Here is a 57,262-nt window from a genome sequence, read left to right on the forward strand (position 1 = left end):
CAAAATACGTAAACAAGGTTATTTGTTTCTATTGACCTTATTGTTATCTATATAGTTATTCCAATTGAATAACTAATTTTATTAAATAATCATTAACGAGTCTGGAGGCCTTGATGAGTCGAAAATAGCGGCGAGTAGACGATATATTTATTTTATCGTATGGCCTCAAGACAAAAAAGCGCCATAAGGCGCTTATGATTGGTCAACGCTGATCTTAAAATCCAAGAGGTAAACCAAAACCAAAGAAAATCAGTAGGACCCCCGTCCAAATTGTTAGGAAGGCAAGGGAATAAGGCACCATGATTCCGATGACATCGCCAAAGCTTAGTTCCGGTTTGTACTTGCGCATGAAGGCAAGCACGACACCTGCATAGCTCATCATTGGAGTGATGATGTTGGTCGAAGAATCGGCAATTCGATACGCGGCAGAGACTTAAGTCAGGAGTCATGTTTGGGTTGACCTGATACAGCATAGGAACAAAAATTGAACCCAGTAACACCCACTTTGACGTCAAGCCACCAACAAGCAGATTAATAAGTGCTGTAGTAATGATGAAGCCAATCAACATCAAAGCAGGGTATTGTTGAAGACCCATAGCTTGTAGGGTAGATGTACCGAGGTAGGCAACATAAGTCCCTAGGCCTGAATAACTCAATAGGGCAAGGAAGTTGTAACAGAAGAACGTGAGAGCCAGCATATAACAAAGGAAGTACATGGAACTGGGGCGCTATTTATTGAGCTTTCCCAAAATCTCAATAAATAGCTTGGAGGCTTGACACAAAAAGCTTAATTGATTTGGCCAAAAGTCGACGAAATAGGTTTGAGCCGTTAGTGTAGTAAGCATAGGTAAACAAGCGCTACTTGGAGTAAAACCAACCAAGATTGTTCTCTGGGGTATAGTAGAACGCGAGTTCAATTTGGTCGTTAGTATCGCTTAACTTTTTGAGTATTTCGTTCGCTTCTAACAACGTGATTCTCTGATTGGCGCCTTCAAGTTGCTGGACCCAACTAACAAACTCCTCCGTGTCGAAAGCGACACGATACGCTTCTCTATGCTCAAGAAAAGACTGGATAACAGACATAGCGTCAAAATACATAGCCGCACCTAAAAACATTAGTCACTGTAGTAGGTAAGTGTAGTTCAGACTGTGATATCAATTCGGCAACGCTTCATGTTATAAATTTTGCTCGCTTAATGTAACGCTCTTTCCCCGCACTCTACGCACGATAACAATTCAATTCATAGTTATACCTACTCATAATCGCTCTTGATGTCATTCAAATTAGCAAAGCCTAATGCAATCAAATCTAATTAAAAATATTCTAATTTAGAGTTGACTAATTTGTTTGATTGGAACACAATTTTAGTTAAGTAATGTCTAATGTAAGATCGATATGAATTCAAATACTCTTGATATCATTCAAATGAGAGACAGTGCAGAGGAAGCTTCGGGTATCCTCAAGATAATGGCTCATCCGGTTCGATTAATGATCCTTTGCCAACTGACACAAGGTGAAATTGGCGTTGGTGAGCTGCAAAACCGTTCTCTACTCAGCCAATCTGCATTTTCCCAACATCTGACGGTATTACGCAAAAACCATTTGATTAAGGCACGTAAGGTGTCTCAACAAGTATTTTACTCTCTAGCTGACGCTCGAATCGAAACTTTGATTGAGTGTTTCCATGCGGTTTTTTGTCGGAGGGAATCATGACATTCGAATCTTTTCCTTGGTTATCACTGATCGGGGGCGCGTTGTTGGGTTTATCTGCAACTATGCTGTTGATGATTAATGGTAAAGTGGCGGGAATTAGTGGCATCGTCAACGGTTTGCTATCACCAAAATACAATGATCTTTTGTGGCGTTTGCTGTTTGTAATTGGCATGGTTGCTGGTGGGGCTCTTAGCGTCATAGTGATTGGCGTAGAAATACCAAGCACCGAATCTATTCCCACTTATATTCTGATAATTGCAGGCTTGCTGGTTGGGTTCGGGACTCGACTAGGCAACGGTTGCACCAGCGGGCACGGCATCTGTGGTGTCGGTAGATTCTCCTTTCGTTCACTTGTCGCGACAGCCATTTTTATGGTGGTTGCGGCTATGACTGTCTATATTCGCTAAGGTAAACGCTATGGGTAACGCTACTCTTCGAATCTCTGCATTAGTAAGTGGTCTGCTTTTTGGTATTGGTATGGCGTTGTCAGGTATGACAAATCCAGAGAATGTAATTGGTTTTCTAGATGTCACTGGTGCATGGAATCCGAGCCTAGCATTTGTAATGGGGGGAGCATTATTTGTATTTACACCGGCCTATCATTTCTTGATAAAACCTCAAGCCAGAGCACTGTCCGGAGATGCATTTTCCCTGTCTACGAAAGCGCACTTGGACAGTCAGCTCATCTATGGTGCAGCATTGTTTGGCGTCGGCTGGGGACTCGCGGGGATATGTCCAGGCCCCGCTATTACGAGCCTAGCTTTCGGCAATGTTGATATCGTTATCTTCCTAGTATCTATGGTATTGGGGTCATTGATCGCTAGGCATGTGACCGCGCCGAGCAGCCAAATGGCTTCGCAAAACTTATAACTGATCACAAGGCACTCATAGGAACGTCTTTTAGTGCAGTTGGGTACTAATGGGACAGTGGTCACTTAAACGTTGTTGGAGAACCAATGAAGTGGGAAACACATCTTGATTGGTTTGAGTGGTGGTCAACCCGGGGCTGACAATAATGTGGTCGATAAGCGAACGAAACTGGTGTGTTTTATTCGGGTTCTTGCGTGAACGTACCTTACATCTTGCCGGTGTGCCTTTTGTCGCTAGTATGGCTTTTGAAGAGAGAGAAATGACTTTCCATAACCAATCTTGGTTGTAACTGAGGTGGTGATTGAAATCGCCCAGTATGGCGTAGTTTTCTCCTTGTCGCTCTCGCTCAGTAATCCATTGGTTTAATGCTTTACCTTGTGATTGGAGTATTTTACAGTCCCGGCTGTTTTTGTAGGCGCCGCTACAGCGCGCTTTTAGATGGACGGATAGGGCATGTATGGGTTGTGAGCCATTTGGGTTGAGTACAATGTAAGTGCCAAATCTCAGTTTACTATTTCGTTTTTCATCGAGTTGAATGTCTGGCTTGTCCGCCACCTCAATATCTTGTTTGACTGCAAACCCCGTATATTGGTTGATCTCGTCAAACTGTCGCTTCACATACGTGCTTGATGCGCGGTCAGAGAAATAAACGCGATAACCATCTCCAATCACTTTACGCAGAGCCTGTTGGTCGTTCACTTCTTGAAAAGCGAGTACATCACTATTGATTGTCGAAAAATGTTCAGCAAGTGCTTGAAAATCATGTTTGCTTCGCTGTGATTCTGAAAACTTGTCTGAAGGGTGAGATGTCAGCCACTCTAAATTCCATGCTGTGACGGTTAGAGCAGAAGCGGCAAAAGAAGTGGCTGAGATCGTTATCCACAGGACAGCCAAAATCGCTTTGAATTTAGTGTTGGTCATACGCTATAAACTCTGTTCTCTGGTACAGCCTTTATTCTATAAGTACTCAACAAAAATCAAGTTAAAATCGAATAAAAATCACTTTTTTCATACATTTCTTTCAGGCTGAGATCACTGCCACTAAGATCGATTTGTTCTTAATCTAGGGCCTAATTTTATTGATCGAAATCAATACATCAGTTTGATTCGTTTCGTTAAATACGCCACAACATATTGTGTCGGAATAACAAAAATCAACCCTATATAGTGTATTTGTGGATAAGTCTGTGAGTATGTAAAGGGTAAGGAGAGAAGGTGAAACCAGTCGTAATCAAGCGTGATGGCTCTAGAGCTCCGTTTAGCAGAGATCGCATTCAGGCTGCTGTTGAAGCAGCGGCAGAGCATGTAGATAAAGAAATCGCTATATACGCGTTGAATGTCGCATTAGCAGTGGAGCTGCAGCTTAAAGATCACGATGAAGTTCATATAACTGACGTTCAGACGTTGGTGGAAAATGAATTAATGCAGGGGCCTTATAAGTCACTCGCCCGCTCGTACATAGAGTATCGGCATGATCGCGATATTGCACGAGAGAAGCAAAGCGTTTTGACTCGTGAGATCGAAGGATTAATCGAAGAAAGCAATGTCGACCTGATTAACGAAAACGCCAATAAAGATGGCAAGGTTATTCCGACTCAGCGTGATTTACTAGCGGGGATAGTCGCTAAGCATTACGCGAAAACACACATCTTGCCTCGCGATATTGTTCAGGCTCATGAGCAAGGCGATATTCACTATCACGATTTGGACTATGCGCCGTTCTTTCCGATGTTTAACTGCATGTTAATAGATTTAAAAGGTATGCTGACCCATGGTTTCAAAATGGGAAATGCTGAGATAGATACGCCAAAATCAATTTCTACAGCGACCGCAGTGACCGCGCAAATCATCGCTCAAGTCGCCAGCCATATATACGGCGGCACGACGATTAACCGTATTGATGAAGTGCTGGAGCCTTATGTTATGGCCAGTTACGCAAAGCACCTTAACATTGCTCAGGAATGGGACATTCATGAACCTGAAGCGTTTGCGCGCGCGCGCACCGAAAAAGAGTGTTATGACGCTTTTCAGTCTCTGGAATACGAAGTGAATACGCTGCATACCGCCAATGGTCAGACACCTTTTGTTACCTTCGGGTTTGGTCTAGGGACCAGTTGGGCTTCTCGATTAATCCAACAGTCGATTCTTAGAAATCGCATCGCTGGTTTAGGCAAAAACCGTAAAACGGCCGTATTCCCGAAGCTTGTCTTCGGAATAAAAGATGGATTGAATCATAAAGCCGACGATCCTAACTATGACATTAAGAAGCTTGCACTAGAGTGTGCATCAAAACGTATGTACCCAGACATTCTCAATTACGACAAAGTGGTTGAGGTGACGGGTTCATTTAAAACGCCAATGGGATGTCGTAGTTTCCTAGGAACCTATGAGGAAAATGATGAGCTGATCCATGAAGGACGCAATAACTTAGGCGTTGTTAGTCTCAACCTCCCTCGAATTGCAATTGAAGCAAAAGGTGACGAGGGCAAGTTTTATCAGATTTTGAATACGAAGCTAACACTGACTCGTCGCGCTTTAGAAACACGCATTGCTAGATTAGAGAACGTCAAAGCACGAGTGGCTCCCATTCTTTATATGGAAGGCGCTTGCGGCGTTCGCTTAAAGGCTGATGAACCTATTGCTAACATTTTTAAACACGGCCGCGCGTCTATTTCTTTGGGTTACATAGGTGTTCATGAAACGATTAATGCTTTATATGGCAAGCAGACACATGTTTATGACAACTCAGAGCTTCGACAGAAAGCGCTCGATATCATCAAGCATCTTAAAGATACGGTAAACCAATGGGCTGAAGAGTCGGGTTATGGTTACAGCTTGTATGGTACGCCTAGCGAAAATTTATGTAGCCGATTCTGTCGCATTGATACAAAAGAGTTCGGTGTACTGGAAGGGGTGACAGAGAAAGGTTACTACACCAACAGTTTCCACCTCGATGTAGAGAAGAAGGTCAACCCATACGACAAAATCGATTTTGAAATGCCTTATCCGCAGATTTCGAGCGGTGGTTTTATTTGCTACGGCGAGTTTCCAAATATGCAGCGTAATGTTGAAGCATTGGAAAACGTGTGGGACTACAGCTACAACCGCGTTCCTTACTATGGAACCAACACACCTATCGATGAATGTTATGAATGTGGGTACAACGGTGAATTTGATTGCACGAGTAAAGGGTTTACGTGTCCTAGCTGCGGTAATCACGACTCCACTAAAGTCTCTGTAACCCGCAGAGTGTGTGGCTATTTGGGTAGTCCTGATGCGCGACCGTTTAATTTTGGTAAGCAAGAAGAGGTTAAGCGTCGGGTTAAGCATCTATAGAATCCATACATGAATGGATTCAGTGACGAAAACAGGGCGGGAGTGACTCGCCCTTTATCATCAGCACGAAAGCATTATCTCAAGTATCTAACATCGGAAAACGTCATGAACTACCACCAATACTATCCTGTGGATGTGGTTAACGGGCCAGGCACACGTTGTACTTTATTTGTCTCTGGCTGCATACATCAGTGCCGCGGGTGTTATAACCAATCGACACAGAGAATCGACTCAGGAGTATTGTTTACTCAACAAGTGGAAGACCAAATTCTGCAGGATTTGAAAGATACTCGTATTAAAAGACGGGGGCTTTCGTTGTCCGGTGGTGATCCACTCCATCCAGCCAATGTAGCTGATGTTCTTCAGTTGGTTAAGCGGGTACGTAAAGAGTGTCCGGATAAGGATATCTGGATGTGGACAGGCTATAGGCTAGCCGAATTGACGGTGTCGCAACAAGAAGTCGTCGCACTACTTGATGTTTTAGTTGACGGTAAGTTTGAGCTGGAGAGCAAAGATCTCAACCTAGAGTGGCGTGGTAGCTCCAATCAGATTATTCACAGATTCAAGATTTAGATCCATCTAGTAGGTTTTTATTCTGATAGATCTCTTTATGTTGCAAATATGTTAATGGCAAAAGATTTTTATCCTGTTTTGCTCTTAGGCACTAAAATTTTATTTCTGAATTAGGGGATTAAATGATAAGTTGAGGACCGTTACTTGAATTTCAAAGGGTTATGACTTTCATGTTCTCTCATTTACCAACACCTACACTGGATCCTATCCTTTCATTATCAGTCGCTTACCGCAATGATCCTCGTCCTGACAAAGTGGACTTGGGTATTGGCGTCTACAAAAACAGTACTGGTCAAACGCCAGTCATGAAAGCAATATCTCAAGCGCAGGATATTGTGGTCGAAACGCAAAAAACGAAATCTTACGTCGGCTTGGCTGGCTGTGAAGAGTTTAACCAGAGTATGGTTGATTTACTGCTGTCGGGTACTTCAGCCATGGATCGCGTCGCCGCTATCCAAACGCCGGGCGCCAGTGGTGCACTGCGTATGTTAGGCGACCTGATGAAAGTCGCTCAGCCTGAAACGACGGTTTGGATTTCAAACCCAAGTTACGTTAATCATCGTCCAGTAATGGAAGCCGCAGGCCTTAAAGTGAAGCTGTACAGTTACTTTAGCCCTGAAACCAAACAGGTTGATACAGCACGAATGTTAGAAGAGTTGTCTCAGGCGGGACCAAAAGATGTGGTCCTTCTGCATGGGTGTTGTCACAACCCGACCGGGGCTGACATTGATTTTTCTGCGTGGCAGGCGGTGACGGAGTTATCACAGAAAAACGGGTTTATTCCGTTTGTCGATATTGCATACCAAGGCTTTGGTGACGGCTTAGAAGAAGATGCCAAAGGTTTACGCTTTATGGCGGACAATGTGGAAGAGATGTTGATTACCACATCTTGTTCAAAGAACTTTGGCCTTTACCGTGAACGTACGGGTGCCGCCATAGTGGTTGGCAAGTCATTGAAAGATGTTGGCAATGCAAAAGGCAAGTTGCTAACGCTCGCACGTGCAACGTATACAATGCCGCCAGACCATGGAGCTACGCTGGTAAAAACCATCCTACAAAGTGAAGTGCTGACCGGTGTTTGGAAACAGGAATTGAGCGAAATGCAGCAGCGCCTGCTGAACCTTCGTCAAACCTTATGTAATGAATTGAGAAATACCCACAACACGTCACATTTCGATTTCATCGAAAGCCACAAAGGCATGTTTACTGTGCTAGGCTTTACTCAAGACCAAATGACGCAACTCCGTGAAGAATATGGTATTTATGGTGTTGGAGATGGTCGAATTAACATCGCAGGTTTGACTGAAAAAGACATTCCTTACGTAGCCGATGCGATAGTTAAAGTGTCTTAAGTGTCGCTTTAAGGCTCACACTGATGTGGGCCTTTTTTAAAGTGGTCCTATCTTGTTATTGAATTAGGTGATCGAATGAACAAAACATGGAAATTCCTGATTCCAGTTATGCTTAGTGGCGGTTTAATGGCGTGTTCAACGACAGGTCCGCAGCCAGCAGAACCAGACAAAAAACCGCAAATTGAAAAGCCTAAAGTAGAGCAGCCAGATAAAGAAGCTGAGAAACCGCGAAAGCCGGAACCCAAACCGGAAGTAAAACCAGAGAAAAAACCACCGCCAAAACCACAACCGAAGAAAACATCGGATGGAAAACTGATCCTCGGTGAACAGGAATGGGTGTATATTCCTGGGCTTGAAGAGAACTTCAAAGCGCGTATCGATACCGGTGCGACCACGTCATCAATCAGTGCTACTGATGTCGTTGAGTTTGAGCGTGATGGTAAAGACTGGGTGAAGTTCAAGATCGAACACGACGGTAGCAAGAGTAAAGAGATTGCTCTTCCAGTGCAGCGCTGGGTGAAAATTCGTCAGTCGAGTGCAGATGAAGCTGAGCGTCGCCCTGTTGTTGAGTCTTGGATCCAGATTGGAGATTTGAAAGAAAAAACAGAATTCACGCTTGCAGATAGAACACATCTCACGTTTCCGTTGTTACTTGGTCGTAGCTTCTTCAAAGATGTCGCCATTGTCGATGTAAGCAAGAGGTTTGTACAGAAAAAGCACAAATAAAAAATATCGCTCAGTTCAAACGGCACCCATAAGGTGCCGTTTTTTATTATTTTACATTGCGTTTTTTGAACGTAGTGAAAGAACTGAATTGCATATTCGGTTACTCTACGCTGGTTCTTAACATTCAGTATCGGTGTCAGACATTTCTAATCTAAAAAACACAACTCGTCTGAGCCTGAAGCGCCGATATAGTCAGCTTAATCCAAGGAGCCCCCAATGAAGCATTTAGCGATGGCCGTCGTCATCAGAGATGGAAAAGTTCTGATTCAGGAGCGCTACCGACCTGCTCAAGGTATGATTATGGAATTTCCCGGCGGTGAAGTGGACAGCAATGAGTCTGGTACCAATGCCGCGATCAGAGAACTGTATGAAGAGACTCATTTGAGTGGATTGTCTCACGTTGCGACTTACAGCGATATTAATGAATATGGTGGAAGAATATACTATGTTGTTCTTCATGCAGATAAATCGACGCTACCTGTTGCCCATTCAGAACATAGGCAGCAAACTTTTCATTGGATGACAGCGGAGGAAATTCCGACGACCGATTTCTATAAAGCTGATGTTCACTTTATTCAACAACATTTGAATAAGCATCTTTGCAGAGAGTTAAAAGAGCTCGTATAGAAAAAAGGCCAATCACGAATGATTGGCCTTGTTGATTATTGGATTTCCAACAACTCGACATCAAATATTAGCGTTGACGCTGGTGGAATTGGACCACTTCCACCTTTGCCGTAGGCCAGAGGGCTAGGAATGAACAGGCGGAACTTGTCACCTTCTACCATGTATGTCAGGCCTTCTTGCCAACCTTTGATTACTTGGTTAAGAGAGAATGAAATTGGCTCACCACGTTCAACTGAGCTGTCGAACACAGTGCCATCGATTAGCGTACCGTGATAATGCACCTTCACTTTGCTCTTAGCGGTTGGATTGACCGTACCAGTTCCTTTGTTGAGCACAAGGTACTGCAGTCCGCTTTCCGTTGTTACCACACCTTCTTTTTCACCATTTTCAAGAAGAAATGCTTGTCCTGCTGCAAAGTTTTGTTCGCCAGCTTTGCTGTTCACCATAGTGCGATAAATCATGAAGCCAGCAAGCACTAAAACGACGATTGGGATGATTATTTTAGACATGAGTCCTTTCCGTTTTTACTTAAGGTTGTTTTGAATTAAATAGTTGATAGTCTTGGCAATGTCTTCAACATCTTTATGACCGGATGTCAGCACCATATACTTACCGTTTACGATAAAGGTCGGAACTGAATTAATTTGACCTTTTTCAGTGATCTCTTCAGCGACTTGCATTGCTCTGAATAACTGTTTTTGCTGGTCTTGTTTGAGCTCATAAGGACTGGTTAGTCCGCGAGAGTGGAAAGCATCATCGATGGCTTGCTTTCTCGTTGCCATTGTTGCGTCGTCACCCATTTGAGCCGCGGTAAACAATTCATTCATCATCGATGTTTCAGGCTTTTTACCCAGTTGCATTTCAGCGCTGTAATAGATCATGGCACCAACTTGTGCACTCTCGTTAAACGTCACGTGGATCTTACCAATGTTTTGCTTGGTGAGTTGTTCCAATTGAGGCAAAACCAGTTCCATTTTTTTACAGTGGCCACAATTGAGTGAAAAAACTTCAGCCACCTGAGGCAAGCGAAAGGTCGATAAGTTGACAGGAAGTGTTTTGAACTGTTTACCCTCCTGTGGGACATCGCTTTCCGCACATCCCGCCAAGAGAGTAGCAAATGCGATGGTCATTAACGCCAGTATCTTTTTCATAGTATGTTCTCTTTGTAGTCGCTGTTGACACTCTGTTTTCAGCGAGATAACAGTAGGCGGATTTTACTCTTTCGCGGCGAGTAACTAAATAGCAAACAGCGTGAAATGCTTATTAAATCATTTCAGAACGTTAAGTCGTCAACATGCGATAAGAAAAGGGTTAAATTATAATTAAAGTATTTCCAGAGTTGCCGATATAAATGATGTATCGAAACGGAAACGAATGGTGGATCAATGAAATATCTTGCCTTACCTTTGCTCTTGCTTCTCACTGGTTGTGGCAATCTGGCTAAAGAAATGCGTTATCTCACGGATGACATGCTAGAGACCGCCCCAAAAACAGACTTCGAAGTACGATACCCGAATTGGGGAGAGGCACCTCAACTGGCGTCGTCTGGTGTGAAAGGACCCATGGGGCAGATGCGCACCACCAACTATAGTGATCTGCAAAGTTTCCTACTAAAAAACGGTGTCGACTACGAGGTACTGCCGGGTAACCACATCATGGTCAAGTTAACTGATACGGTCAAATTTAATACTGGCTCGTCCATGGTTAAACCTGATTCGATGTATTGGCTGGACATGATGGGCCGATATTTAGCAACACAGCCGGGCATTGATATTGTGATTGATGGCCATGCTGACAGTACTGGAGCGCCGACTTTTAACGATTCTCTTTCCATGAAACGCGCTAAAGCGGTGAAAAAGCAATTGGTTAGCAACAATGTGGCGATGAATTCTATCTACACACGCGGCTATGGTGAATATGTACCAGCATGTTCAAACACGACAAGTGCCGGAAAAGCCTGTAACAGACGCGTAGAAGTTCTGTTTATCGTTTCGAACAACTGACCAATAATTAGCGTAACTCAAAAGCCAAAGCTAAACTCTTCAAATACGATCTGATGTCTGTAGTTTGGTGGCACGTCGCCTTTTTACGTCGTGGAGAGATTATGCTCATTAAGTTTCAACTTTTCTCAAATTGCCTTGTCGTATTTTTGGCCTACTTACTATTTTTCGCTACTCCAAGCTCAGCGTCTACGCAGACGATCACTATTGCTGTTGGTGGTGAGTACCCTCCATATCATTCCAAAACACTACCGGGTTATGGTATCAACGCTCAAATCGTCACGGCTGCATTTGAAACGCAAAATGTAGAGGTAAAGTATGTTCACTTACCAACTTGGAAAGAGGCATTTGACTTTGCAGCACAAGGCAAAGCCGATGCGACGGCGCTGTGGGAGCTCAACGAAGCGTACAAAGAATCTTTCCTTATCAGTGATGTTGTTTATAAGATAAATGCGCATTTGTTCTACCAAAAACAACAAGTGTTCGACTGGAAGCGAGTGGAAGATTTAGAAGGTCTGAAAGTCAGTGCAGTAGTTGGTGGCTATTACGGCGAAGCGTTTGAAAAGGCGGAGAAAAATGGCAATCTCACTGTTGAGCGAGTGCATGATGAAGCTGAAAACATCAAAAAACTGCTTGCTGGGACTATTGACGTATCGCCACTATATATTTTGCACGTCAACTATGTGCTTAATAGTGAAGGTTTAGAATCCGAGAGAAATCGTTTGACTTATCACCCCACACCTCTGTTTGTGAATACTCTGCATGTACTGCTACCCAACAAAAAGCCTGATAGTCAAAAGCATTTGATGACTTTTAATCAAGGTCTAAAAGCCATCAAAAGGAGTGGAAGTCTGCAATCTATTCTCAACACGCATCTTAGCTATTGATCTGCGTTCTAAGTGGTTATCGCCATTGCCAGTAACGTGACTGGGTGAATAGTTTCTAGTTGTGTGTTTTCTTCAATTTGCCATTTGCAGGTTTCGCAATCCGTAATAGCGAAGTCTGCCTTGGCTGACTTGATCGATTCAAAGAGATGATGACCAATTTTCATTGAAACATCATAGTTTTCTTCTTTAAAACCATAGGTTCCTGCCAGACCACAGCATTCGCTATCAAGAATGATCAATTCCAATCCAGGTATTTGTTTTAGCACTTCCAAAGTGAAGATGACATTGCCACTTCGTTCGAGATGACAAGGTGTGTGGTAAACCACCCGTTTGTTGAGCGGTTTCATATTCAACGTATTACCATTCATAAATTCTTTTAACAGAAACTTAGTGATGTATTCAATACGATCGCTGACGTGAGAATTTTCGACGCCTAAAACATGCGGGTATTCCTGTTTGAGTGTAAATGAGCAAGTTGAAGATGTTGAAAGGACGGTATGACCATGGTTAGAAACAGCATCTTCTATGTGTTTGATGTTAAGTTCTGCGTTGCGACGAGCCTTACTATGAAAGCCATTCGCTATCAGTGGGACACCACAACACTTTTCCTTCTCCAAAAGTTGGACGCCGATGCCTAGTGCATTGAGAACCTTGACCAGATCTTTCCCGAGCTGAGGGTGGTTGTAATTGACAAAGCATCCGTGAAAGTAGCTGATTTGACGGGGATAGATATCTTGCTTGGACACGTGTTTTTTGTACCAGTGACGAAACGTTCCGTGGGAGTATTTGGGTAACGATTTGTGCTCGTCGATCCCGACAGTCTTATGCAGGATTTTTTTGACGGGCTTGTTATCCGTTACTTTGTTGATTAATGGAGCGACAGGCGTCGCTAATTGCCCGAAAAGGTCGGTATGGCTGAGTACAAAATCTCTAATGAGTTTAGGGCTATAAGTTTTTTTTCCGTATTTCCCTCTTGCCACAGCAATAATGTCACCAATCTTGACACCAGAAGGACAAGCTGTTTCACAACGTTTGCAGTTGGTACACAGCTTTAATGCTTCATCATAATAGTCGGCGTTTTTTATCCGTAGTCGCTCTCCATCTGGCCCAGATTGTTTAGGACCAGGGTAGAGCGGATTTGTTTTTGCTACTGGGCAGTAAATGGTACACACGGTGCACTTAATACAATGATCAAAACTGGTAACCCGGGGAGCATGATCAGCAAAATAGATCGTCATACGAGGGCCTCCTCTAACGCTATGGCGTGAATAATATTATTCGCGACATGGAAAGCGCTTGCGATAGCAACACCCCCTCCACAGCCTTGTTGTATCGGGTCATAGTGAGCCAACACTGAACCACAGCAGTGCAAGTTGCGAACCGTTTGACTATTCAGAGTTGGATTAAAGTCGCGGTCAGTAATCACGCCATACTGCATGAATGGGTGTGAAGATTGGCTGAAAAAGTCTTTATCTCGCCACTGGCGTCTGTCTTGGTGATAATGAACATCTAAATTAAATATTGGTTCGATAATCTGGTTCGATTCAGCAATGAGTCCATGGCTAAAGTAGCTACCTGAAGCAAGTACATAATGTTTGGCGATGAGCGGAAAGTCTTCTAAGTTGGCCGTCTGTATAGAGCGAATAGCCTTTTTGTCTTGATGCCAATGTGCGGAAACAACCTTGTCGCCCTTGAGCTGTATACCCCCCATTTTGGTAAACATGCCTTGCAATGCCTCTTCGAGCCTAATTCCCAATAGGGAAGGTGGCATTGTGGGCACTTCATGAAAACAAAGTTGAGTCTCGCTTTGTAATCGTTCCATCAATGCAAGTCCGTCGCCATTACCCATGATGGCTGGAAGAATGACTAGGTCATCCGCAGTGGCTCCTGCGCTTAATTGGTGTACAAAACTCGAAAATGCTTTGGGTTGTTTTAGTGTTCGGGCGATATCGATAGAACGTAGCTCATTCGGGTTTTGTCGTAAAGAGTCAAAGCCAGGAATACGGACCGAAAGTATTTTCTTTTCGACTTGGCGAAACTCTTCGATCTGGTTTAGATTATCGAGGGCAAGTTGAGGTTGAAAATCTCGAAACCCATCAATGGAGATTAAAACGAGCCTCTTTAGTGAGGAATTAGGCAGCCATTGATGGACGTACGGCTGTGACAACCAAGTTGGTTTGATTGTACCCAAGGGAGTGATCCGGTAATGATTATGGCCATTTTGGTTTGACGAGAGTGAGACGCCAGCCTCACTCAGCATGGCTTGAAACCACAGCAGCGCTTTTTTTATCTCAGAAACAGATAGCTTGCTATAAGGGTGGTCAGATGAAAGCGCTTTGAGTACAGGAATGCTTTCAAAAGGGTCTGTCACTTCTAAGCCATTTGGTAGATTGCCAAGTACATCAATTGAACCCGAGGAGAAGTGCAGGGAGCTGTGGCCTTGATTAATCAAGACGGTTTTTAATCCCGATTCCAAACACTTCAAAGCTGAGCAGTAACCCGCTATTCCGCCTCCTATCACAACGACATCATACTTCATCTGGTCTCCTCCTTCTCGTCTTTACGAGGGATGCATTGACCAGCACCAAATAAACCTTGGTAAATCCAATGGCTAAACTCAGTCTCTCTAAGTGCATCGCCCCAGAAGATGGGCTTAGTACCTTTCCATCTCTCTTCTAGGAATTCATTGAGGAGCTGACTACACTGATTACCGTCGTGGTTGGCGTACTGGTTAAACAAGCTTGCAGCGCGATAACTGCAAAGCTCACCCTGACATGGCCCCATTCCAAGACGTGTACGGCGACGCAAGTCGACCAGAGTATGCACATTGAGTTGTTTAATCGCGTATTCGATTTCGCCTGCGGTAACCATTTCACACTCGCAAATCACTGCTTGTTTTTCGACACTTCCATTCAGAAAATCAGAAGCACGTTCACCATGACGGTAATATGCTGATTCGTAGACAGGCTTTACGATACTGGCTGTTTTCTTTGGCTTGTTAACTGGTTTGTTTGAGCCGGGAAGGGGTGTGACATGTGTGGTGCATGGCTCATTCACAGATAGCTTCTCGGCCAGCAAGTCTGTCGCCCATTCTGCCATTAGTCGGTAGGTCATGAGTTTACCGCCGGTTACAGTAGTGAAGCCTTTCAGACCATCCCGTTTTTCATGATCAAGTAATACGATACCTCGGCTGATATTGCGGCCGCTTCCATCATCATCGACGGAAACTAGTGGGCGTACGCCAGCATAGGCACGTAGCACGCGAGTATTAGCCATAATAGGAGCAAGCTTCGCTCCTTCTCTCAGCAACACGTCGACATCTCGTTCGGTAACATGGAGATCATTAATTTGATCGTAATCGATATGTTCTGATGTCGTTCCGATGAGAGAAATGGTATCTCCGGGCACTAATATATCGGCGTCTGAAGGTTTTCGGCAGCGATTGATGACAAGGTTGTTGATTCGATAATCGAGTATGAGTAACGATCCTTTTGCTGGGAACATTCTGATGTTGAGATCGGCATACTCGCAAATGTTTTGTCCCCATATACCAGCTGCGTTGATGACTTGCTTTGAAAATATTTGAAAGGATTCGTTCTTCTCAGTGTTGTAGCCGTTCACGCCAAGGACTGTATCTTCATGACGTATTAAGGAAGTAACTTTGGTTTTGTTGAATAGGAGCGCTCCGTGCTCGTTGGCATCTAAAACGTTAGACGCGCATAAACGAAATGGGTCCAATGTGCCATCTGGTACTTGGATCGCCGCTTTTATTTTGGGGTTAACATTAGGTTCCAGCTTAAGGGCTTGTTTAGCTGACAGTCGCTTGGTGGGGATATCTGCTTTGCTACAAGCGTCAACAAATGTGTCCTGAAAGCTAAGGTCGTCTTCAGGTAAGGTAATAAAGAGACCACTTGTATCCTCAACACAATGACGAGCAATGCTTTTAAGTATGCGGTTTTCTTGAATACACTCTTTTGCTGACTCACTATCTGTGACGGCGTAACGAGCTCCGGAATGAAGTAATCCATGATTGCGTCCAGTAGTTCCGGACGCAATATCGTCTTGTTCTAATAAAATGCAACGGATACCACGCAGTGAGCAATCGCGCATGATCCCTGTACCTGTTGCACCCCCGCCGATGATGACCACATCAGTTTCGAACCGTTTGACCATAGTAAATTTGGGCCTTGGTGAAATATCCATAATTATAATGTGCCATTACTTTCATCTATTTTTCGTTAACTTGTTCACATATGAGCGAACGAGTATTTTTTGATTGTTGTGTTGCTCATCATTAACCTTTTATTTTTGCAATCAGTTAAAATTCGGGCAGATATACACGGTTAAGACGGTTTAAAAGTATACGTAACAATAGTTCAACATATGACGAGTGATTTATTAGAGTAAATACACCTGTTCTGTGTCAATGCTTTTTGAATGCAAGCGTTAGTGGGGGTGCATCGGAGTGATGTGAGAACATTGTTAATAGTGGTTTTTAAAGTGAAGATCAAAAAATTGATTTAATTAACAAAATAGAGAACATAAAAATAACAAAACGTGCTCGAACGCTCATTAATCAGGTGTGGACGTTTAATCTCATACCTATGTATGCAAAATACGATTCGCAATCAATACAAAAACTAAATTGCACATATTTAATGTAAACAAGGACTCTTACTATGACGAATAGAAAACCCACCTTACTTGGTGAATGTATCGCTGAGTTTATAGGTACCGGACTATTGATATTCTTTGGCGTTGGCTGTGTAGCCGCTTTAGTACTTGCGGGTGCTCAGTTTGGGCAATGGGAAATCAGTATTGTCTGGGGCTTTGGGGTAGCTATTGCTATCTACTGTACAGCAGGTGTGTCAGGAGCGCACATCAACCCCGCTGTCACGATTGCATTGGCGGCTTTTCATGGATTTGATAAAGCCAAGGTTGTGCCTTACATCATCGCTCAAATGTTGGGCGCTTTTTGCTCAGCTGCGTTGGTATACAGTTTGTACAGCAACTTATTCGTCGATTATGAGATAGCACAGGGCTTTGCGCGCAGCAGCCAAGATGCATTGGCAACGGCAGGAATCTTTTCTACATACCCTCATGCGTCGTTGTCGTTTGCCGGAGCGCTAGCGGTTGAGTTTGTTATCACAGCGGTTCTAATGTTTGCCATTTTAGCACTAGGTGATGAAAACAACGGCGCGGCTCGTGGCGCAATGAACCCGCTACTGATTGGTGTTTTGATTGCTGTCATAGGTGGCTCTCTTGGTCCACTAACGGGTTTTGCAATGAACCCTGCACGTGACTTTGGCCCTAAGTTGTTTGCATACCTTGCAGGTTGGGATTACGCGCTCTCAGGTGCTAAAGAGATTCCATACTTTATCGTCCCTATTTTAGGTCCGATTGCTGGCGCATGTTTTGGCGCTTGGGCTTACCCGAAATTTATCGCTCAATACCTGCCAAATACAGGGACAGGTTGCACGATTCCAAACCAGTGTGAAGACACTGAAGAGAATCAAGAAGCGCACGTTTAATACTAAAATTACAAATAGAAATCTCGAAACTAAAAGGAAATGATCATGACTGAGCAAAAATACATAGTTGCGCTAGATCAGGGCACCACAAGTTCACGTGCGGTTGTACTAGACCACGACGCCAATATTGTCAGCGTTTCTCAGCGTGAGTTTACTCAAATTTACCCACAAGCGGGCTGGGTAGAACATGATCCAATGGAAATCTATGCGACACAAAGCTCGGTGTTGGTCGAAGCACTGGGCAAATCGGGTATTCGTAGCGACGAAGTAGCTGGTATTGGTATTACAAACCAACGTGAAACAACCATTGTTTGGAACAAAGAGACAGGCAAACCGATTTATAACGCGATTGTTTGGCAATGTCGTCGTACTGCCGCAATCTGTGAGGATCTCAAACAGCGCAATTTAGAAGAATACATTCAAGAAAATACAGGCTTAGTTTTAGATCCTTACTTCTCTGGTACCAAAATCAAATGGATCTTGGACAACGTTGAAGGGGCGCGTGAAGATGCCGCTGCTGGTAAGCTTCTGTTCGGTACGGTTGATACCTGGTTGGTTTGGAAGATGACTCAAGGCCGTGTTCACGTCACAGACTACACTAATGCGTCACGTACGATGCTGTTTAATATCAATACACTTCAATGGGATGAGAAACTGCTTAAGGAAATGGATATTCCATTGTCTATGATGCCTGAGGTGAAGAAATCATCAGAAGTGTATGGTCAAACGAACATTGGTGGTAAAGGGGGGACGCGTATCCCAATCGCTGGTATTGCAGGAGACCAACAAGCCGCACTGTACGGTCAGATGTGCGTTAACGCAGGTCAGGCAAAAAATACCTATGGTACGGGTTGTTTCCTTCTAATGAATACTGGTCAGGAAAAAGTGACGTCTAAGAATGGTTTGCTAACCACTCTCGCTTGTGGGCCAGAGGGCGAACCAGCCTATGCATTAGAAGGTGCAGTCTTTATGGGCGGTGCATCGATCCAATGGCTACGCGATGAAATGAAGTTATTGGCAGACGCAAAAGATTCAGAGTACTTTGCGACTAAAGTTGATACATCGAATGGTGTTTATGTCGTCCCTGCCTTTACTGGTCTGGGTGCTCCATACTGGGATGCATACGCACGCGGTACCATTGTTGGACTGACTCGTGGTGTCAATTCCAACCACATTATCCGTGCCACATTAGAAGGTATTGCTTACCAAACACGTGATGTACTCGATGCCATGCAAGCGGACTCTGGAATTAAGCTTGAAGCACTTCGTGTCGATGGTGGTGCGGTTGCTAATAATTTCTTGATGCAGTTCCAGTCAGATGTACTTGATACACAGGTACTGCGCCCTAAGGTCACTGAAGTTACTGCATTAGGTGCGGCTTATCTTGCAGGTTTGGCAGTGGGTTTCTGGAACAGTTTGGATGAAGTGGCAGACAAAGCAGAAGTGGACAAGACCTTTGCCCCTCACCACGATGAAGAAAAACGCAATCGTCGCTACAAAGGCTGGAAGCGTGCGGTGAAATGCGCACAAGCTTGGGCAGAGATGCACGACGAAGACTAAAACAAAAGGCCCCGGATGAATCCGGGGCCTTTTTATATCTGCTGATATTCATTCGTTAAGCGGCGCTTTCCGCTTCAGCGCTCTTTTTTTCGCTTTGCATCTTTGCAAGGAAGTAAATGTTAACACAAGCGATGAAGCCGTTAGTCACAACGACTGGCCATGCGTCAATCATAAGACCGTAAGCAGTAAAAAGTGCACAACCAATAAAGTTGAGTACACGTAGCTTAACGATGTCTTTCATGGTTAAAGAGATAGCTACCATGATAGATGCAGCGTAGCCTAAAATTTCAACCATATTCATATCCATAATTTGACCCTCTAAAGTTTGCCGAACTGTGTCGGTACCAATTCTTCTCATCGTGAGATATATGAGGAAGCTCCATGCCTCGAATGGTCTGAATGATTATCTAAAAGAAATATAGCAGGGCTAAATGTGTGATGAAAGCCCCAGTTTTGTGTTTGTAGAAGGTTAGCGATTACGCAAACGTTTTACGTGGATTAGTCAATTTTAATAACCAAAAATGTTGGTTATATCTCGACTTTGATTAAAAAAGCCCGCATTGTTTCATGCGGGCTTAACGTGTTAATGATGCAAAAAACTACTTCTTTTTACCTTGCAGTACTTGCTTGTCTTCTTCTGTCAGTTCTCGTATACGGCGACTGATGTCACGACGCTCTTTGGAAATTTCGGCGCTTTTGATGATGTGATCATCAACGCGGTCTTCATAATCGGCTTTCATGTTCTTGATAATGGCGACAATTTCTTCTGGCGTCATATCTGGTTTGATGTAGTCCATCAGGTTGTCTAACAGGTCTACACGCTTTCGGTTATCGCGAACCTTTTTTTCATTATCAAGCAACTCGCGCTTTAGCTTATTTTTACGGCGGGCCTGAGCTACAATTTCAAATACACCACTCATAGGTTCCTTTCCTATCTTTACTTACCTTTAACTGTCAATGATTAAAACACAACATTCCTGCCGATAACAGTCTTAAGATCAATCATTACAAAGCGTTGGTGGATTTATCGCCGATCCAATTAATAGATCATTGAGTAGCAGCTATAGTTCAGGATATGATTTGACTATCAATATCAACTGCTGCCGCAATACTATGCGAACTTCTGACATTATCATTCCCAAACCTACACTCACTGAAGCCCCCCAACGTTCCAGTAAACTCGTTGAAGCTTACCGCAAAGAACGCACTTGTCAGGAGATCACCGACGTTGAATTGAATCGTAGTAAAATCGTGATGATCGATGAAAACGGAATCATGAAAAAAGTTCCCATCCTTTCTGAACATTGATTTGGGAAGATTCAAATAAGGAGATAACAATGAGTATAGAACTAAATCCTATTGAAGCCCGTGTAATTGGTTGTTTGATTGAAAAAGAAGTCACCACGCCAGATTACTATCCGTTGACCCTAAATAGCCTTACCAGCGCGTGCAATCAGAAGAGCAATCGTGAACCAGTCATGACACTGAGTGATATTGACGTTCAACAAGCCATTGATGGACTTATCACACGTCGTCTAGTCAGTGATGAGAGTGGGTTTAATAGTCGCGCTAGTAAGTTTCAACATCGTTTTTGCAACACTGAATTTGGTGATCTGAAACTGACTAAGCAAGAGAAAGGGATTGTTTGCTGTATGCTGCTTCGTGGTGCTCAAACTCCAGGTGAGTTGCGTACCCGTACTAACCGTTTAGCAGAATTTACGGACGTGAAAGAAGTCGAAGCTGTACTGGAGCGAATGGCGGATCGAGAGGAAGGGGCTTTGGTGGTAAAATTGCCACGTGAAGCAGGTAAGCGAGAATCACGTTATATGCATTTGTTCAGTGGTGACGTTGATCTGGAAGCGATTACAGCGATAAGTTCTTCTTCTGTTCAAGCAACTGTGAACGATGATCGTGTCGAGGTCCTTGAACAAGAAGTGGCGATGCTAAAATCGGAAATGGCACAACTTCGTCAACTTGTCGAGCAACTCACAGCTTAATGTGTCAGTCCAAACAACCTGTAACGTGTTCGGATTGGTACGTTTATCTTATTCGGACACGCTTGAATGCTCTGTATTGTGGTATCACTACGGATGTTGAGCGACGCTACTCTCAACATCAATTAGGCACTGGCGCTAAAGCGTTAAAGGGAAAGGGGCCATTAACACTGGAATGGTCAGCCAAAGTCGGTCAAAGTCGTTCATTTGCTTCAAAAATAGAGTGTCGCGTCAAGAAACTCACGAAATCGCAAAAGGAGCAGTTGATTTCAGGCAGCTCAAATTTAACTGACTTTTTTGATATTGATCTGCTCAATTAAATTCCCATCTTTTTCTGAAATTTGTATTAACCTTGATTATGAGATGTCAAAAAGGTTGATATGGATATGAAATTATTAACAAAAGTATCATTATTAATTGTGTCTGGGTTAGCTGTCTTAACTGCGCAAGCAGCAACGGTGGTTCCCGACGGTCGTGGAAATGGCATGGGGAACGCGGGAGTCACGACTGCCGATTACGTGTTAGCGCCTTTCTACAACCCAGCTTTGGTAGCGGTATACAGAGATTCTGATAGTTTCGGTATCCTCTTTCCCGGTATTGGAGCTAGAATTAGAGATACAGATAAAACCCTTGAAACCGTTGATGATCTTCAAGATGTAATCAAACAATATGAAGCCAACTCTTCAACGTCTGGCCTTGAAGCGCAAATTAACAGTTATTTGGATCAGCTCTCAGATGATAAACCTCTGGGCGTGAACGGCGGTGTTATAGCGTCTGTTGCGTTGCCTCTGGATGCTTTTTCCACAAATTTGTTTTTGCGCGGCTACGCTGATGTCATCGCAAAAACAGATATATCTAGCGACGGGAATACTCAAACTCGCTATGAAAACTCCCGCGTAGACATGATTGCTTTCGGCTACAGTGAGTTTGGAGTGGCCATTGCTAAGCGCGTGTCTATTTCAGGACAGGATGTATCGCTTGGCATCTCACCAAAATTTCAAACCTTGCGTACCTACAAGCAAGCACTAACCGTCGAAAACTTTGATTTGAGTGATTATGATCAAAGCGAAACCAAGGAAAACGCGTTTAATTTGGATCTTGGTGCTGTATGGTTTTATCACCAGTTTCGCGCAGGTATTGCCATAAAAGACTTGTTTTCACAGGAATTACAGACTCTTGATATCAGTGGTGTGAGTACTTATAAGTTGGATACACAGGCCACCGTTTCAGGTGCCTATGCCTTGGATTACTTCGTCGCAACGGTTGACTGGGATCTCACTAAGCAAGAACGTTTTACTGACCAGAATGATGACACTCAATTTTTACGCTTTGGGATTGAAGGGAATGCGATGGGCTGGGCGCAACTTCGGGTGGGCTATGAGATTGATCTCGAGGACACATTGGACAATTCCATTACCGCTGGTGTTGGCGTTAGCCCCGGTGATTTAGTGAGTTTGGATTTGGCTGGAAGCTATGCAGGTGATAACCAATATGGCGTATCGGGTAATCTGTCTTTTACCTTTTAAGGACAATTATGCCACATTGCCTTTTTTGTAAGTTAATGTTTTTAATAAGTTAATTTATTGCCGTGCAGTCGACCTAGTGGAGATAAAAGAGTATTCTCTAATAAATTAAAAACTAAAGTTAGCTAGGTATCCCGTAAGAGGACAAACAATGTTTAAAATAATGCTCTCATCAATAGTGGTCGTTGCATCAGCGACCAGTTATGCACACACCACGCAAGTTCTTAATGGTTACTGGCAATATGATGAGTACCTAAAATCTAACCCCGCGCAGAAACAGCTAACGGATGTGCTTTCAGAGATAGTGCGAAACGACCCAGCACCGATCATGTTGAAACAAGATAAACCGGTTTCGATCGCTGTGGTTTATCCAGGGCAACAAATTTCTGATTACTGGGTGAGAAACATTCAAGCGTTTGAAACTCGCCTCGAAAAATTAGGCATTAAGTACAGTATCAATCAGGTGTTCACTCGCCCTAATCTTGATGTAAGGCAGCAAAGCTTATCGTTGTTAGAGGCGGTACAAAACAAAACGGACTATCTCATTTTTACATTAGATACGACCCGGCACCGGAAATTTATTGAGCATGTAATCAGTTCGACAAACACCAAACTGATTTTACAAAACATCACAACGCCTGTGCGTGCATGGGATGATCAACAGCCTTTCATGTATGTGGGGTTTGATCATATCAAGGGAGCTCGTCTTTTGGAGCAATATTATAAAGACGCCATTCCGAAGGAGAGCCGCTATTCCGTACTTTATTTCTCTGAAGGTTACGTTAGCGATGCTCGAGGTGATACTTTTATTGAAGAGATGAGCCATCATGATTCTTATCAGTTATCTTCTTCTTATTACACAAGTGCTACTCGTGAATCAGGTTTCAATGCTGCCATGAAAGCTATTGAGAAGGACCCGAGTATTTCTTTTATCTATGCATGCTCAACTGACGTTGCACTCGGTGCCTCTGAAGCTCTTAAATCTATGAAAAGGAGAGATATCCTCATAAACGGCTGGGGCGGAGGAAGTGCTGAACTTGAAGCGATTGAGAAGGGTGATTTGGATGTCACTGTGATGAGAATGAACGATGATACTGGTATTGCAATGGCTGAAGCCATCAAATGGGATCTAGAAGGCAAAGACGTGCCTCATGTTTATTCTGGTGACTTTGAAGTCGTTACTAACGCTGACAGCTCGGAAAAAGTGAATAAGTTAAAGCAGAGAGCATTTAGGTACTCGGATCAATAATGGCATTATTATCACAGCGAGGCAGCAAAAGCCGCCTCGCCACATTACTTACCCGTTCGATATTCCTCACCATAGGGGTTCTCTCTTTGGTGATGGTATTTCAGAACTATCAGGTAAATCGCCAAGTCGTTTCCCAAGAGGTTGCGCGTTCAAAATTGCAGACGCAAAGCCTTGTGCAACAAATCTTCAACTTTAGACTTAAAGCTCTGGAGATTCAGCAAGACAGCTATAGCCGAAATGAATCATTAGTCGACGCCTTTGTCAGGTCAAATGTGACTGGGTTGGACCGATTTTTTAATGGTATTGATCAAGCTAAACCAGAACTCGCCCCAGATTTTCGTTTTATTACCTCTGAAAAAGAGATGGTCTGGGACGACTCCAATTATCAGTTTTACGGTATTTCGCCAGAGCAGTTATCACATCTAAGTAATGAAATGACCACAGGAGGGAGCTGGCATTTGTCACAGACTCCATCATTGTTGGGCACTCGTTACCTGATGATACGTCGAGTACCAATCATCAATATGATTTCTGGTGAAGTACTGGGCTATCTGCACATTGGTGTAGTGCTTAACAACAACTTCGCTCTAATTAACGCGTTATTGAAAGGTGGGAATGCCGACCAAGTTCTAATGTCTGTTGGATCAGAAGTCATCGCCTCGAGCACTAAAGACAAGGACTTTCGTCATATTGACTTTTTAGAGCAATCGGCTTCTGACTTGACTGCTGGCCAATACATGGTGTCTAAAACAGATCTAACGATCAGTAACGTTGCGACTTTTCTATCTGTCTATACCATTCAAGATAACAAGCCAATTGTTACTTTAGTGCACAGCCATTATATGTGGGTGGCGCTTGCAGGATTACTATTAATCTTTATTGCGATATATAGCCGGATCTGGTTAGGTAAGCGGGTATCCAAAGAACTGTTTAAGCTGATGAGCTATACCGAAAACACCGTTGAAGCAAAAGATACATATACATTTCCTGGATCGTCGATCGAAGAGTTTGACCAGATAGGGCATTCATTTGAACGCTCTTTTCACAGGTTAAGCGAGCAAGAGAAGCAATTTGCTGATTTGTTCAACTTCTCCCTTTCTCCGATTACTCTGTGGAATGTTGATGGTAAACTCCTGAGAATCAATCCATCTGCTGAGCGTAGTTTTAGAAGAGACACAGGTTCAGAACAGGATGATTACCATCTGTTAGTAGAAAAGCTTGGGCCGCATATTCGAATGTGTGCCAAGGGCGCGACGTTAACTGGTATTAACATTGCGATTCGAGACAAGACCTACCGCTGGAATCTATCTCCGATATTTATTGATAAAGGAATCGGAAATATCATGGCGCAAGGTCAGGACGTCACTAGCTTTGTAGAAGCAGAGATTCAAAGCCAAACCGCTAGAAAAGAGGCCGAGGAGTCGGCTCGGGTTAGGGCTGACTTCTTAGCTAAGATGAGTCATGAACTTAGAACGCCACTCAACGGTATTTTAGGCGTGTCTCAGTTGTTGAAAGGGAAGCTGTCTAATACCGAAGATATTGAGCATCTTGATGTGCTGTGTAATAGCGGCGAACACCTTCTTGCTGTACTGAATGATATTTTGGATTTTTCCAAAATTGAGCAGGGCAAATTCCATATCCAATCAGCGGATTTTAGGCTGATTGAGTTAATTAGCGCGGTTAAGAAAATTTATACGCCTCTTTGCGATGAAAAAGGTATTGGCTTCGAAGTCGACACCAATGTGAGTAATGCAACATTTGCGCACAGTGATCAGGTACGACTTAACCAGATTCTATTCAATCTAGTTAGTAATGCGATTAAATTTACTCATGAGGGGCATGTTACCGTATCACTGTATTGCAATGAAGATAATCACAACCCTCATCTCAATATCAGTGTCTCGGATACTGGAATCGGTATTGAGCGTGAGCGAATTTCGCATATTTTTGAACCGTTTGTTCAAGCCGAAACCACCACCACTAGAGAATACGGTGGGAGTGGCCTAGGTTTAGCTATTGTTCATAGTTTAGTTGAAATGTTGAATGGCCATATTGATATTGAAAGCTCCATTGGACAGGGCACTAAGTTTAGCTTGGTCGTACCAATAGAATTGACCGAGTCAGTTGAACAGATCGAAGCAAATACGTTGTTGGCAGATCCTGAGACGCTGTTTGATAGAACCCTAAAGGTGTTACTTGTTGAAGATAATCATACCAATGCGTTTATCGCTAAAGCGTTCTGTGAGAAATATGGTATGGAGGTGATTTGGGTTCAGGATGGGCACAATGCGATTAGCCATCTGAAGAAGTCAGAAAACATAGATTTAATCTTGATGGATAACCAACTGCCAAACCTCGGTGGGATTGAAACGACCAAAATTATCCGTGAGGACTTGCAGTTAGACATCCCAATATTCGCCTGTACGGCGGATGGAATGCAAGATACTAAACGTGCGTTTTTAAGTGTTGGTGCCGACTATGTGATCGTCAAGCCGATCAAAGAGCTCGCGTTGAATCAGGCGTTCATTCATTTCAAAGACGAATTCCTTACCAAACTAGAAGAGTGTTGACAACGCAGATTGCTCAAGTAGTTCTTGCTTTAGTTGGTCCGAGAGTTGAATGTTTTTATTGAATTTGACACCGAATCGATGGCCTTTCTTTTCTTTCTGAATACCGACAATCGTATATCTTAGGTCTTCTGGGAGTAGCTCATCCAGTGGAGTGTACAACTCTATAGTGCTGCTTTTGCTTAATTCACTCTCACCTGAAATGAAAAATGCGCACCCAGACACTGAAAAATCAACCATCGTTGCTTTGTAGCTGACGGTATTGGATTTGATTTCAATAGGAAAATCCATAGCGTATCGCTCGTGCTCGCGTATAGGTTTGGAAGCAAAGTGCTGAGGCAAACGGAGGAAAATCAGAGGCACGGGTGAGCTGATTTGAGAAATAACAGAGGTTTTAAATGCAACGACATGGCCAAGTTTGGTGTTCGTTATTCCCCTTATCACGATTGATGCATTGTTTATTTTTCTCATGACAAGTGATTCAATCACTTTCTGAGGTAAATCAATGATGAGAAATTGATTGGTTTTGCAGCCGATGTAGTGAGTGTTAAATGGGTACTGATCGGCAGGGCCAAACTCAATGGTTGCAGAGAATCGCATTCCAGGGATAAGTAATTTAACAAGCTCAGTTGCGGTGTCTTTTACAGAGGGCATGGTAGAAATATCTTAAGTATTATTTTAACGACATCTGTTTAAATATACTCCCTCTGTGAATAAGTGTAACTTCTGAAGCTAAAAACAGGGGGCTTAGCCCCCAATTTGTTATGCACATTGTACGTGGATACTGTAATCTGTTCCATCGAGATAGTTTTCAATAGCTTGATAACATTCTTGGTCGCACAATAGATGAAGCTTACTTCGGCGTTTTAAAACATCTTCAGCATTGGTGCCCAATTCATGCTTTACCAGGTAATCGATCTCTATCTGGTAAATACCCTCAGCGAACTTAATACCTAGATCTTGTTCAGTTGACACACTGGCAAGCAGTTGTTGGACTCGACTCCCATATGCGTGAAGCCAGCGCTGGCGTGTGTCATTATCGATAAATGGAACTTGCTGAGATAATCGAGTGTCCATCTCGTCCCAGTTGAAGTTTTCTCCGCCTGGAAGTGGCGCCTCTTTCGTCCACGATTCTTTCAGATTAAAGTAAGGAGAAAGGTGCTGCATTGCGGACTCAGAGAGCTTTCTGTATGTGGTTAATTTTCCGCCAAAAATAGACAGTAAAGGGGCTTCGCCTTCTTTATGATCCAACGCTAAGGTGTAATCTCGGGTGATGGCTTGCGGTGAATCAGATTCATCATCACAAAGTGGTCGGACGCCGCTAAAGTCACTAATGATATCGTCAATAGTAATTTGTTTACGAAAATGCTGGTTAGTAACATCGATCAGGTATTGTTTTTCTTCATCGCTAATCGCGACTTTACGAGGATCGCCTTTGTATTCAACATCGGTGGTACCGATCATTGAGAACTTGCCGAGATAAGGGATCACAAACACAATGCGGTTATCTTCATTTTGCATGATATAAGCTTGTTCTTCATCATGAATTTTTGGAACGATGATGTGAGAGCCCTTAATCAAGCGAATACCGTAAGGAGAGGGTAGTTTTGTGTTTTCTGTTAGGAACTCTTTAACCCAAGGGCCAGTGGCATTAACCAAAGCTTTAGCTTTTCTGAAGAAGGTCTTGCAGGTACGTTGGTCATACAGTTCAACGTGCCAGATGCCCTCGATACGCTGCGCTTTCGTTACCTGACAATAGTTGCTCACTTCTGCACCCAGCTCTTGAGCTTGGATGACGTTAAGTATTACTAGTCGCGCATCGTCAACCCAGCAATCAGAGTATTCAAAGCCCACTTTGAGTTCAGGTAAGGTAACATTCTGGTTATCTAATTGGATTTTCTTACTACTCGGTAAAGAAGTGCGCTTTCCCAGATGGTCATAGAGGAATAAACCCGCTCTGATCATCCATGCAGGGCGAAGAAATGGTCGGTGGGGCAACCTAAAACGCATGGGAAAAGCAATGTGTGGTGCTTTAGCAAGCAAGACTTCACGTTCTGCTAAAGCTTCACCCACCAAGCGGAATTCATAATGTTCTAGATACCTAAGTCCACCATGAATCAATTTTGAACTGGCTGAAGATGTCGCACCGGCAAAGTCCTTAGTTTCATAAAGGCCAACTTTTAGGCCACGACCAGCGGCGTCTACAGCGATACCAGCACCATTGATACCACCACCGACGACGATCAAGTCTAGTAATTCTTGTTCTTTCTGTTCTTTTAAGTAACTAATGGTCATCTTTTCGTTTCCTAATGTTCGTACGAGCATTTGTTTTTCGGAATATAATCATATTGTAGTCGATGATGTTAGGTTTAACCTAAAGAAATATGATCTAGATCATTCATGAGAAAGAATTGCGAAAGCAAAACGAAATTTTTTATGAAAAATGAAAGTGTAAAGAATAAAAAAAGCCCTCGACTAGGCGAGGGCTAACGATAAGAAAGTTCGATTGTTATCTGGCGAGCTTTTGGTGAGCTTTAGAGAAATGTCCCGCGCAAAATGCACCTACGATGGAAAGTTCACCAGCGAGACAAAGCACAGCCGATACTTCTGCTAGAGCTTTAGCATTACCTGAGCCATATAAACCCATGAGCTCTAAACAGGCTTTTTGGCTAGGTAGGTGAGTTCCTCCACCCACAGTACCCACCATGAGATTTGGCAGTGTAACGCATGCATAAAGGCCACCTTGCTTATTCATCTCCATGCGTGTGATTCCTATCGCGGACTCCGCAACACAGGCAGCATCTTGACCACAAGCAATATACAAAGCTGCTAGTGCATTGGCGTAATGTGCGTTAACCCCAATAGATCCACTTAATGCGGCTCCTGTGGTCGTCATCTGGCCAAACTTGACCATTTTTTCTGGTGTAGTGTGGAGAAATTTTTCAACCAACTCTTTTGAAAGGTTGACTTCGGCTGTGACCTTTTTGCCACGCACATGACGCAAAGTATGGGTATTAGGCTTTTTGTCTCCTGAGAGGTTGCCATCAAGGAACGCATCCTCAGGTTCAATAGGTGAATGCGCAAGTATGTAATTGAAAACTTCGTTGGTCGCGATTGTGACCATATTCTGCCCAGAGGCGTCACCAGTATAGAACTCGAATACAAGGTAAACGTGATTGCCTTCTATATTGACGTTAATATCGTGAAGTTGTCCATGCGACGTCGTAGACTCCGCGACTTGCTTAAAATGGTCGTATTGCGTAACCACCCAAGCGACAAACCGACCTGCATCGACGAGTTGTTGAAACTCGAATACTGGTGTTCTAGTCACACCTTCATTCAATAACATGGCACTTGCGCCGCCAGCGGCTGTAATCAATTGAGCACCACGGTTGTATGAAGCAACCAAGGCGGCCTCGGTCGTGGCTAGAGGCACATGATAATCTCGTTTGGCGTGGAGGCCATTGACACGCAATGGTCCCGCGACACCTACAGGTAGTTTTACTGTACCTATAAAGTGCTCAATGTTCTTGTTGTACACATCTGATTGTTGGGCTGTGACCGGATCGAGCAATGCTTCCTTGGATGTAAATGCGCCTAGTTTATCCCATCGCTTGACTATGTTCTTTTCAGAAATATAAGGGCTGGGCGTTAAACGTATTGCAGTGCGCTCGAAGTGGGGTTTGAGTTGTTGTTCAAGGTGATCGGATTGTGGCCCTTGGTTGAAAACAGTATCGTTGTCACGGTGAGACAAATTGAGTTTAGGCATGGCGAAAACAAAATGAAAATTATCAGTGGATTCTAGCGTCTCTGGGCGGGAAGACAACTGCTGTTTTACTATCGATTCAAATTTAACGCTATACGTGTATATCTAGCAGTGTTCCTATCATGTCCTGATCTCGTTGCAGAACATTAGTGCCTATATGGCTGTATTGTTCAGCCTGAGTCAGTTTGAATAAAGGCTCTATCTCCGAGGGCTCTGGTTGTTTAAATTCAACCTTGTTGAACTCATAGGAGTCGTCTTTTTGAACAGGAGGAGTGTGCTGGGCCTGATTGATTTCACGTGCAGCTTCATCTGCCATGTTCGATGACTGCTTAATCAGCTGATAGCCGGCCTGTACTGAGGAAACTGACATAGACACCCCCTGTATAATGTAAGCTTAAGGTGTGTTTGCGTTTTTGGCAAGTTGTGCTACGAAAACAGACTAGCGATGAGCTTTTGCTCTTCATCTGTAATCAGAACACGGTTCGAACCTTCCAGTGTTTCTGTAATTTCGCCTCTGAGTGTATGTAACTGTTGTGGACTCAAAGTTTTTATTTGCTGTTTGAACAGTTCAAACTGTTTAGAGTTCATAGTCTGCTGCCTCCGAATCAATCTAGACTTTTGGCTCGAAAAGCAAGAGATGCTTCCTTTCATCTTCTTACTCCCGTAAGAATCATGTCACTCTAGTTTATGGAAAAGTGGTTAAATTATGTCCGGGTAATGTCAGGGAGTGTAAAGAAAAGGTGAGGTGGGCAGCATTGCTGCCCACTTTAATTAGTGTTCCTTGTTGGTAGTGTCTGAATGACTCACGCGCACTGCGAACTTGCTTGCCAATGAATGTAATTCTGGAAGCATTCGGTATATTAGATACAATTGCTGCAAAACCATTTTTGCCGAATTGTCATCTTCTTCACGCCATTCAGCCAATCTAGCCTCTAGCGCGGGATCGTCAATTGTGGTGGTATCACAACTATCACAATGATCGTTCAACTGATTGAACAAGACATCTAGGTGCTGATGAATCACTCGGTGTGCGTCGAGCACAAGTCTATGCGTATCCTCATCATTGATTCTTGTCCTGTGTGCACCTAATGCTGAAATATAGCTTAGCAAGGCATGACTGAGTGTTAGAAAGCGAAAACTCTCGTCGACAGCGGATCGATAACGCCCTGGTTCTGCCAACATGGAACTGATGGCATTGGTCAGGTTTGCGTCGTGGTTGTGAGCACTTCTTCTTGCTATTCGATAGGTTAAACTATCTTTTTTACCAATCCGATATTGGCCGATTATCTGTGCGAGATAGCTGCGATTTGCTTGAATCGAATCGGCCATGGCAATGTGGAGCCGCTTTGATTGCCAGTCAGGCAGAATAAGAGCTACAGCGACTACTGCCAAAGCGCAGCCAATAATCGTATCGGCCAAACGTGGTAAGACAACAGCATAGCCGTCTCCAAGTTGGTGGAAGCAGAATAAAACCAACACAGTGATGAAGCCCGTTGCGTAACCATAATTTGCCAGTCGGAAAGCAAAGAACGCAACACCGGAGACGACAATAAAGACTAATTGGCTTTCCTGAGAAGGAAAAAAAGTTAACAAGGGTACACCAATCAGTAAGCCCACAATGGTGCCTAGCACTCGAGCAACGAGTTTCTGTCGCGTAGCACTGTAGTTAGGCTGACATACGAACAAGGTTGTCAGCAGGATCCAGTAACCTCTTTCGATACCGAAAGCTTGGATGATGCCATAACCAGCAGTGAGGGCGATAGACATCCGAATTGCATGACGAAACAACATCGAGTCTTGATTTAGATTGGATGTGATACGTAGCCACATCGCTTTAAGTGTGTGAACCTCTGTATCATCAAGTACATCTTCTTCTAGTGCACTAGCATCGGGGTTAGTGATGTTGCTAAGCTGCTTTTCTACTGTCGCGAGGTTTTTGAAAAGGTAGCTGAGCTGATGTATAAGGGATTTCCACTGGGGATTATTTTGTTCCTGTAGATGCGTAAGAGAGCTCATTAACTCATCCAAGGCAACGACGGAGTCCTCGCTGTGTTGATACTCTTTGCCTAATCGGATGGCTTGAGCGACGTTTCGACATGCTTTGGCTTGGGTTTCCAGTAAATGTTTAAATCTGAACAAGACATCTGAGCGTCCAAAGTGTTCAGCCAACTCCTGATAACGGTAATGACTTGAGCTGACGCGTTCATGAATATCCTGTGCAAGAAAGTAAATATTGAGAAATCGGTCGCTTGCAGCATCAACATGCCCCCGTTTTGAACGGCTTAGCAATGTAGCTTTACACAGATTTAATGCTGTGACAGTGGCTGCGTTTAGCGTCGCTTCCTTAATCCGGAATGGTTGCGGCTCTAGATTGGTTACAGGGTGGAATAATTGACTTCTTGACTCAAGGTAGTTGGCCAACTGAAGAAAAACGGTCGCTAAGCTTTGTTGAACAGGTTGCATTGGCCACAATGCTGACCAAACAATCGACATAAAAAAATACCATGCTGCGCCCGAAAGTAACATTATGGGTTGTAGCCATATGTTGGTGCTCTCATGGGCGCCTAGCATTGTATATATGGCGATAAGCAATGATCCAAACGCAATACTGGCGTATCTAGGGCCAATCGCGCCTAGCATGATAAAGCCAAATGTGGATACAAATAGCCCTAAGGCAAAGAGTATAGGGGTATCAAATAACAGCTCAATCGATAATGACGCGATGGTAAAACACGCCAATGTTAAAGTGATCGATTTGAGCCGGCCGCTGAATTTATCATCATTTTCGGCCAATGCTGCCGCAATAACGCCGAGAATGAGAGGAATGATGTAAGCGTCAATGGGGTAATACCAACTGGGAATGACCACTCCCAGCAGAGTCACCATAATAAGCAGGCTGTAGTTAATGGTTTTGTTTACCCAATAAAGGCGGAGCTGGCTAAAAAATTGCACGTTATCGATTCTTAGAGTTGCTGCAGATTAACTATTGTATCTAATAGTCAATGGTAAACTTCTGATACAGATAAAGAAACAAGTGTGTTTGATTAACTTTTCTACACAGTGAGCTAAGCAGGAGATATTGACAGTATCTTTTCATTCTTCAATCCGGTTGAGTTATCATGGCAGCAATTGAATTCAAGGGCAAAACAAGAATGCAGCTAATCGCCAACAAGACTGCGCAATATCTCATCCAAAATGAGTACCATCAGGTTTCTATAGAGTCTGACTTTCTCGTATTATGTTCCGCAACTTGTGAAGAGCGAATTCCATTTAACGTTTGGAATGGCAAAGTGAAGCTCAAGCGAGGGTTGTGTTGGGGAGGCTTGCAGTTCTTTGCACACCCAGAAGATGGCCGACAGCATTCTTGGTTGATTCAGGGATTACCTTGGGAATCGTGCAGAGAGTTTGCCAGACTGGCTGTCGCCTCTTATCAGAAATGGCACCATCACCAATGTACACAGCTTAATAAATTCCTACCTGAGTGGGAAATGGAAATTCGAGGGTTTGAACGTCAACCTTCTTTTTTGACGCATTCGACCGTAAATACTTGGCTTGATAAGCTGAATCGTGATTTCTATAGCATGGATATGGTACTTGAAGACGCCATATTGAGAATGCCAGAAAGAATGGCCACTGTGTTACCGTGGATCGCGCAAACCGATGAAGTTATCGCCTCGCGTAATCGGGATTGGATGGTGACGGAACTTGATAATTGGAAAGTGCTTTTTTCGCAAATAGAATCTTCGCCACTTAATTTGTCCCAACAACAAGCGGTTTTGCTTAATGATGATAATAACCTCGTTTTAGCTGGAGCAGGATCAGGTAAAACCAGTGTTTTAACGACAAGGGTTGCTTATCTATTACAGAGCCATCTTGCACAGGCTGAGGATATACTCATGCTTGCGTTTGGGCGAGATGCGGCTGAGGAAATGAAGCAGCGTCTTGAGAACAAAATAGGTTTGAGTGCAGAGAGTGTTACTGTAAACACATTTCACCAGTTAGGCTTAAAAGTCCTCAATCACGTTGAAAAACAGCCTGTCACTATTTCTCCCATTGCGTTAGATGATAATCTCAAAAGTGCGTGGTGTGTTGATTGGCTTAAAAAGCACTGGATGACGCCTACGGCTTTTAAACGTTGGCAAAAACACCTTCAAAAATGGCCAATAGCCTATTTAGCTGGGGATGATGAGCTCGGCAGTCATGTAGAAAACCCCAAATTGATCGCTTGGCTAAACAAACAACTCACGCAACTTTCAGCCATGGGTTGTACAAAGAAAGAGATCCAGCAAAAGCTAGTGGAACATAGTGATTATACGCGATTAAACAGTGAACTCGCTCTTGTATGGCCCTGTTATCAGGCATGGCTTGAGATGCTTAAATCAGAAGGCCACATTGATTTCAATATAATGATCACTCAAGCGACAAAGCATGTGAACAAAGGTAAGTTTCATTCGCCTTGGAAGTACATTATGATCGATGAATATCAGGATATCTCACCTCAACGCTTGGCCTTAGTTGAAGCATTATGTAACCAGAAGGATGAGCGCAATTGTGTGTTGTTTGCTGTAGGGGATGACTGGCAGTCCATTTACGAATTCGCGGGTGCAGATGTTGATCTGACGACAGGATTTGCAGAGCGGTTCCCGCACTCAACGATACATCACCTAGATACAACTTATCGCTTTAACAATCAGATAGGCGAAGTAGCGAACCAATTTGTACAACAAAACCCTTCTCAATTGGTTAAAGTGCTGCAAAGTCATAAAGAGCAAAAATCAAAAGCCGTTACTTTAGCGCCGAGTAGTTCCGTTGAGAACATCTTAGATGAACTCAATCACAAAGCCAAAGGCACTCAGACAGTATTACTCCTCGGCAGAAATCATTATCACAAGCCAGAACTTCTTTCTGAATGGCAGAAACAGTTCGCTTTGCTGTCGATTGAATTTATGACCTGCCATGCAAGTAAAGGTAAGGAAGCCGATTTTGTCATTGTACTTTCTGTTGATGAAGGTCAGTTTCCTGCTCGCGTTAAAGCTCTCCACATTGATGGCGCGCTAACGCAGTCGGGTGATACTTTCCCTTATGCTGAAGAGAGACGATTGTTTTACGTCGCGTTAACTCGAGCAAAGAAAAAGGTATGGGTAACATACACGGGACTAGGTTCTAGTTTCGTCAAAGAGCTGATTGAACAAGATTATCCGGTAATAGTTAAGAAATAGAGCGGTGAATTAAGTATGAGTGAACAGTTCTGCATTGCGCTAACGACTACAAATAATGATGAAATCAAACAGAAAATCATCGACTTAATATTGAAAAAAGGACTGGCGGCCTGCATTCAGACCATGCCAGTCAATAGCCATTATATTTGGGAGGGTGAAGTATGCTGTGACAACGAAAGTCTGTTGATCATCAAAACCCAAAAAGCCTGCTACGCGGAGCTTGAACAAGTGATCGTTTCCAACCATAACTACGAGGTGCCTCAAGTTGTTCAAGTTCCTTTTAATGAAGGGTTTAATCCTTACCTTACTTGGATTGAAGAAAGCACCCGCTGCTGAGAAACCAGCAAGCTTAGAGCAGTAAGCGCCCCGAGCGTGTCCATAAGCATGTCTTTTTGCGCATCCCAAATATCACCCTGAGAACCTAAAAACGCGATGCCTTCGTCGCCTCCTGCGAGCGCTGCGTACCACCACTCCACTATTTCATAGCCTGCAGCCAGAGACATGATTGCAAATAGAGCAAAAGCGGTTGCTAGCTTTGTGTTCATTAATTGTTTTTTGATTAAGTATTCGGCAATAGGGTACGCGTATAACCCAATAGAAAAGTGCGCCACTCGATCAAAATGGTTTCTTTCTGAACCGATTAAGTTGCTAAACCAATCAAATGGTACTTCAGCAAATGTGTATTTGGCGCCGATGGTGTGCAATGTCAGCCAGATAAACATCAGACAGTATGCGGTTTTAGAAAACTGAAATTGGCGCGATACAAGCCAGATAAGTACCAGAATCGCAATTGCGGGAATGATTTCAGCTATCCAAACTGCGCGCGAAGATGGCTCGAAAGCGGAAAACAAAAAGACCAGAACGTAGGCAGCAGTTAAACCACTTAAAAGCGAAAATGAAGACCTGTTGTTAGAGTTCATTGTAAGATTTCCTCAATACATTTCTCTATATATTGCCACTTAATAAAACGGTGTTCAATTGCTCATTTGAACGTTTTCGTCAACTGATAATTAACTATTTATGTTGAAACGCTTAAACATCGCACATTTAACACTCAAACTGTCTGTTTCATTTCATCAAAGTTTGATTTAGCTATATGTCACACTTAAAATCTCCGCTCAAACTATTAAATAACTACTCAAAGTAAAGCCATGAAACTGGAAACTGTCGATTACCTCGCTGAAGATGCTGCTCAGCAATTTGTTACCTCACTGCGTGAGACTGGATTCGGTGTATTGAAAAACCACCCGATTCCTAAAGAGCTTGTCGAGTCTATCTATGAGAACTGGTATCAGTTCTTTATGACTGAGCGCAAGAACGAGTTTACTTATAATGTTGAAACCCAAGACGGTTACTTCCCACCTTCAGTTTCTGAAGTCGCAAAAGGGCATACCGTTAAGGATATTAAAGAATACTTCCACGTATATCCTTGGGGTCAAATGCCAGAAGAGCTTAAAGAACAGATCATGGATTACTATGATCGTGCCAACAAGTTTGCTCAAGAGCTATTAGGCTGGGTTGAAGCTTATGCACCAAAAGATGTGCAGGAGAAATTCTCTGTTGCCTTGTCTGACATGATTGATGGGAGCGACAAAACGCTGCTGCGTGTTCTTCATTACCCACCAATGACTGGTGAAGAAGAACCAGGTGCAATCCGTGCAGCGGCGCATGAAGATATTAACCTTCTAACGGTTCTTCCAGCAGCGAACGAACCAGGTTTGCAGGTGAAGAGTAAAGAGGGTAGCTGGATCGATGTGCCATGTGATTTTGGTAGCCTGATCATTAATATTGGCGACATGCTTCAAGAAGCATCGGGTGGTTACTTCCCATCGACAACGCACCGAGTGATCAACCCAACCGGTGCACGTCAGGAAACGTCACGCATTTCGCTGCCTCTGTTTCTCCACCCTAAACCAGACGTTGTGTTATCAGAGCGCCATACCGCCGACAGCTACCTAATGGAAAGACTACGTGAACTAGGGGTAATTTAATCCCTCGTTACTGAGAAAGGGCCAGCAATAGCTGGCTCTTTTTTTGGGGTCGCGATCCTCAAATCTGAGATATTCACTCGACAAACGGTGTATTTTGGATTTTCATTAGAAATAAACCCCAATCAGAGTACATATGAACGAGCATCAGGAAGTCGCGGCCCAGTTCCAGCAGTATATGGAAAACCCTCTACTGTGGCCTATTATGGAAATTCTCAAAAAACAGCCTTCAGGATGGAAAGTTCATACACTATCTTCCCATCTCAGCGAGCTAGAGCTACTGCCAGTGCTAGACGGTTCGCCCGAGAAAGACCTCTTCAAACGCAATTTTCTTATTATGAACGCATTGTACCAATTACAAGAGACCTTGTACCCAGACAATTGGCTTCAGGTGCAAGCGATGGATATCGTGCTGATGCCTCAATCTAGAGTCTTTGGACATGAAGTTGATCATGAAGATCCTTTGCGTGATTATTATCTCGATTGGCATAATTACGAAGCAGAAGAGGGGGAAGTCAAGAGGCTGCTGAATGAGTTCTGGACTCGTTATCGTGAATTTGTTGGCAGTACTAACGGCGGTGACATGGATCGAGCGAAAGCGTTGTCGTTGTTTAAACTTCCACACGACGCGAGCCCAACGGAAATCCGCAAAACTTGGCGTAAACTTGCGCTGAAATGGCACCCCGATAGAGAAAACGGAGATAGTGATCGCTTCCGCGTACTTTGTGAAGCTTGGCATGTATTAAGACATTGAAAAAAGCGCCTTATTGAATAAGGCGCTTTTTCGTTAATTTGCTGATTTGAACTGCGATTTTCTCATTCGGTTCAAAGCTGCCATCGCATCTACGGTGCGTGGTTTGGCCAAATCACCCTGATTCGGCATGTTCTTAGACCAATCACCTTCAAGCATTGTCTGTATTTCCTTAGCTGGATTGGTCGACCAGCCTGGCAATTGCGCTAGCTGAAACCACAACCAACCGATGGCGTTAATTTCAGAGCTGGATTCCAGTTGTTCCAGCGCAGACAGGTCGGTAAACTCTTTACCAAATCGTAAAGAGTCGACGCCTTTTGCTGAAACGCGAAATTTACCATCGGCGAGAATTTTTTGTAGAGCAACTCGATTCAAAGATCTTGGTCGGAATGTCTTGAGCTCGTTCTCACACTCGTTGTTTCGTTCTGTAGGGTGTTGTTTTACAACTTGGCGTGCTTTTTCCGTGACATCGACGGCTTGATAATCATGCATTTGAATCACAGTATCAGCTACGTCTAGGTAATCGCCAGAACCCCCCATAACAATAACCGTTGACACGTCAAGTTCGTCACGCAATTGACCAATGCGGTCAACCAAAGGCGTGATTGGCTCGTCGCCCTTACTAACTAAGGCTTGCATGCGCTCATCTCGGATCATGAAGTTTGTTGCGGATGTGTCTTCGTCAATCAGAATACCTTGAACGCCAGCCTCGATTGATTCCTGTAGCCAAGCCGCCTGAGAGGTTGAACCTGATGCATCTTGCGTCGTGAAATCTTCGGTATCACGTTGCATTGGAAGATGATTGATATAGTTAGCAAGATTGAGACTATGTACGCATCGACCGTCTTCTGCTCGAATCTTCATTGCATTTAGATTCGTCACAATGCGCTCGCGGCCATCACCCGGAATATGATTGTAAATGGAACGCTCTATGGCATTCAGAAGAGTAGATTTACCGTGGAATCCACCACCCACGATTAAAGTAATGCCTTTATAGATGCCTAAACCAGTGATTTCGCCTTGGTTTGGTGTTTCGATAGTCACCTGCAAAGACTCTGGTGCAGTTAACGCGACTGCGTCTTTCATGGGTAAATCACAGTTACCAGCAACTCGAGGTAGAACAGAACCATTACCAACGAACGCAACCAAGTTATACTCATCTAACTTACTGCGAATGAATTCTTGGTCTTCAACGATTTGACAGTGGTGAACCAGTGCTTCTTTATCCAATTCACGCTCTAGTGTGGCACGACGGATAAATTTAGGTAAGTGGAAGGTCAGGATGTTGCTCGCCTTTTTACCCAATACCGAGCGGCCTTCGGCTGGAAGATTAACGCGGAATCGAAGTTCGATACCTTCGTCTGTGAATAACACGGAAGTGCTATCCATAACAGTTTGACCAGTAAGGGCGATACTTACGCTGTTTTCTTGCTTGGCGAACTCAGCAAAACTACGTGCAATGAAATCACGTGCTGCTACTTGATAAGCACAGGACGTTTCGCGTAGCCACTGCAATCCTGTCAGTGACCATGGTCTAACCGCTCTCACTCGCGACGCTGAAGCGTAAGGGTCTGCCTGAACATGGTCGATGAAAAAGGCGTAATCGCCGAAGTCATATTGACCTTTTATCTGCTGATAAGCGCGATAATTCTGTTTTTCGATTTTTTTTAACGTAGCGGTTAGCTGGTCCATAAGACGTTCTCAAGCGAGATAAACAAAGGCGAGGATTATAAGAATCGCTCGCCACAGAGTAAAGGATTAAGCTACTGATAGGTAATGTTTGTATTTCCTGGGTAGTTTTGGCTCAATAGACTGGTTTCAAATTCGTCGCATGGCATAGGTTTAGCGTAGAAGTAACCTTGCCCATATTCACAACCTTCGCTAATGATAAAGTCTTCTTGAGTTGCGCTTTCTATGCCTTCCACCGTAACGGCGAGGTTTAGCTTTTTAGCAACATGGATGATTGATCTGACGATCTCTTTATCTTCTTCGCTTTCGTCTAATTGTTGGACGAAACTTTTATCTACTTTAATGGCATCAAATGGAAACTTCTTCAGGTAATTAAAGGATGAGTATCCTGTGCCAAAGTCATCAAGTGACAGTGTCACTCCAAGGCGATTTAAACCGGTTAAGGTATTGTGTGCTATGGCTTCATCAGCGATCAAGCCGCTTTCCGTAATTTCAAGCTCGAGGAATTTTGCTGGTAGTTGGTAGGCATTGAGTAGATCTTCGATTTGATCTATAAAATTCGGATTCTTTAGTTGGATAGCGGATACGTTGACGGCAATCTTAAAGTCTTCTACGTATGTCATCCAGTCCGCAGCTTTCTGAATGGCCGCTCTAAGTACGAAGCTGCCTACCTCAAAAATCAGGCCATTTTGCTCAGCCATATGAATGAGAGTTTCATTAGAGATATCGCCTAAAATTGGATGTCGCCATCGAAGCAGAGCTTCAGCGCCTGTCCACTTATGTGTCATTGGTGATACTTTCGGTTGGAAGTAGAGCAACAAATCATCGTTACGAACCGCTTGGAGTAAATAGCTTTCCATCTGATTGATATGTTTCTGAATATCGGCGATGGCTTGTGAGTAATAGCTGAATTTGTGTCCCGAGTCTTTGCACGATTGCATCGCTTCAGAGGCGTATTTGAGTAGACTCTTTGGGCACAGTGTATCCTTAGTGGTGCTGATGCCAATATAAGCATTGAGATGTAGTTTATCACCATCGATATCAAATTCGGATTGACTTATTTCAACCAGCTGATGGCATAGTGAGCCTAAATCGTTGTCGAGCTCAGAGGATTCTAGCAGTAAGACTAAATCGGTCGATGTCGGACGGGAAGTTAGGAGTTGATACTGACTTAAGTCGCCCAGTCTTTTGCTGAATTGGACCAACACGGTTTCCCACGAGCTGTAGCCGTATTTTGATTGGATCCTTCGGCCATTTGTAAAGCCAATATGAATGGCCGCCGCTTGCAGTGAAGGGCTGATGCCTACGTCTTTGATGAAGTGATCCGCTTCGTGTTCAAGGGCGGAGCGATTTAAAAACCCAGTACCTAAATCGTGTCTTTGCTGATAGCGGATTTTTTGTTCAGCGGCACGTCGTTTGTCTATTTCTTGGTTCAAAGAATAGTTGAGATCGACAAGATCCTGCGTGCGAGTGTGGACTCTGGATTTGAGCTCTAAGTTGAGGTGTTTGAGCTTTTCATTTTGATATAGAGTTTTTAGTTGTGATTCGATTGAGTCACGAAAGCTCTCAATCAGCTGTTGATAAGTTTCGGAAAAATGATTTTCCTTGTTATCAAGCACACAGATTGTGCCGAAAGTATCTCCATTTGGCCAGTTGATCGGTACGCCACAATAAGCCAGCATACCAAATTTAATATCTGGATTATTTTGCCATTGAAGGTCAATTTCGGCGTTCGGAACAATGAGTTGGCTCTGTTTATTAACCACGGTTTCACAATACAAGCCTTGTCCCAAGGTTTCTGAGTCACCGATGCGATAAGGGTGTTGCCCATTGTTGTTTGATGAGTAAACTTCGATATGTTTGGGGTAAATACGCATAACTAATGCAGCAGGCACCGACACAATCTCAGCAAGCAGGTCGACAATATTTTGCCAACCACTGGTCATTTCATCAGGAATGACCAAGTTTGTGGTATTGATTTTTGACATACATTTTTTATCCCTGGCCGCTTAGCCTTCTATTTGGGCAATCCTAGCCCTTATGGTAATAATAGTCGCTAATTAGTCAGGAGCCCTAGAAGGAAGCATGATAGGGAGACAACCTTTGTTCTTATTATTAAGAAGGACAAATGCTACGGATAAAAAAAAGCCCTGTCAGTAAAGTAGGGCGTTTGTTGTCTATCTGTCTTACTTGTAAGACGATCACTGTAGCCAAAAACGCTACGAGATAAACTCACTCAGTTCAACGGGTTTGGTATAATCAATGTCACTAAATCCAAACCCGTTAATGCTGAGAAACTCTGTCTTGAAACCTTCATAGTCACCGAGCTCTTTGAAATTGTTGCGATTCATATTTTCAAGTAGAAGACTGACTTTCGCCTGAATGTTTGTGTCTAGCTCCCAGTCGTCCATTCTTATCAAGCGTTCATTGTCAACGGGAATAACGTTTCCGTTATACAGTTTTTCGCAGAATAAGCGTTGCATCTGCTGAATACACCCTTCGTGTAAGCCTTCTTTTTTCATCACCTGATAAAGCGCTAGGATGTAGGGAGAGAGTCCGGGAATAAAAACGCTCGCTTTAGTCACTAATGCTTTGCATACAGTGGCGTAAGCACCACCACTAAAGTTTGCCATTTTGAGGTTTAAGGCGTGACTAGTTTGATGTAAGTCGATTTTGGCCCGCCCGAGCGTACCATCAAGATAGATAGGATGAGTTGCTTCTGGGCCCACGTATGAAAAAGCGATGGTTTGACAACCTTGAGCGATAGACTCAGAGTTAATGAGCGTATCTATCCAAGATTCCCAATCTTCGCCTCCCATTACTCTCCGTGTTGACTCTGCTTCTTCTTCCGAAGCGGGCGTAAGTGTGGTTTCAATCCATTGGTCACGTTCAAGGGAAATGGAGACACCAGACACGCTTTGACCTATTGGCTTAATTGTTGAACGCCAGACATCTTGGCTATTGGGTACAGGTCTAATGCCGCTGGCAACACTATAGACAACCAAATCCACTTCGCCTTCAAAATAGGTTTCAATCGCTTCTATGACTGTTGATTTTGTTTGCGGGGAAAATGCGTCACCTTGAATGTTGATCGCTACGCGGCCTTCTTTTTGTGCGTGCTTTTTGAAAAAGGTGTTATTGAAATAGCCTGCAGAGCCCACCGATTTTTCAGATGGTTCACGTTCAAATGAAACAGAAATGGTATCGGCCTCGGCACCCCCAAACGTCAAAGCAATACGTGACGCGAGTCCGAGGCCTGACGAACCACCTATTATTAATATGCGTTTAGGGGCGTTTTTGATCGGCTTGGCTTGGCGTGCGTATTCAATTTGTTGGAGAACAGATTGCTCGCACCCTAATGGGTGGGCAGAGCGAGCTATCACGCCTTCGATGACTGGTTGAATGATCATGGAAACATCCTTTTCAATACGGAGTTTCGCAACATTAACGTAAAGCTGGGTAAATTTTATTGAGCTAGACCAATTAGAGATGATTAATTAGTTCATTGGCAACAAATTCTGCTATCCAAAGTTGAGCGTCTGCTTTTGGATGGAGACCATCGTCCATCATCCATTCGGGCCTAGTAATGACACCTTCAAGGAAAAACGGCAGTAACGGAACGTTAAGCTGCTTTGCTGTTGCTGGGTACACTGCGGAAAATGCCTGAGTGTAGCGTTTCCCATAGTTTGGGAGCACGTGTATCTGCATCAATAATGGTGCTGAGCCAGCGTCGCGTATCATACTGATCAGTTGAGTGAGGTTACTCTGAATTAGTTTGGGTGGGAAACCTCGTAAGCCATCGTTGGCACCAAGCTCAATCAGCACCGAATCAGGTTGATGCTCTTTTAACAATTCAGGCAAACGTGCTAAGCCGTTACCTGTCGTATCACCTGAAATACTGCCGTTAATGACAGTCAGATTTTTACCTTTTTGGGTCATAACACCAGGCAACAATGTAGGCCATGCTTTTTCAATTGGCATCTGATAGCCTGCACTTAGGCTGTCACCTAAAATCAAGAGCTTGGTGGCACTTGCTGGGTTAACGAAAAAAAGAACAAATACAAAGGAAAGTAATCGAAACATGCATGCATCCGTAATTAAAGCTGAATCACTATCCAAAGTAGTCTCTACTAATCAGGAACAATTAACAATCCTGGAAAATGTAAATCTTGACATCAAGGAAGGCGAGAGTGTTGCCATCGTGGGCACTTCTGGAGCAGGTAAATCGACGTTAATGACCTTGTTGGCTGGGCTCGATACCCCCACTTCGGGTGAGGTGTGTTTACTGGGTAAAACACTGAATCTATTAAATGATGAAGAACGGGCGGCCATTCGCAGTGAATCCGTGGGTTTTGTATTTCAGAGCTTTATGTTGATACCCAGCCTCAGTGCATTGGAAAACGTCACCTTACCTTGTTTGTTAAAAGGTGAAAATGAAGATGTTGAACGTGCCAAAGCCTTATTGACATCGGTGGGTCTAGAACATCGAATTCATCACTCACCATCCCAATTGTCTGGTGGCGAGCAACAGCGTGTAGCTCTTGCTCGTGCGTTTATGGTCCAGCCTCAAGTACTGTTTGCCGACGAACCAACCGGTAATTTAGATCAGCAAACGGCAGCTAGAGTGGTAGAACTGCTTTTCGAACTGAATAAACAGCACGGGACGACTTTGGTACTTGTTACACATGATATGAAGCTAGCAGAGCTGTGTGATCGCCGCGTTCATATTCAGGCGGGACATCTGGAGGAATCGTAATGGGAACGACTAATCCTCCAGCGCTAAATCGTCGACTTTTTTCATGGAGTTTGAGTGAAATCCGATATGGTCAGCTTTGGCCTGTGTCGATTGCTCTTACACTCATTATTGCCTGCATTTTCGCTTTAACTGCCCTTGCTGAACGAATGGAACAAGTTATCGTTAAACAGGGAAAGGAGGCATTGACGGCTGACACTGTTTTTGCCACAGCAAATCCAATCCCCGAAATGCTCTACAAAGTAACCAATGATGCTGGGCTTTTAACGTCAACTCAAACTCGTTTTGCAACCATGGCGTTTAGCGATCAGAGTATGAAACTGATTAGGGTGAAGTCAGTTGATAGTGCTTACCCATTACGTGGTGAGATGGTGCTGTCAGATGACAAACAAGAGTTCAACACTGTTAAGCCCGGCGAGTTATGGCTTGATGAACGACTTTTCTCTCAATTAGAGGTTACCATTGGTGGCAGTGTCACGGTTGGTGATGCTGATTTTACCGTTACCGGTCGTATTGTTGAAGAACCCGGTTTAAGTTTTAATCCTTTCCAGCAGATGCCTTCAGCATTTATCCACAATTCTGATTTAGACAAGACAGGTGCAGTCCAGCTAGGAAGTCGAGTTCGTTTTAGCTTGTTTATCAATGGTGAAGAATCCGATATTGAACAGGTTAAACAGTCAATTGAGCTCACTCCAAGTGACCGCTGGCGTGATCAAAATAGCGCGAGCCGAACCAATGAAGTGTTTCAGCGCACTGAGCAATACCTGTCCTTAACGGTGGCAATTGTTGTCATCATGGCTGCAACCACCTTAGTTTTGACCTGCCAGCATTACGTCGCAACGCGTCGGAAAACTATCTCAATGCTGAAAAGCCTTGGCGCTAGTAAGCGATGGATTGGTCGTTGGCTCGGTATGCAGGTTATGATTTTACTGACCAGTGCATCGGTCATCGGAGTCATCATTGGTATCGTGCTTGAATACTTGCTTCGCATACCGCTTGTCGATTTGCTACCCAACCCTCTACCGAGTTATGGGTTACAACCTGCTTTTGTGTCAATTTTCACCAGCATCTTAATTGCGGTACCAGCATTGGGTATTCCTCTGCTAAGCCTTTTAAATGTGAGCGCAGTAGATGTCATGCAACCTCAGGCGACAACCAATAAAGATCGTAAAATAAGCTTGTTGGTATTGGTGCCCATTGTGCCGATGCTGTTTGTTTATCGCGAAAACACGCTGGTTTGGATTGTTTTAGGGGGCATGATTGCTTTATTTGCTGCGCTTGCGGTAGTGAGTTTATTTATCACCAGAATGTTGGGACGCCTCCCATTATCGACGTCATTAAAACTTGCACTGAGTCGAATTAACCGCTCTTCACTAGCGACTGGTATCCAGTTTGGTGCTTTGGCTCTGTCATTGATGTTGCTGGCCGTTATGTGGCTGGTGCGCACCGACTTGTTGTCTGATTGGCAAAAAACGATTCCTGAAAATGCGCCGAACGCATTTGCTCTCAATATCGCGCCCTATGAAAAAGACGGCTATCTGGGTGTGTTAGATGAGAATAAGATTGAGCGTTCAATAGACTACCCAATTATTCGCGGCCGCTTGACCGAAATCAACGGTATTGATGCCAAAGATCAGGTTCAAGGGGAAGAGGGTAGCGATGTACTACGGCGAGAAATTAACTTTACCTTTGGTACAAGCATTCCCCAACACAACACTGTTCTCCAAGGGCAGTGGTCTGAAAGTAACGGTGTATCTGTTGAATCGGATGTTGCTGAGGACTTCAACCTCAATTTAGGTGATGAACTTACGTTTGTGATCAACAGCCAAGTGGTGAAAGCGAACGTGAACAGTATTCGCCAAGTTGAGTGGCGTGACATGAAACCTAACTTTTACTTCATCTTCACTCCCGATGTCCTAAAGAGCATTCCAGCCACTTATTTGGTGAGTTTTAGAGTGGAAGAGCAGCATAACGGTGTGCTTAATGAGCTATCCAGAAATCATCCAACAGTGAGTCTCATGGATATTCGGAGTATGGGCGAAAAAATTCAGCAATTACTCACTCAGATTGTCTGGTCTATCACGGTACTTGCTGCGCTGGGCGTTATTGCTGGTTTACTGTTGATATTCACTTTGTTGCGTTTGAGTTTGGGGCAGAGGCAATCTGAATTACAATTATATCGGACGTTAGGAGCGAGTAAAAAGCGAGTAACGAGAACTATTTGGGCAGAATATGGATTGATGGCTCTGGTGGCAGGATTGATAGCTACCATTGGTGCAGAAGCCGTTGTTGGGGGCATTATGTCATTTGGATTTGATCTTTCTCCCAGCCTTCATTTTTCACTTTGGTTTGCATTGCCATTAGTGGCGTTTTGCACACTTGCGCTGGTTGTGAACAGTCTGTTAAAACGACTGCTAGTCCCTATAAACAAAGACTTTAATTAGCGCCTCAGTGGTTAAGTTATCCAGTTATCCACAAAAACGGTGGATAAAGTTTTGGATAACTTAGCCTGTAGATAACTCTTCATTTGGTGCGAAGCCAATAAGCGTAATGTTTAGAGGATTTTTGTTATTCACAGTGACAATTTTTTGTGTTGTCACAGGATATGAGTCAAGACTTTTTTTTAATTTTTTTTACTTGAAATTGTCATATTTATCCCCTTCAAAAAATGTGATTTTTTTGGGTGTGCAAACACAGTAAAATGTCCTGAGAATGAATAAATTAGCAACATAAATGCAGCCTGATAATACAAAATTTGATACGCCTACTGTCGCTGTGATCGGTGGAGGCATTGCTGGTTCGACCGCTGCCTTGCACTTGGCGGAAATCGGTATAAATGTTGTGTTGCTTGAAAAAAGCAAAACTTTAATCAGCGGACCTCCGATTTGCCATTTACATGCTGGTGGAAATTTGTACAGAGAGATCTCGACTTCTCAATGTATCGAACTATTAAAACAATCCATTGAAACGGTTCGCCTATACCCGCATACCATCAATCGACGTCCAACCGTCATTGCTGTGCCTTATAGCGACGGTGGTAGTCCCGATGAGTTGTATGAGCGATTGATCACTATACAACGATGCTACCAGGATCTGGTGGATTCAGATCCAGCGAACCAAGTGTTGGGCAAACCTTGCGATTATTACAAGTTCTATGGTCGTGACGAATTGGAAGAATTAGCCAATCGTAGTCAACCTGAACAACCAAAACATGTTGACGACTGGGTGATACCATTCGCGAAATCAGCGGACTTGGAATCTTTGAAGTTTCCAGTGGTCGCCGTTCAGGAACATGGCTGGAGCGTATTTCGTATTGCAGCATCGGCTACACTGGCTCTTGACTCGATTCCAAACTGTCAGTTGCTTACCGAAACACAAGTGATTGGTCTTGAAAGTACTACTCAAGGTTGGAATGTGGAATACAGAAACACGAACGGCGAGGTCAGTGTTTTAAAAGTGGACTACTTGGTCAATGCTTGTGGTTACGAGACTGGAAGTATTGATGATTTAGCGCAGAAGCCGCGTGATCGCCTAGTCGAGTTCAAAGCAGCTTATGTAACGCGTTGGGATGAAAGCGACGAACTCTGGCCAGAAGTTATTTTCCATGGTCCAAGAGGAACACCCAAAGGTATGGCCCAGTTAACGCCTTACCCGAACGGCGTATTCCAATTGCATGGTATGACGAAAGATATCACGTTGTTTGATGACGGTTTGGTTGCTTCTGGTGAGCAATCTTCTCAGCCTACGCTTCCACTTAGGTTGAAACGTAAAATTCAACAAGGTTGGGATGAATCAGTGGTTTTGGAACGCACGAGACGCGCCATTGAACACATGGCTAATTTTGTACCTGGCTACAAGAACGCCTATGAGTTTGGTACGCCTTTATTTGGCGCTCAGCAGATCCCTGGCTCAGATGAGACGCTTCGAGCGGCAGATGTCACCTTCGAAGGACGTCATTATGCAAGGATTGAAGTAGTCAAAGGTTCCTCTGCTCTAGAAGCTGCTATCAAGCTAGTTGATGAGTGGTCGCTATTTGACTACAAGGGTGAGTCCATTGAGTCTCTTCACCCTGTTAGTATGGCATTGGACCCGAAAGTGATTGAATCCAAAGCGGAAGAATTGGCAACACTGCGAGATTACCCGCCAGAGCTCGCCAGTGTTTATGGGCAATAATGAAAAAGCGCCCTAAATTGGCGCTTTTTCTTTGTACCGGCTAGTAGCCAAAGAACCTTGCCCACTGACACCAAACATCTTGCAATCCCAGTAAATCCCCTCTAACAAAGCGAACTTTTTGCCCTGGTTTGGCTTGAGCGAGTCTAGGTAGGTCAATACGCGCAACGCAACCAATTTTGGGGTAACCACCAATCGTTTGCCTGTCATTAAGTAGTACGATGGGTTCCCCATTAGGCGGGACCTGAATCGCGCCAAGTGCAATACCTTCGCTGAGATATTCTTGGTTGGGTGGGGTGATTTTTGCTTCACAGAGTCGATAGCCCATTCGGTCAACCAGCTGGCTGACGGTAAATTCTTGTTTGTAGAGGGCGTTTATTGCATCTTGTGAAAAGTCATCCACCTGATAGCCTTCGATTACACGCAGCTCAAGCGGTAAGTTGTAGTCTGGCTTATAGCGGAAAGTCATTTGCAGTGATTTTTCCCTCACCTCATGAGGCTCGAAACTAATGATTTCACCTGCTTGTACTGGCTGGCCTGACTGAGTGCCCCCGAGTTGATCTCTAGTGACGGTGGCGCAGCTACCAAGTTGAGTTTTAACCTTAAAACCGCCTTTTACGGCGAGATAACTTCTTAACCCATTCTTTGGCAAAGAAAAGGTTAGAGTTTGTCCCTGACGTGCAACAAACGTAGACCAGTTTTCAATCGCTACACCGTCAAGGCGGGCATTAAGGTCTCCACCAGTGATGGCCATTTCGCATTTTGAGTGAATGAGAAATTCGGCTTGACCAAGAGTAATCTCTAAGGAAGGGCAATTGGTAGTATTACCCAAAAGGTGATTCGCCCAGCTATAGGCATAGTCATCGACAGGGCCACCTTGAGTAATACCGAAATGAGCTAACCCGAATCGACCAAAATCTTGGATGAGCGTTTGCTGACCGGGTTTAATTACAGTCATTGCATTGTTGTTCATCATTGCCACCCCTTGGCGATACGCCCGCCTAAACGAAGAAACTCATCACCGGAAATTGGTTTAAAACGAACTTTGGTGCCAATAGAGAAAGGCAATATTGGCGAGCTGTTCGGTGTATAAAGATTTATCGGGCAATTACCAATAATATTCCAGCCGCCAGGAGACTCTGCGGGGTAGATTGCTGTGTTCGAATTAGCAATGCCGACACTGCCCTTTGGCAACTTAACTCTTGGTGAAGGTTTCCTAGGTAATTGCAGTGATTCATTTACTGAAGTTAAAAACGCAAACCCAGGTGCAAAGCCGATGGCTCCTACCGTGTATTCCTGTGCACAATGTAATTCAATCACATCATCGAGTTTTAGCCCTTTGTTGTAGTAGCTGGATAAATCTGGGCCGACATCGTCATGATAGTAGACAGGCAATTCGATATGCTGTGAGTCAGTATCATCTGGAAGCGCTTTAATGGCTTCTGTGACCAGTTTTTCCAAATAAGGCACAAATTCGAATATTGAGACTCGGTGAGGAAGGTAATCAATTAGGATGGAATCAAACGAAGGGGTCACGTTCATTATCATGGCTCCAAGTTGATTACTCAGATACTGACTTATCTCTCCAATCAAGAGAGATAGCTTATGGCTTGGATCTGCCTCAAAATGGATGAGTATTGAACATTCAGCAACGGGATCTACAGATGTTTCGATATTCACTAATGCTCTCCTTATGCTAAAGGACGTTTCGTATTTTCTGAATCATTCTAATCGCGTGCTCGTTGTCGCCGTGAACACAAATCGTGTCAGCTTCAATAGGGATTAAAAAGCCGTCAATGGTCCTCACTTTTCCGTAGTGCGCAATCTGTTTGATTTGATCGAGTATATCTTCTTCTTGATGCAATACGGCACCAGGCATTGAACGCGGAGACAATGAACCGTTTGATAGATAGGCGCGATCGGCAAATGCTTCGAATAGAACAGGAAGTTCATACTTGTCAGCAATATCCAAATGCTTTTCGCTATCATTAATGGCTAACATCATTAGCGGTACATCAAAACACGATACAGCATCTGCAACCGCATCAAATATTGAGATATCTCGCATCATGTCATTATATAGAGCGCCATGTGGCTTAACGTAGCCAACTTGCGCGTTATGGCTTTCTGCCAAAGATTTAAGTGCGCCTACCTGATAGATAAGCATGTTGGTGATTTCTTCTGTCGCCATCGGAATAGAACGGCGACCAAAGCCCTGTAAATCTGGGTAGCTCGGATGAGCACCTATTTGAGTGTCATGTTCAATGGCCAGTTTAATGGTATTGGACATAATCTGAGGATCGGAGGCGTGAAAACCGCAAGCAATGTTAGCCATGTCTATCCAAGGCATGACCGATTCATCGTTGCCCATACGCCAAGAGCCAAAGCTTTCACCCATATCGCAATTCAGTGTAATAGAACGCTTTGTCATCGAATCCCTTCCAACATTCATCTATCGAGTCAACATGTTATAAAAATAACAAACAATCAATGATCTATTTCATTATTTTGCCAACGCTAAGCCCATTTATTGCTTTTATTGTAAGCATCTTGTCCTTATGGTTTGCTTAAGGCATCTACGAGCGGATTTAGCGGTTTGATTCTCATTAATAAGCTATGTTTTAACATGAAGATTCGTTAGTATTTGCACCAAATTTATCAGAAGGTTAGGGATATGAACGTACTGGTTACAGGCGGTATGGGCTACATAGGCAGCCACACATGTATACAAATGATCGAAGCAGGCATGACACCTGTAATTTTCGACAACCTATACAACAGTAAAAAGAGTGTTCTCAAAAGAGTAGAACAAGTCACTGGTGTGGCGCCATCCTTCATCGAAGGGGATATTCGTGACAAACAGGCGCTTGTGGGGGTAATGAAAGCGCATCAGATCACCGCTGTTATCCATTTTGCTGGTTTGAAAGCTGTTGGTGAGTCAGTAGAGAAGCCGCTCGAATATTACGATAACAACGTTAATGGTACCTTGGTACTCGTCGATGCTATGCGTGAAGTTGGCGTTAAGTCTATTGTTTTTTCATCTTCTGCCACGGTTTATGGTGACCCTGCAAGTGTGCCAATTACTGAAGATTTCCCAACCAGCGCGACGAATCCATATGGCCGCAGTAAGTTAATGGTGGAAGAGTGCCTGACGGATTTTCAGAAAGCGAACCCAGATTGGAGCGTCACGCTACTTCGATATTTCAACCCAGTAGGCTCACACCCATCAGGTCATTTAGGTGAAGATCCCCAGGGTATACCAAATAACCTAATGCCTTTTGTTTCTCAGGTAGCGGTTGGTCGACGTGAATGTTTGTCTGTATTTGGTGATGATTACCCAACCAAAGATGGGACTGGGGTGCGTGATTACATTCACGTGATGGACCTTGCCGATGGACATATCGCAGCGCTTAAGAAAGTCGGCCAGAAAGGCGGTTTGCATGTCTACAACTTGGGTACTGGCAACGGCTACAGTGTCCTAGATATGGTAAAAGCTTTTGAATTGGCGTCTGGTAAGCAGGTGCCTTATCAAATCGTCAAACGTCGTCCTGGTGACATCGCTGAATGTTGGGCAGACCCTTCTAAAGCAATGCGTGATTTGGACTGGAAAGCGGATCGTACATTGGAAGAAATGACCACTGATACGTGGCGTTGGCAGTCCAATAATCCTCAAGGGTACCCAGACGCATAACTTGTCGTTACAAAAAAGATAGCCACCGCAAGCGGTGGCTTTTTTACGCATTATACAAAATAGGCAAAATTGACAATGCGGATGAGGTTAATCCACCTCTTTATCTTTGCCCAGCGACAGTAGCCAGACAGAGATCGCTGCGACAACGGCAAAGCCAGACAAGATAATGAAAGGCATCGCGCCGTAGCCCAAGATATGCCAGATAACTGATTCTAAAGTACTCATGTATTAGTGCTCCTATTGCCAGCCTTCAACGCCATGCATGTCAGGAAGCTTGTGAGCAATGCCTTTATGACAGTCTACACAAGTTTTTTCGCCTGAAGCCAAAGCCGTTGAGTGTTGTTTCGCACTACGTGCCCCTTGTTCTGAAAAATCCATATATTCGAACTCGTGGCAGTTTCTACACTCTAAAGAGTCATTCTTTTTGAATCGAGCCCATTCCCGTTCGGCCAAGTGAGCTCGGCGTTCTTTGAACTTTTCTGGAGTATCAATAGTTCTCAGCACATAATGTGCAAACAGCTCTTTAGATGCTTGTACTTTACGAACGATCTTGTCTGTCCACTCATGTGGAACGTGACAGTCTGAACAAATAGCACGCACACCAGAGCGGTTAGAGTAGTGAATCGTTTCTTGAATTTCTGCGACAATAGGGGCATGACAACCAGAACAAAACTCCTCTGTGTTGGTTGCTTCCATACCCGTGTTAAATGCGCCCCAAAACAGAAGGCCACCAGCAAAGCCCATAAATAAAACCACACCAACGGCTGTTTTACTTGGGGATGCTAGTCTCTTCCAAAACGCTTTCAATAATTTCATAGATAGCCTCTTACTTACTCACGTAGTACTTACTTAAGTGAATCAACACTCTTGAAGTCGTTCTCAATTAAAGGCTGAGCATTTGCTTGAGGAACATGACATTGAAGACAGAAATAACGACGAGGAGACATATCCGCAAGAACTGCATCTTCACGGTTTACGTAGTGAGTTACACTAATCTTCGTTGCGCCCATCTCTTTGGCATTCTTCCAACTGTGGCATGACAGACATTTATTTGCGTTCAATGAAACTTCGTAACCACGAATGTTATGAGGAATCAAAGGTGGTTGATAAACATAGCTGCTATCAAGCGCCTGTTCGCGGGGGTATTTCTTGAAATCATCAGCCGGGCGAGTTGCTTCTAGTTCACTAACACCGCGTAGTGATTCAAGACCACCAATACCACCTGGGTTTTCAAGTTCAGCTACTGCAAAACCGCTGACTAAAGCACCAACAGATAACAGTGCAATAAGTAATTTTTTCATCTTACATTCTCCGCCTTATGGCTAAATTCTTATCTGCGGTCGCCCATAAGAGCGACCGACGCTTTCTGGTTTATGCAACTTTGGTGATCTTGACAGGACACTTCTTGAAGTCGGTCTGTTTGGACAGAGGGTCCGTCGCGTCAAGGATCAATTTGTTGATCAGGATGCGTGCATCAAAGAATGGTACAAATACCAAGCCTTTAGGTGGGCGGTTACGGCCACGTGTTTCAACACGAACACGTACTTCACCGCGTTTGTTGGCGATAAGCACCTCTTCGCCTCGACGTACACCGCGAGCTTTTGAGTCTTCAGGGTGCATGTAGCACACGGCATCAGGAACAGCTTTGTAAAGCTCTGGAACGCGTCGTGTCATCGTTCCTGTGTGCCAGTGCTCAAGTACACGGCCCGTACATAGCCAGAGGTCGAATTCTGAATCTGGCACTTCCGGTGGCGCTTCGTATGGAGCAGAAATAATCAGTGCTTTACCATCGGGTTTACCATAGAAGTCCCAGCCACTGCCTGCTTTCGCATAAGGATCTGAGCCTTCTTTGTAGCGCCAGAGAGTCTCTTTGCCATCAACAACAGGCCAGCGTAAACCACGCACCTGATGGTAAACATCATATGGTGCTAAATCGTGTCCGTGTCCTCGACCAAAGGCGGCGTACTCTTCGAATAGGCCTTTTTGTACGTAATAGCCGAAGTGGTGAGCATCGTCGTTCAACTCACGAGCTTCTTCAATAGGGAATTTATTGATTACGCCGTTAGCAAACAGCATGTCATACATGGTCTTTCCACGGTACTGCGGTGCTTTTGCTAGTTGTTCTTCTGTCCACACTTCTTCCATCTTGAAGCGTTTTGAAAATTCCATTACCTGCCAAAGGTCAGACTTCGCTTCGCCGACAGTATCCACTTGTTGGTACCAAGCTTGTGTACGACGTTCTGCGTTACCATAAGCGCCTTCTTTTTCAATCCACATTGCTGTTGGAAGAACAAGGTCTGCTGCTTGTGCTGTTGCTGTTGGGTATGGGTCAGAGCAAACGATGAAGTTTTCTGGGTTACGGTAGCCAGGTAAACGCTCGCCGTTAATGTTTGGACCTGCTTGCATGTTGTTGTTACACATTACCCAGTAGGCATTAAGTTTACCGTCGCGAAGCATGCGGTCTTGAACGACTGCGTGATAGCCCGGTTTAGGGGGAATGACGCCATCTGGAATGTTCCAGATACCCTCTGCAATCTTACGGTGCTTAGGATTTGCAACCACCATGTCTGCAGGTAGACGGTGTGCAAAAGTACCCACTTCACGTGCTGTACCACACGCTGAAGGTTGGCCTGTTAGAGAAAATGGGCTATTACCTGGTGTTGCGATTTTACCAGTTAGAAGGTGAATATTGTAAATCAGACTGTTCATCCAGACACCACGAGTATGTTGGTTCATACCCATAGTCCATAGCGACATTACTTTCGTGTTTGGATCCGCATATTGTTTCGCTAACTCAATCAGTTTCTCTTCAGAAACCCCTGACATTTCAGAAGCTTTTTCTACCGTATATGGCGCGATAGACTTTTTGTACTCTTCAAATGAAATTGAAGACATTTTGCCTGAGTTCGGATTAGCAGCCGCCATCTGCAGTGGATCATCATCACGAAGACCGTAGCCAATGTCGGTCGTAGCCTGTTTGAAATTGGTGTGCTTGTTAACAAAATCCCAGTTAACCGCATCAGTTTCAATGATGTAGTTTGCAATATAGTTAGCAATAGCCAGATCAGATTGTGGTTCGAAAATGTAACCTTTGTCTGCAAGCTCAAAAGAACGATGGTAGTACGTAGACAGTACATTCACTTTAACATGTGGGTGGCTTAGACGGCGGTCAGTAATACGAGTCCACAAAACAGGGTGCATTTCTGCCATGTTTGAACCCCAAAGAACGAAAGAGTCTGCGTTCTCGAAGTCATCGTAACAGCCCATAGGCTCATCAATACCAAATGTACGCATAAACGCACCAACGGCAGAAGCCATACAGTGACGTGCATTTGGATCGATATTGTTTGAACGGAAGCCCGCTTTCATCATCTTGGCAGCAGCGTAGCCTTCCATAACAGTCCACTGACCAGAACCGAACATACCAACACCAGAAGGGCCTTGCTTTTTCAGGGCTTCTTTCCATTTTTCGGCCATGACATCGAATGCTACGTCCCACGAAACCGGAGCGAAGTCACCGTCTTTATGGAACTTACCATCTTTCATACGAAGTAACGGCTGAGTCAGACGGTCTTGTCCGTACATGATCTTCGATAAGAAGTAACCCTTGATACAGTTAAGACCTTTGTTAACAGGCGCTTCTGGGTCACCTTGAGTGGCTACCACTTTGCCGTTTTGTGTACCTACAAGAACGGAACAGCCAGTACCACAGAAACGACAAGGCGCTTTGTCCCATGTGATTTGTGTTTGGTCTGAGCTAGCAATCAGGTTGGTAGCAGAAGCTGGTAGAGTGATACCGGCGACCGCTGCTGCTGATGCTGCAGCGTTTGCTTTCACAAACGCACGTCTTGTCATCTTCATACTTCACCCTCGGTTTGGGAATATTGAGTTCCAGTGTTTTTATTTTTTGATTCGTCTTCTTCCAGCTCAGTCTCGATTTGGTGATAAACCAGTACTGTGCTCAAAACGTTCGGTAAGTTGTTAATAGCTTCGATGGTGTCAGTAATGAATCCCTGGTTTTCGGTTTCCAGAACCACGACAATTTTGCCTTCCGGACTATCACCGTAGATCTCGGCATTACTGAAGGCTTCAATCTGAGACTTAATCTCAGTCAGGTGCTCAGGTGACACGTGTACCACTAAGCTAGAAATATGCACTTCGTTAAGTGACATAGATATCTTCCGTTGTTATTAAAAATTGCTCACATTGATGGATGAAGTAGGGCAAACAGAAACACATGCGCCACAGCCGTTACACTCTTCAAGGTTTAAAATGGGTTGCGCTACTTTGCCAACTTCTAATTTGAATGTGATTGCCATAGGCTCACACATATCGCCACAGGTACGACAGTCAACATTCAGTTTCGCTAAACAATCCTCTTTAACCGTTGCTTTCGCTGTCCAAGGATGCGTACTTTGGGGGTTAAACAAAGGCTCAGGGCAGATGGCTGCGCACTGATAACAAAAAGTGCATTCATCATTAGAGAAATCGATGTGAGGAAAACCGCCATCTCCTTTGACTATGATCTGAGTCTGGCAAACGTCGACACATTTATTACACCTTGTGCATTGTTCGATAAACAAAGTAGGCTGTGAAAGCCAAGGAAGGGACAGTTCGTTATCTTGTCGTTTTTTCCCCGACAAAAAGCGCCTTTTTGAGAGGTCGACCATCACCACACCTAACCGTTTACGCTGCCAAAAATAACCATAGTTCACACTCCTCATTA

At 44.0% G+C, this 57,262-nt stretch carries 56 protein-coding genes and 1 pseudogene; 26 read left to right on the forward strand and 31 right to left on the reverse strand.

Annotation, left to right across the window (positions count from 1 at the left end; genetic code table 11):
- Window positions 1-214: 214 nt before the first annotated feature.
- From OH455_RS10150 to OH455_RS10160, 3 genes and pseudogenes are all read right to left on the reverse strand, one after another.
- Entirely contained in the window at window positions 215-382 is a 168-nt protein-coding gene (locus OH455_RS10150; protein WP_333482726.1) for an AbgT family transporter, read from the reverse strand.
- 124 nt (window positions 383-506) lie between these two features.
- Window positions 507-716, reverse strand: a pseudogene (locus tag OH455_RS10155) (AbgT family transporter); the annotation flags it as partial.
- Window positions 717-858: 142 nt separating this feature from the next.
- A complete protein-coding gene (locus OH455_RS10160; protein ID WP_045976881.1) occupies window positions 859-1,098 on the reverse strand; it encodes a hypothetical protein in 240 nt (79 codons plus the stop codon).
- A 298-nt stretch (window positions 1,099-1,396) separates the two neighbouring features.
- On the opposite strand from OH455_RS10160, the gene OH455_RS10165 reads away from it, so the two are divergent.
- From OH455_RS10165 to OH455_RS10175, 3 genes are read left to right on the forward strand one after another with little or no spacing between them, the layout of a single operon-like run.
- On the forward strand, window positions 1,397-1,714 hold the full coding sequence (locus tag OH455_RS10165) for an ArsR/SmtB family transcription factor (protein WP_045976882.1): 318 nt from the start codon (window positions 1,397-1,399) through the stop codon (window positions 1,712-1,714).
- Window positions 1,711-2,121, forward strand: a complete 411-nt coding sequence (locus tag OH455_RS10170; protein WP_269981276.1) for a YeeE/YedE family protein — start codon at window positions 1,711-1,713, stop codon at window positions 2,119-2,121. The genes OH455_RS10165 and OH455_RS10170 overlap by 4 nt, the downstream gene beginning before the upstream one ends.
- Window positions 2,122-2,131: 10 nt before the next feature.
- Window positions 2,132-2,584 carry a YeeE/YedE family protein gene (locus tag OH455_RS10175; protein ID WP_269981277.1) on the forward strand — a complete coding sequence of 151 codons (453 nt, stop codon included), beginning with the start codon at window positions 2,132-2,134 and terminating at the stop codon, window positions 2,582-2,584.
- A gap of 30 nt (window positions 2,585-2,614) precedes the next feature.
- On the opposite strand, the gene OH455_RS10180 is transcribed toward OH455_RS10175, so the two are convergent.
- On the reverse strand, window positions 2,615-3,505 hold the full coding sequence (locus OH455_RS10180) for an endonuclease/exonuclease/phosphatase family protein (protein ID WP_269981278.1): 891 nt from the start codon (window positions 3,503-3,505) through the stop codon (window positions 2,615-2,617).
- 294 nt (window positions 3,506-3,799) lie between these two features.
- Between OH455_RS10180 and nrdD the strand changes: the two genes are divergently transcribed.
- The 5 genes from nrdD to OH455_RS10205 all read left to right on the forward strand — a co-directional run bounded on the left by nrdD (window position 3,800) and on the right by OH455_RS10205 (window position 9,198).
- Window positions 3,800-5,920, forward strand: a complete 2,121-nt coding sequence (gene nrdD / locus OH455_RS10185) for an anaerobic ribonucleoside-triphosphate reductase (protein ID WP_269981279.1) — start codon at window positions 3,800-3,802, stop codon at window positions 5,918-5,920.
- 105 nt (window positions 5,921-6,025) lie between these two features.
- Window positions 6,026-6,493, forward strand: coding sequence for an anaerobic ribonucleoside-triphosphate reductase-activating protein (gene nrdG, locus OH455_RS10190; protein ID WP_269981420.1), 468 nt, complete (start codon window positions 6,026-6,028; stop codon window positions 6,491-6,493).
- Between the two features lie 170 nt (window positions 6,494-6,663).
- Window positions 6,664-7,845: an amino acid aminotransferase gene (locus OH455_RS10195; RefSeq protein WP_269981280.1), complete on the forward strand. Its 1,182-nt coding sequence runs from the start codon at window positions 6,664-6,666 to the stop codon at window positions 7,843-7,845.
- Between the two features lie 75 nt (window positions 7,846-7,920).
- Window positions 7,921-8,571, forward strand: coding sequence for an ATP-dependent zinc protease family protein (locus OH455_RS10200; RefSeq protein WP_269981281.1), 651 nt, complete (start codon window positions 7,921-7,923; stop codon window positions 8,569-8,571).
- A gap of 216 nt (window positions 8,572-8,787) precedes the next feature.
- Window positions 8,788-9,198, forward strand: coding sequence for an NUDIX hydrolase (locus OH455_RS10205; RefSeq protein ID WP_269981282.1), 411 nt, complete (start codon window positions 8,788-8,790; stop codon window positions 9,196-9,198).
- A gap of 35 nt (window positions 9,199-9,233) precedes the next feature.
- On the opposite strand, the gene OH455_RS10210 is transcribed toward OH455_RS10205, so the two are convergent.
- On the reverse strand, window positions 9,234-9,707 hold the full coding sequence (locus OH455_RS10210) for an FKBP-type peptidyl-prolyl cis-trans isomerase (protein ID WP_269981283.1): 474 nt from the start codon (window positions 9,705-9,707) through the stop codon (window positions 9,234-9,236).
- A 15-nt stretch (window positions 9,708-9,722) separates the two neighbouring features.
- On the reverse strand, window positions 9,723-10,349 hold the full coding sequence (locus tag OH455_RS10215) for a thioredoxin domain-containing protein (RefSeq protein WP_269981284.1): 627 nt from the start codon (window positions 10,347-10,349) through the stop codon (window positions 9,723-9,725).
- Window positions 10,350-10,583: 234 nt separating this feature from the next.
- Here OH455_RS10215 and OH455_RS10220 point away from each other — a divergent pair, with 234 nt between their 5' ends.
- Window positions 10,584-11,201 (forward strand): OmpA family protein, encoded by a 618-nt coding sequence (locus OH455_RS10220; protein ID WP_269981285.1) that lies wholly within the window; start codon window positions 10,584-10,586, stop codon window positions 11,199-11,201.
- 101 nt (window positions 11,202-11,302) lie between these two features.
- Window positions 11,303-12,085, forward strand: a complete 783-nt coding sequence (locus tag OH455_RS10225) for a substrate-binding periplasmic protein (RefSeq protein ID WP_269981286.1) — start codon at window positions 11,303-11,305, stop codon at window positions 12,083-12,085.
- An 8-nt stretch (window positions 12,086-12,093) separates the two neighbouring features.
- On the opposite strand, the gene glpC is transcribed toward OH455_RS10225, so the two are convergent.
- The 3 genes from glpC to glpA are packed head-to-tail and all read right to left on the reverse strand — an operon-like array spanning window position 12,094 to window position 16,288.
- Window positions 12,094-13,323: an anaerobic glycerol-3-phosphate dehydrogenase subunit GlpC gene (glpC, locus tag OH455_RS10230; protein WP_269981287.1), complete on the reverse strand. Its 1,230-nt coding sequence runs from the start codon at window positions 13,321-13,323 to the stop codon at window positions 12,094-12,096.
- Window positions 13,320-14,624 (reverse strand): glycerol-3-phosphate dehydrogenase subunit GlpB, encoded by a 1,305-nt coding sequence (gene glpB / locus OH455_RS10235; RefSeq protein WP_045976903.1) that lies wholly within the window; start codon window positions 14,622-14,624, stop codon window positions 13,320-13,322. The genes glpC and glpB overlap by 4 nt, the downstream gene beginning before the upstream one ends.
- Window positions 14,621-16,288, reverse strand: a complete 1,668-nt coding sequence (glpA, locus tag OH455_RS10240) for an anaerobic glycerol-3-phosphate dehydrogenase subunit A (RefSeq protein ID WP_443088597.1) — start codon at window positions 16,286-16,288, stop codon at window positions 14,621-14,623. Before glpA ends, glpB begins: the two co-directional genes overlap by 4 nt.
- Before the next feature lie 476 nt (window positions 16,289-16,764).
- Here glpA and OH455_RS10245 point away from each other — a divergent pair, with 476 nt between their 5' ends.
- Both OH455_RS10245 and glpK read left to right on the forward strand, forming a co-directional pair.
- Window positions 16,765-17,616, forward strand: coding sequence for an MIP/aquaporin family protein (locus tag OH455_RS10245; RefSeq protein ID WP_045976905.1), 852 nt, complete (start codon window positions 16,765-16,767; stop codon window positions 17,614-17,616).
- Window positions 17,617-17,661: 45 nt separating this feature from the next.
- On the forward strand, window positions 17,662-19,176 hold the full coding sequence (gene glpK, locus OH455_RS10250) for a glycerol kinase GlpK (protein ID WP_269981289.1): 1,515 nt from the start codon (window positions 17,662-17,664) through the stop codon (window positions 19,174-19,176).
- A gap of 55 nt (window positions 19,177-19,231) precedes the next feature.
- Here glpK and OH455_RS10255 read toward each other — a convergent pair whose 3' ends face one another.
- Both OH455_RS10255 and OH455_RS10260 read right to left on the reverse strand, forming a co-directional pair.
- Entirely contained in the window at window positions 19,232-19,483 is a 252-nt protein-coding gene (locus OH455_RS10255) for a YgjV family protein (protein WP_045977043.1), read from the reverse strand.
- A gap of 292 nt (window positions 19,484-19,775) precedes the next feature.
- The gene (locus tag OH455_RS10260; RefSeq protein ID WP_045976907.1) at window positions 19,776-20,096 is read right to left on the reverse strand and encodes a DUF496 family protein; all 321 of its coding nucleotides are present in this window, start codon (window positions 20,094-20,096) and stop codon (window positions 19,776-19,778) included.
- A 193-nt stretch (window positions 20,097-20,289) separates the two neighbouring features.
- On the opposite strand from OH455_RS10260, the gene OH455_RS10265 reads away from it, so the two are divergent.
- The 6 genes from OH455_RS10265 (at window position 20,290) to luxQ (ending at window position 26,512) form a co-directional block, all read left to right on the forward strand.
- Window positions 20,290-20,484, forward strand: coding sequence for a hypothetical protein (locus OH455_RS10265; RefSeq protein ID WP_206369190.1), 195 nt, complete (start codon window positions 20,290-20,292; stop codon window positions 20,482-20,484).
- A gap of 29 nt (window positions 20,485-20,513) precedes the next feature.
- The gene (locus OH455_RS10270) at window positions 20,514-21,173 is read left to right on the forward strand and encodes a YceH family protein (RefSeq protein ID WP_269981290.1); all 660 of its coding nucleotides are present in this window, start codon (window positions 20,514-20,516) and stop codon (window positions 21,171-21,173) included.
- The gene (locus tag OH455_RS10275) at window positions 21,173-21,490 is read left to right on the forward strand and encodes a GIY-YIG nuclease family protein (RefSeq protein ID WP_045976910.1); all 318 of its coding nucleotides are present in this window, start codon (window positions 21,173-21,175) and stop codon (window positions 21,488-21,490) included. Before OH455_RS10270 ends, OH455_RS10275 begins: the two co-directional genes overlap by 1 nt.
- Window positions 21,491-21,556: 66 nt before the next feature.
- The gene (gene traF, locus OH455_RS10280; RefSeq protein ID WP_269981291.1) at window positions 21,557-22,696 is read left to right on the forward strand and encodes a conjugal transfer protein TraF; all 1,140 of its coding nucleotides are present in this window, start codon (window positions 21,557-21,559) and stop codon (window positions 22,694-22,696) included.
- A gap of 148 nt (window positions 22,697-22,844) precedes the next feature.
- The gene (locus tag OH455_RS10285; RefSeq protein ID WP_269981292.1) at window positions 22,845-23,942 is read left to right on the forward strand and encodes an autoinducer 2-binding periplasmic protein LuxP; all 1,098 of its coding nucleotides are present in this window, start codon (window positions 22,845-22,847) and stop codon (window positions 23,940-23,942) included.
- Window positions 23,942-26,512, forward strand: coding sequence for a quorum-sensing autoinducer 2 sensor kinase/phosphatase LuxQ (gene luxQ, locus OH455_RS10290; RefSeq protein WP_269981293.1), 2,571 nt, complete (start codon window positions 23,942-23,944; stop codon window positions 26,510-26,512). Before OH455_RS10285 ends, luxQ begins: the two co-directional genes overlap by 1 nt.
- On the opposite strand, the gene OH455_RS10295 is transcribed toward luxQ, so the two are convergent.
- The 6 genes from OH455_RS10295 to yccS all read right to left on the reverse strand — a co-directional run bounded on the left by OH455_RS10295 (window position 26,498) and on the right by yccS (window position 33,227).
- On the reverse strand, window positions 26,498-27,163 hold the full coding sequence (locus tag OH455_RS10295; protein WP_269981294.1) for a PilZ domain-containing protein: 666 nt from the start codon (window positions 27,161-27,163) through the stop codon (window positions 26,498-26,500). The two genes, luxQ and OH455_RS10295, sit on opposite strands and share 15 nt — an antisense overlap.
- A gap of 108 nt (window positions 27,164-27,271) precedes the next feature.
- A complete protein-coding gene (gene glpD, locus OH455_RS10300; RefSeq protein WP_269981295.1) occupies window positions 27,272-28,804 on the reverse strand; it encodes a glycerol-3-phosphate dehydrogenase in 1,533 nt (510 codons plus the stop codon).
- Window positions 28,805-29,018: 214 nt separating this feature from the next.
- Window positions 29,019-30,278 carry a hydroxymethylglutaryl-CoA reductase gene (locus OH455_RS10305; protein WP_269981296.1) on the reverse strand — a complete coding sequence of 420 codons (1,260 nt, stop codon included), beginning with the start codon at window positions 30,276-30,278 and terminating at the stop codon, window positions 29,019-29,021.
- Window positions 30,279-30,366: 88 nt separating this feature from the next.
- Window positions 30,367-30,645, reverse strand: a complete 279-nt coding sequence (locus OH455_RS10310; protein ID WP_269981297.1) for a hypothetical protein — start codon at window positions 30,643-30,645, stop codon at window positions 30,367-30,369.
- Window positions 30,646-30,701: 56 nt separating this feature from the next.
- On the reverse strand, window positions 30,702-30,863 hold the full coding sequence (locus OH455_RS10315; protein ID WP_269981298.1) for a hypothetical protein: 162 nt from the start codon (window positions 30,861-30,863) through the stop codon (window positions 30,702-30,704).
- A gap of 183 nt (window positions 30,864-31,046) precedes the next feature.
- Entirely contained in the window at window positions 31,047-33,227 is a 2,181-nt protein-coding gene (gene yccS, locus OH455_RS10320) for a YccS family putative transporter (protein ID WP_269981299.1), read from the reverse strand.
- A gap of 200 nt (window positions 33,228-33,427) precedes the next feature.
- On the opposite strand from yccS, the gene helD reads away from it, so the two are divergent.
- Window positions 33,428-35,494 (forward strand): DNA helicase IV, encoded by a 2,067-nt coding sequence (gene helD / locus OH455_RS10325; protein ID WP_269981421.1) that lies wholly within the window; start codon window positions 33,428-33,430, stop codon window positions 35,492-35,494.
- Window positions 35,495-35,509: 15 nt separating this feature from the next.
- Window positions 35,510-35,830, forward strand: coding sequence for a divalent-cation tolerance protein CutA (gene cutA, locus OH455_RS10330; protein WP_269981300.1), 321 nt, complete (start codon window positions 35,510-35,512; stop codon window positions 35,828-35,830).
- Here the strand turns inward: cutA and OH455_RS10335 are convergent.
- Window positions 35,794-36,414: a DUF2238 domain-containing protein gene (locus tag OH455_RS10335; RefSeq protein ID WP_269981301.1), complete on the reverse strand. Its 621-nt coding sequence runs from the start codon at window positions 36,412-36,414 to the stop codon at window positions 35,794-35,796. The two genes, cutA and OH455_RS10335, sit on opposite strands and share 37 nt — an antisense overlap.
- Window positions 36,415-36,645: 231 nt before the next feature.
- Here OH455_RS10335 and OH455_RS10340 point away from each other — a divergent pair, with 231 nt between their 5' ends.
- Together OH455_RS10340 and OH455_RS10345 are read left to right on the forward strand one after the other, a co-directional pair.
- On the forward strand, window positions 36,646-37,485 hold the full coding sequence (locus tag OH455_RS10340) for an isopenicillin N synthase family dioxygenase (protein WP_269981302.1): 840 nt from the start codon (window positions 36,646-36,648) through the stop codon (window positions 37,483-37,485).
- Window positions 37,486-37,618: 133 nt separating this feature from the next.
- Window positions 37,619-38,236, forward strand: coding sequence for a DNA-J related domain-containing protein (locus tag OH455_RS10345; RefSeq protein ID WP_269981303.1), 618 nt, complete (start codon window positions 37,619-37,621; stop codon window positions 38,234-38,236).
- 33 nt (window positions 38,237-38,269) lie between these two features.
- Here OH455_RS10345 and OH455_RS10350 read toward each other — a convergent pair whose 3' ends face one another.
- The 4 genes from OH455_RS10350 to OH455_RS10365 form a co-directional block, all read right to left on the reverse strand.
- Window positions 38,270-39,925: an ABC-ATPase domain-containing protein gene (locus OH455_RS10350; protein WP_269981304.1), complete on the reverse strand. Its 1,656-nt coding sequence runs from the start codon at window positions 39,923-39,925 to the stop codon at window positions 38,270-38,272.
- 71 nt (window positions 39,926-39,996) lie between these two features.
- Window positions 39,997-41,910 (reverse strand): sensor domain-containing phosphodiesterase, encoded by a 1,914-nt coding sequence (locus tag OH455_RS10355; RefSeq protein WP_269981305.1) that lies wholly within the window; start codon window positions 41,908-41,910, stop codon window positions 39,997-39,999.
- 231 nt (window positions 41,911-42,141) lie between these two features.
- A complete protein-coding gene (gene fabV / locus OH455_RS10360) occupies window positions 42,142-43,332 on the reverse strand; it encodes an enoyl-ACP reductase FabV (RefSeq protein WP_269981306.1) in 1,191 nt (396 codons plus the stop codon).
- 73 nt (window positions 43,333-43,405) lie between these two features.
- Window positions 43,406-44,005, reverse strand: a complete 600-nt coding sequence (locus OH455_RS10365) for a GDSL-type esterase/lipase family protein (RefSeq protein WP_269981307.1) — start codon at window positions 44,003-44,005, stop codon at window positions 43,406-43,408.
- On the opposite strand from OH455_RS10365, the gene OH455_RS10370 reads away from it, so the two are divergent.
- The 3 genes from OH455_RS10370 (at window position 44,004) to OH455_RS10380 (ending at window position 48,848) form a co-directional block, all read left to right on the forward strand.
- Window positions 44,004-44,678: an ABC transporter ATP-binding protein gene (locus OH455_RS10370; RefSeq protein ID WP_045976926.1), complete on the forward strand. Its 675-nt coding sequence runs from the start codon at window positions 44,004-44,006 to the stop codon at window positions 44,676-44,678. The two genes, OH455_RS10365 and OH455_RS10370, sit on opposite strands and share 2 nt — an antisense overlap.
- Window positions 44,678-47,119 (forward strand): ABC transporter permease, encoded by a 2,442-nt coding sequence (locus OH455_RS10375; RefSeq protein ID WP_269981308.1) that lies wholly within the window; start codon window positions 44,678-44,680, stop codon window positions 47,117-47,119. The genes OH455_RS10370 and OH455_RS10375 overlap by 1 nt, the downstream gene beginning before the upstream one ends.
- Before the next feature lie 289 nt (window positions 47,120-47,408).
- Window positions 47,409-48,848 carry an FAD-dependent oxidoreductase gene (locus tag OH455_RS10380; RefSeq protein WP_045976928.1) on the forward strand — a complete coding sequence of 480 codons (1,440 nt, stop codon included), beginning with the start codon at window positions 47,409-47,411 and terminating at the stop codon, window positions 48,846-48,848.
- A gap of 40 nt (window positions 48,849-48,888) precedes the next feature.
- Here OH455_RS10380 and OH455_RS10385 read toward each other — a convergent pair whose 3' ends face one another.
- The 3 genes from OH455_RS10385 to OH455_RS10395 are packed head-to-tail and all read right to left on the reverse strand — an operon-like array spanning window position 48,889 to window position 51,276.
- Entirely contained in the window at window positions 48,889-49,818 is a 930-nt protein-coding gene (locus OH455_RS10385; RefSeq protein WP_084720262.1) for a biotin-dependent carboxyltransferase family protein, read from the reverse strand.
- The gene (locus OH455_RS10390; RefSeq protein WP_269981309.1) at window positions 49,818-50,525 is read right to left on the reverse strand and encodes a 5-oxoprolinase subunit B family protein; all 708 of its coding nucleotides are present in this window, start codon (window positions 50,523-50,525) and stop codon (window positions 49,818-49,820) included. Before OH455_RS10390 ends, OH455_RS10385 begins: the two co-directional genes overlap by 1 nt.
- 16 nt (window positions 50,526-50,541) lie before the next feature.
- The gene (locus tag OH455_RS10395; RefSeq protein ID WP_269981310.1) at window positions 50,542-51,276 is read right to left on the reverse strand and encodes a 5-oxoprolinase subunit PxpA; all 735 of its coding nucleotides are present in this window, start codon (window positions 51,274-51,276) and stop codon (window positions 50,542-50,544) included.
- Window positions 51,277-51,519: 243 nt separating this feature from the next.
- Here OH455_RS10395 and galE point away from each other — a divergent pair, with 243 nt between their 5' ends.
- Window positions 51,520-52,536: a UDP-glucose 4-epimerase GalE gene (gene galE, locus OH455_RS10400; RefSeq protein WP_206369078.1), complete on the forward strand. Its 1,017-nt coding sequence runs from the start codon at window positions 51,520-51,522 to the stop codon at window positions 52,534-52,536.
- A gap of 87 nt (window positions 52,537-52,623) precedes the next feature.
- Here galE and OH455_RS10405 read toward each other — a convergent pair whose 3' ends face one another.
- From OH455_RS10405 to napF, 6 genes are all read right to left on the reverse strand, one after another.
- On the reverse strand, window positions 52,624-52,761 hold the full coding sequence (locus OH455_RS10405) for a TIGR02808 family protein (RefSeq protein ID WP_006961048.1): 138 nt from the start codon (window positions 52,759-52,761) through the stop codon (window positions 52,624-52,626).
- A 12-nt stretch (window positions 52,762-52,773) separates the two neighbouring features.
- Window positions 52,774-53,352, reverse strand: coding sequence for a NapC/NirT family cytochrome c (locus OH455_RS10410; protein ID WP_006961047.1), 579 nt, complete (start codon window positions 53,350-53,352; stop codon window positions 52,774-52,776).
- Window positions 53,353-53,381: 29 nt separating this feature from the next.
- On the reverse strand, window positions 53,382-53,837 hold the full coding sequence (locus tag OH455_RS10415) for a nitrate reductase cytochrome c-type subunit (protein WP_019276633.1): 456 nt from the start codon (window positions 53,835-53,837) through the stop codon (window positions 53,382-53,384).
- Window positions 53,838-53,907: 70 nt separating this feature from the next.
- On the reverse strand, window positions 53,908-56,397 hold the full coding sequence (gene napA / locus OH455_RS10420; RefSeq protein ID WP_269981311.1) for a periplasmic nitrate reductase subunit alpha: 2,490 nt from the start codon (window positions 56,395-56,397) through the stop codon (window positions 53,908-53,910).
- Window positions 56,394-56,708, reverse strand: coding sequence for a chaperone NapD (locus OH455_RS10425; RefSeq protein ID WP_006961044.1), 315 nt, complete (start codon window positions 56,706-56,708; stop codon window positions 56,394-56,396). Before OH455_RS10425 ends, napA begins: the two co-directional genes overlap by 4 nt.
- Before the next feature lie 18 nt (window positions 56,709-56,726).
- Complete coding sequence (gene napF, locus OH455_RS10430) at window positions 56,727-57,206, reverse strand: ferredoxin-type protein NapF (RefSeq protein ID WP_269981422.1); 480 nt, start codon at window positions 57,204-57,206, stop codon at window positions 56,727-56,729.
- Window positions 57,207-57,262 lie beyond the last annotated feature (56 nt).

Origin of the sequence: Vibrio sp. T11.5, from assembly GCF_027587155.1 — a bacterium.
GTDB lineage: Bacteria > Pseudomonadota > Gammaproteobacteria > Enterobacterales > Vibrionaceae > Vibrio > Vibrio neptunius.

Excerpts from the sequence above, each read along its gene's own strand:
- OH455_RS10150 (WP_333482726.1), bottom strand. The coding sequence starts at position 382 with ATGATGAGCTATGCAGGTGTCGTGCTTGCCTTCATGCGCAAGTACAAA.
- OH455_RS10160 (WP_045976881.1), bottom strand. The coding sequence starts at position 1,098 with ATGTATTTTGACGCTATGTCTGTTATCCAGTCTTTTCTTGAGCATAGA.
- OH455_RS10165 (WP_045976882.1), top strand. The coding sequence starts at position 1,397 with ATGAATTCAAATACTCTTGATATCATTCAAATGAGAGACAGTGCAGAG.
- OH455_RS10170 (WP_269981276.1), top strand. The coding sequence starts at position 1,711 with ATGACATTCGAATCTTTTCCTTGGTTATCACTGATCGGGGGCGCGTTG.
- OH455_RS10175 (WP_269981277.1), top strand. The coding sequence starts at position 2,132 with ATGGGTAACGCTACTCTTCGAATCTCTGCATTAGTAAGTGGTCTGCTT.
- OH455_RS10180 (WP_269981278.1), bottom strand. The coding sequence starts at position 3,505 with ATGACCAACACTAAATTCAAAGCGATTTTGGCTGTCCTGTGGATAACG.
- nrdG (WP_269981420.1), top strand. The coding sequence starts at position 6,026 with ATGAACTACCACCAATACTATCCTGTGGATGTGGTTAACGGGCCAGGC.
- OH455_RS10195 (WP_269981280.1), top strand. The coding sequence starts at position 6,664 with ATGTTCTCTCATTTACCAACACCTACACTGGATCCTATCCTTTCATTA.
- OH455_RS10200 (WP_269981281.1), top strand. The coding sequence starts at position 7,921 with ATGAACAAAACATGGAAATTCCTGATTCCAGTTATGCTTAGTGGCGGT.
- OH455_RS10205 (WP_269981282.1), top strand. The coding sequence starts at position 8,788 with ATGAAGCATTTAGCGATGGCCGTCGTCATCAGAGATGGAAAAGTTCTG.
- OH455_RS10210 (WP_269981283.1), bottom strand. The coding sequence starts at position 9,707 with ATGTCTAAAATAATCATCCCAATCGTCGTTTTAGTGCTTGCTGGCTTC.
- OH455_RS10215 (WP_269981284.1), bottom strand. The coding sequence starts at position 10,349 with ATGAAAAAGATACTGGCGTTAATGACCATCGCATTTGCTACTCTCTTG.
- OH455_RS10220 (WP_269981285.1), top strand. The coding sequence starts at position 10,584 with ATGAAATATCTTGCCTTACCTTTGCTCTTGCTTCTCACTGGTTGTGGC.
- OH455_RS10225 (WP_269981286.1), top strand. The coding sequence starts at position 11,303 with ATGCTCATTAAGTTTCAACTTTTCTCAAATTGCCTTGTCGTATTTTTG.
- glpC (WP_269981287.1), bottom strand. The coding sequence starts at position 13,323 with ATGACGATCTATTTTGCTGATCATGCTCCCCGGGTTACCAGTTTTGAT.
- glpB (WP_045976903.1), bottom strand. The coding sequence starts at position 14,624 with ATGAAGTATGATGTCGTTGTGATAGGAGGCGGAATAGCGGGTTACTGC.
- glpA (WP_443088597.1), bottom strand. The coding sequence starts at position 16,288 with ATGGATATTTCACCAAGGCCCAAATTTACTATGGTCAAACGGTTCGAA.
- OH455_RS10245 (WP_045976905.1), top strand. The coding sequence starts at position 16,765 with ATGACGAATAGAAAACCCACCTTACTTGGTGAATGTATCGCTGAGTTT.
- glpK (WP_269981289.1), top strand. The coding sequence starts at position 17,662 with ATGACTGAGCAAAAATACATAGTTGCGCTAGATCAGGGCACCACAAGT.
- OH455_RS10255 (WP_045977043.1), bottom strand. The coding sequence starts at position 19,483 with ATGGATATGAATATGGTTGAAATTTTAGGCTACGCTGCATCTATCATG.
- OH455_RS10260 (WP_045976907.1), bottom strand. The coding sequence starts at position 20,096 with ATGAGTGGTGTATTTGAAATTGTAGCTCAGGCCCGCCGTAAAAATAAG.
- OH455_RS10265 (WP_206369190.1), top strand. The coding sequence starts at position 20,290 with ATGCGAACTTCTGACATTATCATTCCCAAACCTACACTCACTGAAGCC.
- OH455_RS10270 (WP_269981290.1), top strand. The coding sequence starts at position 20,514 with ATGAGTATAGAACTAAATCCTATTGAAGCCCGTGTAATTGGTTGTTTG.
- OH455_RS10275 (WP_045976910.1), top strand. The coding sequence starts at position 21,173 with ATGTGTCAGTCCAAACAACCTGTAACGTGTTCGGATTGGTACGTTTAT.
- traF (WP_269981291.1), top strand. The coding sequence starts at position 21,557 with ATGAAATTATTAACAAAAGTATCATTATTAATTGTGTCTGGGTTAGCT.
- OH455_RS10285 (WP_269981292.1), top strand. The coding sequence starts at position 22,845 with ATGTTTAAAATAATGCTCTCATCAATAGTGGTCGTTGCATCAGCGACC.
- luxQ (WP_269981293.1), top strand. The coding sequence starts at position 23,942 with ATGGCATTATTATCACAGCGAGGCAGCAAAAGCCGCCTCGCCACATTA.
- OH455_RS10295 (WP_269981294.1), bottom strand. The coding sequence starts at position 27,163 with ATGCCCTCTGTAAAAGACACCGCAACTGAGCTTGTTAAATTACTTATC.
- glpD (WP_269981295.1), bottom strand. The coding sequence starts at position 28,804 with ATGACCATTAGTTACTTAAAAGAACAGAAAGAACAAGAATTACTAGAC.
- OH455_RS10305 (WP_269981296.1), bottom strand. The coding sequence starts at position 30,278 with ATGCCTAAACTCAATTTGTCTCACCGTGACAACGATACTGTTTTCAAC.
- OH455_RS10310 (WP_269981297.1), bottom strand. The coding sequence starts at position 30,645 with ATGTCAGTTTCCTCAGTACAGGCCGGCTATCAGCTGATTAAGCAGTCA.
- OH455_RS10315 (WP_269981298.1), bottom strand. The coding sequence starts at position 30,863 with ATGAACTCTAAACAGTTTGAACTGTTCAAACAGCAAATAAAAACTTTG.
- helD (WP_269981421.1), top strand. The coding sequence starts at position 33,428 with ATGCAGCTAATCGCCAACAAGACTGCGCAATATCTCATCCAAAATGAG.
- cutA (WP_269981300.1), top strand. The coding sequence starts at position 35,510 with ATGAGTGAACAGTTCTGCATTGCGCTAACGACTACAAATAATGATGAA.
- OH455_RS10335 (WP_269981301.1), bottom strand. The coding sequence starts at position 36,414 with ATGAACTCTAACAACAGGTCTTCATTTTCGCTTTTAAGTGGTTTAACT.
- OH455_RS10340 (WP_269981302.1), top strand. The coding sequence starts at position 36,646 with ATGAAACTGGAAACTGTCGATTACCTCGCTGAAGATGCTGCTCAGCAA.
- OH455_RS10345 (WP_269981303.1), top strand. The coding sequence starts at position 37,619 with ATGAACGAGCATCAGGAAGTCGCGGCCCAGTTCCAGCAGTATATGGAA.
- OH455_RS10350 (WP_269981304.1), bottom strand. The coding sequence starts at position 39,925 with ATGGACCAGCTAACCGCTACGTTAAAAAAAATCGAAAAACAGAATTAT.
- OH455_RS10355 (WP_269981305.1), bottom strand. The coding sequence starts at position 41,910 with ATGTCAAAAATCAATACCACAAACTTGGTCATTCCTGATGAAATGACC.
- fabV (WP_269981306.1), bottom strand. The coding sequence starts at position 43,332 with ATGATCATTCAACCAGTCATCGAAGGCGTGATAGCTCGCTCTGCCCAC.
- OH455_RS10370 (WP_045976926.1), top strand. The coding sequence starts at position 44,004 with ATGCATGCATCCGTAATTAAAGCTGAATCACTATCCAAAGTAGTCTCT.
- OH455_RS10365 (WP_269981307.1), bottom strand. The coding sequence starts at position 44,005 with ATGTTTCGATTACTTTCCTTTGTATTTGTTCTTTTTTTCGTTAACCCA.
- OH455_RS10375 (WP_269981308.1), top strand. The coding sequence starts at position 44,678 with ATGGGAACGACTAATCCTCCAGCGCTAAATCGTCGACTTTTTTCATGG.
- OH455_RS10380 (WP_045976928.1), top strand. The coding sequence starts at position 47,409 with ATGCAGCCTGATAATACAAAATTTGATACGCCTACTGTCGCTGTGATC.
- OH455_RS10385 (WP_084720262.1), bottom strand. The coding sequence starts at position 49,818 with ATGAACAACAATGCAATGACTGTAATTAAACCCGGTCAGCAAACGCTC.
- OH455_RS10395 (WP_269981310.1), bottom strand. The coding sequence starts at position 51,276 with ATGACAAAGCGTTCTATTACACTGAATTGCGATATGGGTGAAAGCTTT.
- galE (WP_206369078.1), top strand. The coding sequence starts at position 51,520 with ATGAACGTACTGGTTACAGGCGGTATGGGCTACATAGGCAGCCACACA.
- OH455_RS10405 (WP_006961048.1), bottom strand. The coding sequence starts at position 52,761 with ATGAGTACTTTAGAATCAGTTATCTGGCATATCTTGGGCTACGGCGCG.
- OH455_RS10410 (WP_006961047.1), bottom strand. The coding sequence starts at position 53,352 with ATGAAATTATTGAAAGCGTTTTGGAAGAGACTAGCATCCCCAAGTAAA.
- OH455_RS10415 (WP_019276633.1), bottom strand. The coding sequence starts at position 53,837 with ATGAAAAAATTACTTATTGCACTGTTATCTGTTGGTGCTTTAGTCAGC.
- napA (WP_269981311.1), bottom strand. The coding sequence starts at position 56,397 with ATGAAGATGACAAGACGTGCGTTTGTGAAAGCAAACGCTGCAGCATCA.
- OH455_RS10425 (WP_006961044.1), bottom strand. The coding sequence starts at position 56,708 with ATGTCACTTAACGAAGTGCATATTTCTAGCTTAGTGGTACACGTGTCA.
- napF (WP_269981422.1), bottom strand. The coding sequence starts at position 57,206 with ATGGTCGACCTCTCAAAAAGGCGCTTTTTGTCGGGGAAAAAACGACAA.